Origin of the sequence: Nonomuraea sp. NPDC052116, from assembly GCF_040680035.1 — a bacterium.
GTDB lineage: Bacteria > Actinomycetota > Actinomycetes > Streptosporangiales > Streptosporangiaceae > Nonomuraea > Nonomuraea angiospora_A.
Window position 1 is genome coordinate 171,684 of record NZ_JBFAWA010000022.1, and the last position, 57,251, is coordinate 228,934.

Below are 57,251 nucleotides of genomic sequence, written 5' to 3' on the forward strand. Positions count from 1 at the left end.
GGCCTGCTCAACTCGGTGCTGAGCGTGCTGGGCATCCCGCCGCAGCCGTTCCTCACCTCGCCGGGCCAGGCCCTGTGGTCGCTGATCGTGCTGCTGTCGTGGATCGGCGTCGGCTACTGGATGATGTTCCTCATCGCGGGGCTCCAGGACATCCCCACCTCCCTGTACGAGGCCGCCGCGATCGACGGCGCGTCGGCCTGGGCGCGCTTCTGGCATGTCACGCTGCCGCTGTTGCGCAGGCCGCTGGCGTTCGTGCTGGTGGCGGACACGGTCTCGAACTTCCTCGTCTTCGCCCCCGTACAGATGCTGACCAACGGCGGCCCGCAGGGCTCCACCAACGTCACCATGTTCGACATCTTCACCCGCGCCTACTCCGTGGGCGACCTGAACCTCGCCCAGGCCGAGGTGATGCTGCTCGTGCTGCTCGTCCTGGCCGTGGTGATCGTGCAGTTCCGGCTGCTACGGGGGAGGGACTGACCGTGTCCAGACGTCTGTACGCCCTGCTGGGCACGATCATCGGCCTGGCCTTCGCGCTGCCCCTGCTCTGGGCCCTGTCCAGCTCGTTGCGCGGCGGCTCGGAGATCTTCCGGCACATCTCGCGGCTGTCGTGGGAGACGCTCGTACCGGCCGATCCCACCCTCGGCAACTACGCGAGCCTGGTCACCGGCGACTTCGGCCGCGCGATACTCAACTCCCTGCTCGTGGCGCTGGCCACCGTGGCCGTGGGCCTGCTGATCTCGGCGGCGGCCGCGTTCGGGCTGTCGGCGGTGCGCTTCAGGGGCCAGGGAGCGCTGTTCGCGATCGTGGTGCTCAGCTTCCTCATCCCGTTCGACGCGATCGCGATCCCGCTCGCCACGCTGTTCCGCGACTGGGACCTGACGAACACGTACGCCGGGCTCATCCTCCCGGGCCTGGGCCACGGCCTGGCCATCTTCCTGCTGCGCCAGTTCTTCCTGGCCATCCCCAAGGACCTGGTGGAGGCGGCGCGCATCGACGGGCTCGGCTGGTTCGGCGTGTTCGCCAGGATCTACCTGCCGCTCTCGCGTCCCGCCCTGGTGAGCGCGGGCCTGACGCTGTTCATCTTCCAGTGGCAGTCGTACGTCTGGCCGCTGCTCATCGGCACCGACGCCGAGCACCAGCTCGGCCCGATCGCCTTGGCGAACATGCGCGGCCAGTTCACCATCGACTACGGGCAACTGTTCGCGGGCTCGATCGTGCTGACGGTCATCCCGCTGCTGATCATCCTGCGCTTCCAGCGTCACTTCACGCAGTCCATCGCCACCACCGGTCTCAAATAACCTCCGAGAAGGGTCTCCATGAGTTCTTCGACCATGCGCGTCATCTTCGACACCGACATCGGCTCCGACGTGGACGACGCGCTGGCGCTCGCCGTCCTGCTCGGCTCGCCGGAGGTGGACCTGGTCGGCTGCACGACCGTCTACGGTGACACGTTGCTGCGGGCGCGCCTGGCCAAGCGGCTGGTACGTCTCGCGGACCGGTCCCTGACCGTCATCCCGGGGGCGGCCAAGACCCTGACGGACCGGCCCGTATGGTGGGCGGGTCACGAGGGCGGGCTCTTCACCGATCTGGAGACCGAGGCGGTCGACCCCGGGGACGCGGCGGCGTACCTGGTGGATCAGGTGAGCCGCGCGCCCGGCCAGGTGGACGTCGTGGCGGTCGGGCCCCTCACCAACCTCGCCAACGCCCTGACGGCGTCGCCGTCGTTCGCCCGGGACGTCCGGCACCTGTGGATCATGGGCGGCCGCTTCGACGACCCCGAGCCGGAGCACAACCTGCGCTGCGACCCGGAGGCGGCGGCCATCGTCTTCGGCTCGGGGGCGCCGATCACGGTGACCGGCCTGGAGATCACCACCACGGTCCGGATGGACGCCGCCGACGTGGCCGCCGTCGCGGGGGCCGGGGCGCTGGGGGAGGCGCTGAAGGCGGAGATCGAGCAGTGGTGGCGGTTCTGGAACGAGGAGTGGAACAGCCCGCACGACCCGATCACGGTGCTGAGCATGCTGGTGCCGGACCTGTTCGCCTTCAGTCCGGAGGGCCGGGTGGAGGTGGGGGCGGACGGCTCCAGCACGTTCGTGCCCGGGGGCGGACGGACCCGGGTCACCGTCTCGGGCTCGCCGGAGCCCATCACCCAGGAGATCGTCCGCCGCATCGTGGCCGCCGCCACGAAGGCCTGATCATCATGACAACCGGCAGGCCGTCTCCTGCGAATACGCGAACTGAGGCTCCTCGGCGACCGCCTCGCGGCCCTGATACTTCCACTGGCACACCGCCGTCGCGGTGATGGGCTTGGTCGTCATGCCGAAGCACGACAGGGAGCTCCAGTTTCCGGCGGCCATGCTGTAGCCCTGCGCTTTGCAGTATTCGTGGGCGTCGTTGAAGGTGATCGAGCCCTGGGAGGGCGCCGGCGGGCTGCTCGGGGGCGGCGTGGTTCTGGTCGGCCTGGTCGTGGGCTTGCGGGTCGGCTTCTTGGTCGGCTTCTGGGTGGGCTCGACGACCGGGGCTTTCGTACGCGGCGCCCTGCGGGTCGGGCTCGACGTGCCGCGCGGGACGGCGCTCGTACTGGGCACGGCCTCGGCCGCCGGCGACCGCTCGATCTCCGCCGGTGCGGGTGTGTCCTGCGTGGTCGGCGTTTCAGGCGTGCTGGAGGAAGGCAAGGCCACGGGCACCGACGCCACCGCGGTCGCCGCGGTCGTCCCGGTCGCCTTGCTGCCGGACGCGGCGGGCACGAGCGCGAAGTAACCGGCCGCCGCGGCGGCGACGAGCAGGGTCGCGCCCGCCGTACCCATGATCAGACCGCGCCGCCGGCCGTCCGCCTTCTGAACGGCGACCGCCGGGCGTCCCGGCCGGCTCACCGGAACGGTGTTCCAGACGGGGGACGGCAGAGCGCGCAGGCGTTCGATCACCTGAGCGGCGGTGGGCCGCCGGGCCGGGACCTTGGACAGGCACTCCTCCAGCAGCGCCCGCACCGCCCCGTCCAGCCCGCCGAGGTCCGGCTCGCCGTGCAGGATCGTGTGCAGGACGGCGGGGATCGACTCGCCGGTGAAGGCGTGTTGTCCGGTGGCCGCGTAGACCATGGTCGCGCCCCAGGCGAACAGGTCGCTCGCGGGCCCGACGTCGCCGCCGGAGATCTGCTCGGGCGCCATGTAGGCGGGGCTGCCGATGGCCTGGCTGCTGACGACCGACTGGCTGAGGTCCAGCGCCCGGGCGATGCCGAAGTCGATGACGACCGGTCCCTCGGGCCCGAGCAGCACGTTGCCGGGCTTGAAGTCGCGGTGCACCACGCCGGCCTCGTGGATGGCCATCAGGGCGGTCGCGGTGTTGATCGCCAGCCGCTGCAGGGCTGCCGCCGCGCGCGGCCCGTTGTCGCGTACGGCGTCATGCAGCGACGGCCCGTCCACGAACTCGCTGACGATGTACGGCCTGCCCCCGAGAAACCCGCAGTCGAGGATCTGGGCCGTGCAGAAGGGCGCCACCCGCCTGGCGGTCTCCACCTCGTGCAGGAACCGTTTCTGCTCCCGGTGGTCGGCCATCAGGTGCGGGTGCAGGAGCTTGACCGCCACCGGGCCGCCGTCGCCGCCGCGCCCCAGATAGACGGTGCCCTGCCCGCCAACCCCGAGTCGCCCTTCCAGGCGGTAGGGTCCCGCCGTCCTGGGATCCTCGGCCAACAGGGCCAACACTTCGGCCACCAAGCCTCCAGCCCGTCAGTGGGCCAAGATCGTATCAGAGCACCGCGATGGTCAGTTAAGTGACGAGTAAGACACTCAGCGCAAAATTTGTTCCACGCGTGAGGCCGGGGTTGCCCATGATTGGGTACAAGGTCCAGATATGCCCGTTGACCAGGCATATCGTCCGGGTCATCAGCGCCCGTCATGGGCATATGTTGGTTATATCGGCTCTTGGTCGCGTACGGTGACCCACTCGCTGGAGCCGATGCGAGGCATCGATGACCATTGCCACGTTGCGCGCCTCGGCGCAGACGTACGCCGGCGGTCTGCCCGCTGAGGTGACCAGTTTCATCGGGCGTCGGCACGAAGTAGCGGCGATCAAGCGCTTGCTCTCCGAGGCCCGGATGGTCACCCTCACCGGTCCGGGCGGCGTCGGCAAGACCCGGCTGGCCCTGCGCGTCGCCACCGACCTGCGGCGGGCCTTCCCCGACGGGGTCTGGCTGGTCGAACTCGCCGAACTGGACAACCCGGCACTGCTGCCCCAGGCCACGATCGCCGCGCTGAAGATCCAGAGCCACACCGCCCGGCCACCCCTCCAGGTGCTCACCGAGCACCTGCGCGAGCGGCGGACGCTGGTCGTCCTGGACAACTGCGAGCACGTCCTCGACGAGTCCACCATGATGGCCCAGGCGCTGCTGCGTTGCGCCCCGGACCTGCGCATCCTGGCCACCAGCCGGCAGCCGCTGGGAGCCGTCGGCGAGCAGGCGTTCCCCGTGCCGACGTTGCCGCTGCCGGGCGGCGACTCCCAGCCTGAAACGGCGTCCGCCATGTCCGACGCGGTACGGCTCTTCGCCGAGCGAGCCACGGCCGTGCTGCCCGATTTCACCGTCACGAGCGAGAACCAGGACCTGATCGAGCAGATCTGCCGCCGCCTGGACGGTCTGCCGCTCGGCATCGAGCTCGCCGTCGTGCGGCTGCGCGTGCTCTCGCTCCACCAGCTGCTCGACCGGCTGGACGACCTGTTCGGGCTGCTCAGCGCGGGGCCGAGTGCCACGGTGTCCCGCCACCGGACGCTCCGCGCCCTGATCGACTGGAGTCACGGGCTCTGCACCGAACACGAGCGCCTGCTGTGGGCGAGCCTGTCGGTGTTCACCGGCAGCCTGGATCTGGAGGGGGTCGAAGCGGTCTGCGCCGGGGCCGGCATCGCCCATGACGAGATCCTCGATCTGATGATCGGCCTGGTGGAGAAGTCCGTCCTGATCCGCGAGGAACATCCGTACGGAGTGCGATTCCGGCTGCTGGACACGATCCGGCAGTATGGGCGTGAGCGCCTCGTGGCCTCCGGGCAGGAGCAGGAGCTGAAACGCCGGTATCGCGACTACTACCGGCGGCTCTCGCGTGAGGCGCAGGCGCAGCTGTTCGGCCCGGCGCAGGCGCGGCTGCTGACCCGGCTGCGCGTCGAGCACCCCAACCTGCGCACCGCCCTGGAGTACTGCCAGGCCGAGCGCGCCGGGCTCTGCATCGACATGGCGAGCGACCTGCTCGACCACTGGATCACCAGCAGCCACCTGGGCGAAGGCCGCGACTGGCTCGAACAGGGACTCGCGCAGCCCGCCGCCCGGTCCGAGGTCAGGGCCCGGGCGCTGTGGGCATGCGGCTCGCTCGCCATCATCCAGGGCGATCAGGCCTCGGCCGTCGGGTTGCTGGCCAAGAGCAGGACGCTCGGCGAGAAACTCGGGCTGGAACCGGTGCTCGGCTACGTCGCGCTCTACTCCGGAATGGTCGCCATGCACGCGGGAGACACCGAGTCGGCCGTCAAGTCCTTCGAGGAGGCGGTGACCCATCATCGCGCCGGTGGGGACCCGGCGGGCCAGGTCCAGGCGCTGACCTGGCTCTGCCTGGCGCACTCGTTCCTCGGCGGTGCGGACAGCGCCGTCGCCGCCGCCGAGGAGGGCATCGCCATCTGCGACGCCCACGGCGAGAGCTGGCACCGGGCGTACACGACGACGGCGCTCGGCATCGAACGCTGGCGCCAGGGCGACGTGCGGCGCGCGACCTCCTTGGAGCAGGAGAGCCTGCGTGTCTTCCACGCCCTGGACGACTCGGTCGGGGTCGGGCTCACGATCGAGGTGCTGGCCTGGATCGCCGCCGCACAGGAGGAGTACCCGCGGGCCGGCGCGCTGCTGGGCGTTCTGCGCAACGTCTGGGAGGCGATCGGCACGCCCCTGCTGGGATTCGGCCACCTCGTCCGGTACCACGACGAATGCGAGGACCGTACCCGCCGTGCCCTTGGCGAACCGGCCTTCCAGGCGGCCGTCAAGCGCGGGGCCAGGCGCTCCGCCGACCAGGCGCTCGCGTACGCCCTCATGGAGGAGGCGCCCTCGCCCGGGCCGTCCGGCGAGGAGGACCAGTACACGCCGCTCACCCCGCGGGAGACCGAGATCGCCCAGCTCATCGCCCGGGGGATGCGGAACAAGGAGATCGCGGCGGCGCTGGTGATCGCTCAGCGCACCGTCGAGGGCCACATCGAGCACATTCTGTGCAAACTCGGCTTCAACTCCAGGACCCAGATCGTCGGCTGGGTCGCGGAGCAGGCCCGCCGCACCGGCGAGAGGCCGCCCGGCGGCGAGTGATCATGTCCGTGAAAGACACGATCTGGAGCGCTCCGGACGCCGAGGAGCCGGCGGCGGACCGGCGGCAGGCCGACGCCTCCGGCTTCGTCGGCCGACGGCACGAGATCGCCCAGGTCAGGCGGCTCCTGGCCAAGACCCGCCTGCTGACCCTGACCGGTGTGGGCGGGGTCGGCAAGACCCGGCTGGCGCGACGCGTCAGCGAGATCCTGCCCCGGAGGTACCGGGAGGGGGTCCGGCTGGTGGAGCTGGCCACCATCGAGGATGAGGACCTGCTGGCCCCCGCCGTGGCCGCCTCCCTGGGCATCCGCGACCGCACACCGGACCTCGAGGCCCAGCTGATCGAGCACCTGGCGGACAAACAGCTGCTGCTGGTGCTGGACAACTGCGAGCATCTGCTCGGCGCGTGCGCCCGGCTGGTGGAGCAGCTGCTGTACGGCACCTCGCGGCTGCAGATCCTGGCCACCAGCCGGCAGTCGCTCGGAGTGTACGGCGAGCGGGTGCTGCCGGTGCCGTCCCTGCCGATCCCGCGGCCCGGCGACCGTACCCGCGACATCGCCCGGCGGGACGCCGTGCGCCTCTTCACGGAGCGGGCGGCGATGATCCGGCCGGACTTCCACGTCGACGCGGCCAACGCCCGGGCGGTCGCCCGGCTGGCCCGGCGCCTGGACGGGATCCCGCTGGCCATCGAGCTGGCGGCGGTACGGCTGCGGACGACCTCCGTGGAAGACCTCGTGAACGAGCTCGACGAGCGCCTGGAAGCACCGGCCCTGCCGGCTGGAGGGGCCGGCCCCGGCAGGCTGGCACGCCACCAGACCCTGCGGGCGACCATGGAGTGGAGCTTCGGGCTGTGCTCGCCCGGCGAGCGGCGGCTGTGGGAGCGGCTGTCGATGTTCCCGGGGGGAGTGGACGTGGAGACCGCCGAAGCGGTCTGCCCCGGGCAGGGCCTGGCCCGCGAGGACGTGCTGGATCTGATGATGGGGCTGGTGGACAAGTCCATCCTGGGCGTCGCGGAGCCGCACGGCGCCGGGGCGCGCCACCGCATGCTGGAGACCATCCGCGCGTACGGCCGCGAACAGCTGCCCGCCGCGCACGCGGAGGCGCTGCGCGAGCGGTACATCGACCACTATCGCCGGCTGGTCGAGCAGGTGCGCGTGGACCGGGTGGAGCCGGGCCAGATCGATCGCATGCGGAAGCTGGAGCCGGAGCTGCCCAACGTACGCGTCGCCCTCGACCTCTGCTTCGGCGGCTCCGGCGACGCCGACGTCGGTCTGGAGATCGCCGCCGAGCTGTGGGCCAACTGGCTCGTCGCCGGTGGTCTCAGCGAAGGCCGGTACTGGCTGAAGCGCGGCCTCGCGCTCGTACCCGGATCGAGCGTCGCCAGGGCGATGGGCCTGTGGGCCGACGGGCTGCTCGCCCACTACCAGGGCGATGCGGCGGCGGCCGACGCGCGGGAGTGCCTGGCGCTCGCGCGGCAGTTGAGGGACGAGAGAGCGCTCGCGTTCGCCGTCCAGCTCTCCGGCGTGGCGGCGTTGGCCGAGGGTGACGTCGAGGGCGGGCTCGCGCTCCTGGAGGAGGCCCGCACCCGGCACTGGGCGAGGGGTGACGTCCACGCCGTGGCGGTCACCCTGTATCTCGCCGCCCTCTTCGCCGCCACGATGCGCCCGGACCGGGCCGCCGGGTACGGCGAGGAGCTCGTGACGTTGTGCGAGAGGCGCAACGCGACGCTCTTCCGCGCGTACGCGCTGTACGCGGTCGGGATGGCCCGCTGGGAGCAGGGCGACTGGCAGCAGGCCGAGGCCAGGATGCGGGAGGTGGCCGCGTGCTGGAGCGCCGCGGACGACCGGTGGGGCCTTACGCAGTGCCTGGAGGCGCTGGCCTGGACGGCCGGGGTACGCGGCCGGTACGAGCGGGCCGCCCGGCTGCTGGGCGCCGCCCACCTCCTGTGGGAGGCGGTGGCCTCCTCCCCGACGCGGCTGCGCTACCAGGCGAGATCGCACCAGGAGTGCGCCGAGCGGGCCCGCCGGGAGCTGGGGGCTCAGGCGTTCACGGCGGCCTTCCGGGACGGCACGCGGCTCGGGCTCTCCCGGGCGATCGCGTACGCGCTGGAAGAGCCCTGACAAGCCGCTGCCCGCGCGGCACGCGTGGCCGGGTGATCAGCGGGGCAGGCTGGGGCCAGGGGATCAGTGGTGCAGGCGGGGCTCGGGGCAGCCGCAGGAGCCACGGGTGACCAGCGTGGCGGAGAAGATCTTGGTCACCGGCTCCACCCCCTCCGACTCGATGGCGCCGACCAGCGTCTCCGTCGCGTGACGGGCCATCTCGTCTATCGGCTGGCTGATCGTCGAAAGCCCGGGCACCGTGTACGCCGCCTCCCGCGCCCCGTCGAACCCCACCACCGCCACGTCCCCGGGCACCCGCAGCCCGAGATCGGCGGCGGCGCGCATCGCGCCGATGGCCTGGCCGTCGATGGAGGCGAACAGGGCCGTGGGACGCGAAGGCGACGACAGCAGCCGGAGCGCGGCCTCGTAGCCACCCTCCAGACTCAACTCCCCCTCCTCGACCAGCCCCGCCTCCGACCCGGCAGCAGCCTCGGCCTCCTGGAGCGCGCGGCGCCAGCCCGCGGCCCTGAGCCGCACCGGGGTGATGTCCAGCGGGCCGCCGACGAATCCGATGCGGCGATGGCCGTGCTCCAGGAGATGCCGGGTGGCCTGGTAGCCGCCCTCCTCGTCGTCCACCGCGAGCCGGGAGAAGAACGGCGGCGCCGCGTGGTCGATGGTGACCACCGGAACGCGTCCCCGCATCTCCTCGGCCTGATCGGCCGAGACCGGCACCCGCATCAGCACCAACCCGTCGACCTGCCGCTCCAGGAACCCCCTGACATAGCCCTCCGCCCGCGCCGGATCCTCGGCGGAGTTGCCGAACAGCACCGAGTAGCCCCGCTGCCAGGCCACCTCCTCGCAGGCCCGGGTGAACTGGCCGAAGAACGGGCTCTTCCCGCCGGCGCTGTCGGAGGCGATCACCCCGATGGTCCATGAGCGCCGCGAGCGCAGCGACCTGGCCACCGCGTTGGGGCGGTAACCGAGCTGCTTGATGGCGTCCAGCACACGCTGCCGCGCCGCCGCCGAGACCGGCCGGGGCCCGTTGTTGATCACGTAGCTGACCACGGCGGGCGAGGTGCCCGCCAGCCGCGCCACGTCGTTGCGCGTCACCACTCGCGTCTCACTCCGGCATTCACGAACCCAGCTTATGGGCCTGAGCACCCCATACAGGTCTACGGGTGAGCGGCGCCCGCCTGGGCGCGGAGGTCACAAGCGGCCGAGCATGGTGATCAAGGTGGGCCGGCGCTTGTGGCGCAGGCCCATCCCTCAACCCGTCGGCGTCGGCTCGGCGGATGTGCGAGACCAGCGCGGCCAGGCTGTCCTCGCCGTGTTCGCGCAGGAAGCGGGCCAGCTCGGAGACCAGCTCGGGGTATTCCTGCCGCAAGGCTCGTCCACGTTCCGCGTCCACGGACTCCAGCGTAAGGGCGTGTCACTGGTGTTAGCTGGATGGGTGCATAAGGTAGAGAACTCTCCGGTGGTGCGGGAACTGCGCGCTTTCACCGAGTGGGTCGGCGCGGGCCGGAAACTGACCGCCACCGGCCAGATCACTCTGGCCGACGCCAGGACCCTGGTGGACCTGTTGGACACCGGTGACGTGGTCGACCCGGACATCGGTGGGAGGGTGTTCAAGACCACGTCCAGCGCCGAGCTCTCCGGGTTGCAGAGGGTCTTCCTGTGGGCCAGGGCCGCCGGCCTGGTGCGGGTGGTCAAAGGACGGCTGGTCCCGGTGAAGAAGGCCGCCCCGACGCTCGCTTGCCCGGCCGCGCTGTGGCAGGCGGCGTTCGAGGCGTTCCCACGGCTGGCGGAGGCCGTGTGCCCAGCCGGGTGGTGGACCTCGCCGTTGCACGAGGAGTTCGCACCTGTGGTGCATACCCTGCTGACCCGGTTGTACGGCGGGTCCGCGCCGCTGACGGAGCTGTACGAGCTGTCCTGGGAACGGGCGTCGGCACCGTTCCTCATCGAGAAGCCCGAACGCGCCCGGAAAACCAACGACCAGGACACCGAACGGATGCTGAGCGCGCTGGCGCACCTGGGAGCGATCGAGCTGACGAACGGGGAAGCCGCGCTGACCCCGCTCGGCCAGGAGGAGATACGGCGCACGCTGGGGGAGGCCGCTCCGGGGGAACCGGTGTACGAACTCAAGGTCACGCTGCTGGACACCGAAGACCCGGTGGTGTGGCGGCGGCTACGGGTGTCAGCCGGGATCTCGCTGGAGCGCCTGCACCGCATCCTGGCCGTGGCCATGGGATGGGAGGACTATCACCTGCACGTCTTCACCATCGGAGAGCGGCGCTACGGCCGGCCCTCGCTCGAATGGGACGACGGCCTGCTGGACGAGACGACGACCACCCTGGCCGAGGTGGCGGGCGGCGCGGGCGCGCGGATCAGCTGGGAGTACGACTTCGGCGACAGCTGGGAGCACGAGATCGTCTTCGAGCGGGCGGTGGTGGCCGAGGAGGGTGTCCGGTATCCGGCGGTCGTGGCAGGAGAAGGCGCCTGCCCGCCGGAGGACTGTGGCGGGACGTGGGGATACCGCGAGTTCCGGGCCGCTCTGGCCGACCCCCGTCATGAGGAGCACGAGCACCTGGTGCGATGGGCGGGGCTGACCAGCGCCGCGGAATTCGATCCGAGGCGTTTCGATCTGACGGCGGTCCGGCGAGCGGTGCTGACCATCGCGTGACACCCGCTTCCTCAGGCTCCGTTGTCGCCACGATGTATGACGACGGAGCCCTTGCCGCGCTTGGTGATGATCAGCCCTTGCTCTCGAATGATCTTCATGGCAAGGCGCACAGTTGGCCGGGCGACGCCGAACTCCTGTTCAAGGGCCACTTCGGATAGGACGGTTTGCGGCGGGTAGACGCCAGATCGGATGCGCTCGCTAAGGATCTGCGCAATCTGCTCGTACTTGTAGAGCGTCGCGTCCCATTCGATGTCTTCGGAGTTCGTCACATACATAACGCTACGAAGCCATTGACGTGCAGGCATAGAACTGCTAAGGAGCTCTTGAGAGCTCATATCTATAGACATGACCTTACAGGTTTGGCTACAGTGGGTGACGCTTGGCGATCCAGTCAGCGCTGGCCATACGGAAGGAGATCACGCAATGGATCTGTACGTCGGACAGCTGGGCGACCTGCCCTTCACCAAGATGTGCGGCGGAACCCAGCAGGAGGGGGAGATGGAGAGCTGCGTCCTGATCGCCCCGATCCCCGGCGTAGCGGACGCCTACGCCCTGCGTGACTCGAAAAACCCGGACGCCGGGACCCTCCGGTTCACTGGTGACGAGCTTCGCGCGGCCGGGATAGCCACCATCTAGGCATCCCCGAGGACGGCGGTCCCTGCTTGATCGAAGCAAACAGGGGCCGCCGCCTCCCAGAATCGTACGGTAGCGCCTCGCCATGCACTGGCACGCCTACCGCTGGATCGGCGCCGGAGCCGATCGCGCCGACGAGGCCGAGCGCCGTCCGAGCTCGTCCGACTTCCTCTCTTCGGTGCTGCCGCCGATGCGGACCGGTGACTGGCTGGCCAAGCCCGCATCACGCATCGCGGCGACGATTCACGAGGCCGAACAGGCGGTGGACTGGATGGCGGGCGAGTACGCGAAGGTGCGCGAGGTGCTTCTGCTGCCCGAAGGGGTGCCTCTGGAGGACCGGCTGGAGACCGCCCTCGATCTGCTGCCCCGCGGTGTGGACGTGCAGTGGGGCGAATGGCTGCAGGGCGGCCGGTTCGCCACGATCGGCGTGATCTGCCGCCCGAACCGGCATGTCGCCCACCCCTGCCCGGCCCGCTCAGGGAGAACACCGCGTTGAGCGACGTCCCGTCGCCCGGAGGCGGAATCACGATCGGCCTTGGAGGTCGGCATCACGATGGAGGAATTTCACGGCCCGCACGTGAAGCCACTGAGAGGGGGCCACGTGGCCATCGACTGGTCCAGCCCGATGACCAGATGCAAGTCCGTCAGGGTCCGCGGCCACACGTGCGAATGCCTGCCGACGGTGTACGAGCTCTGCTCGGCGGGCGGCCTCGGCCATATCCGCCGAACGGAGAGGTCGGCCAAGGGCGACCGGGTCAGTGAGAGCCCTTGGCTTCGGGACGCGGAGGTGAAGCACCTGTGGCGCAACCTCCTTGAGGGAGGCGCACGGTAGCGTTCCCGCAGGTGAACGAGCGGGGCGGCGTTCTGGAGGAAAGATCGGCCCGGAAACGCGCTATATCATGCTCGGCCGCTCAGTGACGGCCGCCGATAACGGCTGGCTATGGCGAGCCGCCGTACGGCGGGAGGGACAGCCTCTACCTCGACCCGGTCGACGGAGGCTCCGAAGATCGGCTCATCATCAATCGCACGTACTACCTTCGAGGGCTGCCCAAGGACTCGCTCAAGAAGGTGATCGCCGAGGTGAAGGCGAACTGGAAGAGCCAAGGCCACCACATTCAGGCCGAGTCCGAGAACGGCCTGCAGCTCTACGGTCGCTCGCGCCCTGACGACTTCTATATCACCATCGGAAGGTCGGAGGGCGACGTGCTCACCCTGGGCTCCACCTCCACCTGCCTGTGGCCCAACGGTACCCCCGAGCCCTCCTCCACACCCTGAACCCGGCAGACCTTCTCTGTTGGATGATGCGTGATCGAAGAGGCGTCCGGCTGCGCTGTCTACAGGCTTCTCGGTGAATCGAGAGACCCCACCTCGCCATGCTCGATCCGCGAAACCGGGGCAACACTCACATCCATGATCGCTGCAACGGCTTTCTGCCCCAAGCCGCGTTCTTCCCGCGCTTCGGCCAGCGGATGTTCTCCGTGTACCACCGCTTCCAGTTGCCTGCCTTGTCACCGCCCAAGGCGTTTAAAGGGAGCGGCCCCGCCTGAGACTCCGTGTGTGAAGGGCAGCCTCAGACGGGGCTGGTTTGCCGTCCTGTGATCGGTTGGCCTCCCGGGTCGCTAGTTGATCACTTCGGGTGGGAGCCCGCCGAGCCTGTGCAGCAGCTCGGACTGCATGGTGGCGAAGCGGTCGTTCATATGGCGGCGAAGGCCGGCGAGTTCGTCACCGAGGGCCGCGAGGTCTTGTCTCATCTCGGCCCGGATGTCGGCGAGTTCCGCCACCACCAGGGCAATGCTGATCGTCTTGGAGCTGTCGTCTCCGGGCTGCATGCTCTCCTCGAGCGCCCGGATACGCGTTATCAAAGCGAGGATCTGTGCCTCTATGTTCACCGCATTCCTGCCTTTGCGAAGGTGGGAAGGGCAATCCCGCACCAGTGCGCGGATGCAAGGTCTGACGGTGAGCACAGTGCCACACCGTTGGAGTTCGTGCAGGTCATCGCTTCGTGCTCGGGTGTGATTGTTTCTACCGGCGTCCGGTGTGTTTCTCCCCCGGGATGTGAATAGGTGCCGGCGGCCCGGGCGCGAAAGGGGCCCGTTCTGGCGAATTGGGGGCAGGGTGGATGTGAGTTCGGCTGAACGTCTTGGGCACCGGTGTGCCGACGATCGACGCAGATGACGCAGCGGTGAGGTCGCTGGTAGATGAGTCAACGACCAAGAAGCCCAACGAACACGGAGACCCTACTGGTGGCAGTGCGGGCGGATTTGACCGGTGCGCGGTGGGCGGTGCTGGAGCCGCTGCTGCCTGTTCGGCGCAAGCCGGGACGTCCTGCGATTCCACGATCTGCCGGGTACCTCAGCCTCTGCGGAGCGAAGACATGTGCTTTCTAGACCTTGAGCCACTGGATCTGCCGCGCCCCCAACTCAACGGCGGCCTTGCACAAAGCGGGAATGTGGGAGCCGTCGGCAGTGAGCAGGCGGCCCGGGGCGTTGGCTGAGGCCGCTGTAGCAGTCACGAGCGCGTCGACGACGTTGCTATGACCATCGAGTCCGGCGTATTCCAGCAGCCCCGCCGCCAGATCGGCCAGTTGCTCGGTGACAGGCACGATCACCAACCGAGAGCGGAGCCAGCGCATGCGTGCCGCCGCCTGTCCGGTCCTGCGTTGCTCGGCGAGGGTGACGACACTGATGGTTGCTGCATACCCGTCCTCGCGAGACACTTCCACCAGGTCCACGGTGCTGGCGTGGTTGTCGGCCAGGAGCGAGAGAGCCTGAGCGTCGAGCACCAGCAGCGGCCCGGCAGTTGTCACCGGGAGTTGCTTCAGGCGTCGCGCCACCGACGCCTCGCTTGCTCCAATCGCTCTTCACTGATAGGGCCGTGCTGCCGCTCGTACTCATCGACTATCTCGCCCGTCTTCATCAAAGCGAGCCAGTGTTGGGCGGCTTTGGCCATGAAAGCGGAGAATTCACCACGGCCGATACGCGCATCGATTTCGGCGGCGAGTTGCTCCGGCATGCTGATGGCCTTTTTGACCTTCGGGCCAGGTACGTCGTGGGCAATATAGAGCGCGGCCCGAGATGATTCCGTGCAGTCGGGCATGGCTTCGCTTGCTGCAGCGTTCATGCCCTCATCATACCATTGGTATGATGATCATGGTTCGAGGTCGGGGTGCAGGCGGGTCTCCACGTACGGGACGAGGCGGGCCGGGCCGATGAGGCCGTACGGTTGGCGGGTCAGGCCGCCGTAGACCGTCGGGTCCGTCACCCTGAGTCGGTTGCCGAGGGGTGTGGCTACTTCCACCTGGAGCCTGCGGACGCCACGGCCGAGGTCCACGACCGGGTTGAGCTGGTTCACGGGGGCCAGGCGGCGGTCGTCGGCGAGGACGCGGCAGGTGTCGGTGACCGCGCCGAGCTCCAGGTACGCCCCGCCCTCCAGCCGTACATCGGTGGTGTAAACGCCGATGCCGGAGGTGTCGGCCAGCTCGGGGATGTCCGACCAGGAGGTGAGCTGGTCGAGGATCAGCCGGTGCGTGGCAGTGCCCTCCGGGCGCCAGTCCTCGACCTCCAGCCGCCATGACGACAGGGGCACCGGCTCAGGGACCGGGCCGATCACGGTGGTGACGGTTCGGCCGTCGGAGAGCGTGGTGGTGTAGGTCCCGGCGCGGGAGGCGCGTACGACCAGCGTGCCCAGGTCGTACCGCACCAGGTCGGCGTCCGTCGTCACGGCGTGAGGTTCCTGCACCGGGCCGGTGCCGAAGAGGCCGGGGCGGCCGATGGCCAGAATCGTCGACTCGCCGGGGCGTAGCTTCACCCGTAGCCGGATCCCGTCGGTGTCGGTCGTGTAGAGCGCCAGGCGCTCGGCGCGGCCGGTCCACGGGTTCAGGAAGTACGGGACGCCGTCGCGGGCCGTGCGCGCCAGCGTGACGTCGTGGTCGATGGGTGCCACCGGTGGCTTCGGGTTCTCGGTGTGCTTGCCGTTGCAGAGGTAGTAGTAGTCCACGTCGCCGGCCACCCGGCGGGCTGCGAGGAGGGTGGATACGGTGGCGTAGCGCATGTCGGGCCGCACGCCGAGGGTGGCGAGCGCGGCCGGGACCTCCGCCTGGTCCGCGATCAGCCGGACGGACGGCTCGGCCAGCAGGTCGGTCAGAACCGCTCGAAGCCGCTCGTTCTCCCCCTCCGCGGCCACCCCCGGCACCGAGGCGGACCGCCACGCGCCGAGGAGTACGACGGGCAGCCCGGCCCGCGCGTACGACAGCAGCCGCCGCGCCACCGCGACCGTCATCGTGCACTCGGAGGCGTAGAAGCGGTCGCCCTCCACGAACAGCGCCTTGTAGGCGGGCCCGGAAGGCGCCAGCCGGCGGCCCGAGACGCAGGCGGACGGCAGGTCGAGCAGGGGTGCGCTGATGAACTGGTGGGTCCACCCGGTGGGGACGCCGCTCGCGGTGAACCAGGCGGCGCCGATGCCGGTCTTGGTGTAGCCGGTCTGGCGTAGGACCGCCACGTCCGCACGTGGTGCGCCTTCTCGCATGATCTGGTGGATTCGAGCGAAATATCGGGAAATGTCGGTGATGTGACGCCAGGTGGGTTGGCGCGGGCCCCAGGACTCGGCGTAGCCGACTGTCCCGGAGTAAGGGGTGAAGGCGGCGAACCCGGGCCAGGCCGCGCCCGGCGCCGTGGCGTAGGAGAAACCGTGCAGGACGGTCTGGTTGAGCCCCGCCGCGTACGCGCCCCCCATCGTGCGCAGCAGCTTCGTCCAGGTCGTCGTGTACGCCCCGCCCGCGTACGCCCCCGCCTCGCACGACAGCACCTCGCGCCCCGCCAGGTCCCGGCCCCCGGCCAGGCAGCGATAGTCGTCGAGGTTCTTGAAACCGAGCGACTCACCCTCGGCCACGTCCAGGACGGCCGCGGCGGCGATGGCGTCGGTCTGCAGCCCGTACGGCTGCGCGCGCAGCTCCAGGCCGATCGAATGCGCCCAGTCGCGCAGCATCCCGAAGTGGTGCTCGTTGAACAGCTCGGAGACCGTGTCCCAGTAGTCCTTGCGGGCATGCCTGGTCAGCACGGCGTCGTACGCGAAGACCGGGTCCTCGTCCGCCAGCACCACCACCGGCAGGTACGGTGCCAGCGAGTACCCCCGCCGCCGCTCGAACTCCGCGAGCAGCCCCGGCGTCCACGGCAGCGCGTCGCTCTCGATCTCGATGGAGTCCTCGAACAGCGCACCGCCCGCCCGCTTCAGCAGCCGCCGCACGGCGGGCGTGAGCAGCGTGGACTCCCAGTAGTCGATCACCGCCTGGGTTCCCGCCCGGCTGAAGTGGTCCACCACGTACGCCTCGGGCACGGTGTGCGGGCCGGACTCGGGACGCTGGCCCGAGCCCCGCTCCCAGTACGCGATCAGCACCCACTCGCCCTCGGCGGGCGCCGTCCAGTCGACGCGCCCGTCGCTCACGGGCACCCGTATCACCGAGGCGGGGTCGAGGCCGGTCTCCTTGCGGGTGGAGTTCGCGGGATCGAGCCGGGCCGCCTGGACCAGCAGCAGCGTACGCGCGGGATGCCCGGCGACGGCGGGCGGCGGCACCTCGCCCGCGTACGTGGCGCCACCGGCCACGGTGACCGAGCCGTGCGCCAGCTCCTTGACCGCGGCCGGGTGCTCCGGCGTGATCGTGGGGACGGCGGCCGGCCAGGACGGGCCGATGGTGAGGTCGATGGTCAGGCCGCGCCGGGCCGCTTGGTCGAGCGCGGCCTCGACGGCGGCGTTCCAGGCGGGGGTGCCCCAGCCGTGCCGGGCCGGGTCCAGCACGGACTTGTCGCGGATGCTGTGGTGCACCGCCGCGATCTCCGCCCCGCCGAACCCGGCGTCCGCGAGCACGTCCACCTCCCGCCGGATCTCGGCGGGATCGACGTGGGCGTCGGGCCACCACCAGCGCACCATCGGCCGCACGGCCCGGCGCGGCCGCGCGAACCAGCCCGCCCCGGCAGGACCGGCGATGGAGGCGGGCGAGCCTGAGGCGAAGGCGGAGGTGGGCGAGCCCGAGGCGAGGGTGACGGCGAGGGTCGCGGTGAAGAGGAAGCCACGGCGCGAGAGGTCGTCCATCAGAGTCTCCCGAGGTAACCGTCGTCTTCAGGCGACGGGGGAATCGGGAGCGGGAGGGCCGTCAAGGCCCGAGCGTGCCTTGACCTGTCAGGTCCGCGGGTCACAGATTTCCTTCCGGGTTTGTCGGTGCCAGCCGATATCGTGGTGGCCTCGTTACCGAGCGTGGGGGTGGGTGTGCGCAGGTCGTTCAAGTTCCTGCTGCGCCCCACCGGCAAGCAGGCCGCCGCGCTCGCCCAGTGCCTGGAAGACCACCGGGAGCTGTACAACGCGGCTCTCGAACACCGCCGTACGGCCTACCGCAAAGTCGGGGTGACGGTGCGCTACGGCGAGCAGTCGGCGGAGCTGAAGCACATCCGCGCCGACGACCCCGACGGTCAGGGCCGATGGTCGTTCTCCTCCCAGCAGGCCACCCTCCGCAGGCTGGACAAGGCGTACCGGGCGTTCTTCGACCGCGTCAAAGCAGGCCGCACGCCAGGGTTCCCGCGTTTCAAGGGCCGGGGTTGGTTCGACACGGTCGAGTGGCCCAAGGACGGCGACGGCTGCCGGTGGGACTCCCAGCCCCACTACCCGACCGCGACCTACGTGCGGCTGCAGGGCGTCGGTCATGTCCGGGTCCACCAGCACCGCCGTGCGCCGGGCACCGTCAAGACGATCAGCATCAAGCGGGAAGGCGCCCGCTGGTTCGTCGTGCTGTCGTGCGATGACGTGCCCGCACAAACCCTTCCCGCGACGGGCGCGGTCGCGGGTATTGACATGGGCGTCGCCTCGCTGGCCACGACCAGCGACGGCGACCACATCGACAACCAGCGGCACCTTGCCACCTCCGCGAGCCGTCTGGCAGCGGCCCAGCGAGAGCTCGCCCGTAAGAAACGAGGATCCAAGCGGCGCCGTAAGGCCGTCGCGCGGGTGGCGGCCCTGCACGCCAAGGTGCGGCGGCAACGCCTCGACTCGGCGCACAAGGCCGCGCTCGCGCTGGTCCGCGGCTACGACGTGATCGTGCACGAAGCGCTGAACGTCGCGGGCATGACCCGGCGTGCCGCGCCGAAACCGGACGGCGAAGGCGGCTACCTGGCTAACGGCCAGTCGGCTAAATCCGGGCTGAACAAGAGCATTCTCGACGCGGGCTGGTCCGCGTTCCTGACGATCCTGTCGCACAAGGCTGAAAGCGCCGGTCGAGAGCTGATCGCAGTGAACCCCGCCAACACCTCCCGTACCTGCTCGCGCTGCGGGCACTGCGCGAAGGAGAACCGTGTCACCCAAGCCGTCTTCCGATGTACGGGGTGCGGGTTTTACGCGCACGCCGACGTGAACGCGGCGATCAACATCTTGAGGGCAGGGCTTGCCCTTCGCGAGGCTGCGCAAGCGGCTTAGCGAGAAGCCGCTCCCTTCATAGAGCGGAGGAGTCACGATGCGTGCGCTCCAGGGGTGCGGGGTGCGGCGCCCGCGCGACGGACGCGGAAACAGGCTGCTGGGAGGCCGGACAAGCGGGCAGCCCCCGCCGCGATGCGACGGCGGGCGTCAGGTGTCGGACGGCGGACGGTGGACGGTGGGTGTCGGGCGGTGGTCGGCGGTGGGGCGAGGGCGAGGGGCGAGGGCGAGCGCGAGGGCCCGGCCGGGCCGGACCCTCGCGATGGCGTCTAGCTCGGGATCGGGTACGGGAACGCCCTCGTCACACCGATCTTGTCGTACTCCATCTTCGAGGTGTCGAAGCCGTCCGCCCAGTTGGCGTTCTTGACCTCGTTGCACTTGTAGGCCTGGTACTTGTCGTCGCTGACCTTGCCCACCTCGACGTTCTCGATCGAGAACCCGCAGCCGCCCGCGTCCATGTGGACGCCGCGCGTGCCGGAGTCCGGCATCTGCCCGGCGGGGTCGTTGATGACGTCGCCGATCACCATCTGCGAGACGTAGTTGTCGATCGGGTGCGGTTCGACGTTGTGCACGCCGTAGGTGTAGAAGGCGCCCATGTCACCGCTGTCGAGGCCGGTCTCCTCCAGGCGGATGTAGGAGAACCGGTTGTTGCGGGCGTAGTTGTCCTCGTTCTTGATCTCGGGGCGGACCTCCAGGCTGATGCCGTAGCGGGCGCTGTGCTTGACGACGATGTTGCTGACCACGTTGTTGCCGGTGTTCATCATCTCGATGCCGGCCGCGTCGCCGGGCACCAGCTCACCGACGTGGTAGATGTAGTTGTTGGCGAACGTGTGGTGCCCGGTGATGTCGCCCTCGCCGGGATACCCGCCCTCCACCTTGATGCCGTCGCCGCCGATGTTGTCCAGCAGGCTGTCGGTCACCTTGACGCGCTCGTTGGCGAAGAGCAGGAAGACGCCCGTGAACCCGCTGTCGGACAGGTGCAGCCTGGTCAGGTCGATGTCGCGGGAGTTCGTCACGGTGATCATGCCGAACCGGTTGCGCGGCAGCTCGATCTGCCGGTCGTAGATCGGGTACTTGTGCTCGTAGCCCGAGTCGCCGGCAGCGTTCCACCCGTAGCGGTACCAGTCGACGAAGTCGGAGTACTGCAGCGCCAGCCCGTCGAAGGCGAGGTTCTGCACCCGCCGCTCGGGCGAGGACCCGGCCAGCGAGATGAGCGTCTTGACGGTGGGCGCCACGACCTTGTCGATCGAGCCCTTCGGCCAGTAGTAGACCTCGCTGTTGGCGAAGTCGAAGTAGTACTCGCCCGGCTGGTCGAGGAAGCGCAGCGTGTTCTGCAGGAAGTAACGCGAGCCGCTGCGGCTGTTGACGAGGCTGAAGCGGGTGTCGTGGTTGAACGTGAAGAAGTTCTTGCGGAAGTCGGCCCCGCCCAGCGGCACGGTGTCGCTGAACCAGCTCCACGACCCGCCCGACCAGACGACCATCTGGGCGTTCTTGTCGAAGTCGGCGTCCCACTCCTTCGGGACGTCCTTGGGGTCGAAGAAGAGCCAGTTGTGCACGGCCTGGTACTCCGCCTCGGGCAACACCGAGAACAGGTACGGCGACCAGAGGTCGTCGCTGGTCCTGTTGGGGTAGCGGGCGGTGGTGGCGCGCTTGCCGTCCTCGAAGAGGGTGTAGAAGTTCCGGTCGACCTTGGTCTTGTAGATGTTGTCGTCGTACTTCTGCCAGCCGGTCAGTGGCCTGGCCCCGAGCAGCCTGGCCTTGCCGGGGCCGTCGGCGCTGCGGTAGATGATCTTGTGGCCGTTCTCGCCGGAGTCGGCCTCGGTGAAGGTGATCGTCTTGTCGACCACGTAGTCACCGGTCTTGAGGTTGACCACGATGTCGCAGTTCTGGTGGTACTTCTTCTTGGCCCGGAGCTGGTCGCGGGCCTGCTCGATGGATTTCCACGGGCGCTGGGCGCTGCCGTCGCCGCGGTCGCCGCCTGAGGGGGAGACGAAATAGTCGCACGTCTTGGCGGCAGCCGCAGGGGTCGGGGTCGTCAGTCCGCCCAGGAGTAAGACGACCGCGCCCAGGGACCTGAGGATCACTGGCTCTCCTTAACTTCCCGCCACCGCTCGTACTCGGCGCGGGTCTCGGGGGTGAGTGGGTAGTAGTCAGAAAGCGCCCCGCCCTCCTCGATGCGGGCGCGGCTGTAGCGCTCCCACTGCTCGTGGTCGGCGGCGGCTTCGAGCACCGACGTGGCGCGCCGGCGCGGCACGACCACGGCGCCGTCGTCGTCGGCCACGCACAGGTCGCCGGGCAGCGCGAGCGCCCCGCCCACGGCCACCGGCACGTCGTACGCCCACGGGAACAGCTCCGCCTGCGAGGCGTAATGAGGGGTCGCGCCCGTCGTCCAGAGCGGCAGCCCGATGCCGCTCACCCGGGGCAGGTCCCGGATCCGGCCGTCCACGACGATGCCCGCGCCGCCCTTGCGCTTGAAGTAACGCACCAGCATGTCGCCGAAGCAGCCGGTGTACGCGCTGCCGTACGCCTGCACGAGCAGCACGTCGCCCGGCTCGATCGTCTCCAGCACGGCCCACAGCGCGGTGTGCCGCTCGACGTACTCCTGGCCGAGCCCGGAGGCGATGTCCTCGCGCTGCGGCATGAACTGCAGCGTGCGGACCCGCCCGGCGATCTTCTGCCCCTGGGCGATGGGACGCGGTCCCTCGATGAAGGTCCGCCGGATGCCCTGGGCGTGCAGCTTGGCGCAGGCGGTGGCCGAGCTGATCCGCTTCAGCCCCTCCACGAGGACGGGGTCGGGTCCGGCGGGCAGCTGCCCGCGAACAGGCAGATCCCAGATGGCGTCGTCCATGTAACTCCTCAGTGGTACTGGTGTGACGGCGTGCGGACGCGCGCGGTCGTGTGCAGGTCGAGCCGGATGCGGCGGCCGGGCGGCAGCTCGACGACGAGGCGCGGCCCGTCCACCGTCACCTCCCGCTCGGACTCGGTGATCGGGGGAGTGGTGTAGGCGCGCGGGTCACCGGGGTAGTCCTCGTCCCCCCGGGTGACGACCGCGCGGTCGATGCGGTGCTCGCCGAACGCGCCCGCCTGGAGCACGACCCTGCGGGTGTGGGTGAGGCCGAGGTTGACCAGCTCGACGCGGGTGCCGTCGGGGCGTACCGAGTCGACCAGCGCGGCCACGTCCCGGGGCAGCCCCGGGCGGTGGCGGTCGGCGTCGAAGTAGGCCAGCCGGGTGGGCAGCAGCCCGCCGTTGTAGAGCACCTGCGGGGTGCCGGTGACGAGCTGCAGCAGCGCCTCGGTGAGCACGGGGTTGAGCCGCTGCCAGTGGTGCACGTGGATGGCGGACAGGTCCTCGTGGTCGGCGTCGATGAGCGCCATCCGGCGCTGCACCTGCCCGAGCGCGGTCGACAGCATGGCCTCGGGGAAGCCGGGGTTGGCGCCGCGCAGGAACTCCAGCCAGGGCGCCTCGTGCCCGGCCTCCTCCTTGTTCCGGAACGGGCGCACCGTGGCCCAGTCGTATCCGGAGGCGGCTCTCAGCCGGTCGAGCCGATCGGCGTCCTGCCGTCCGAGCGAGGTGTACCAGAGCCAGACGGGCAGGCCGAGCTGCGGCGGCTGGAAGTCGAACCAGCCACCGTCGTCGTGCCGGTTCGGCACCAGCATGGTGGGCTTGCCGGCCTCGTCGCCCAGCTCGGCCAGCCAGCGGTCGCTGGTGCTCATCTCCGTCTCGGTCACGCCGGCCTGGACGGCCTGGTCGTACACGATCTCCAGGGGGTCGCGGCCGATGGCGAGCGCGGCTTCGTCGCCGGTCAGCAGGTGGGCGTTGACGGCGGCGATCGCGGCGGCGGCGCCGACGCTGTAGAGGCCGTGCGGCCACTGCCAGCCGTAGGTGCCGCCGTACCAGCGGCCGCCGTGCAGCTCGCCGACCTCGCCGGACAGGCCCACGTTGTCGGGCAGGATCCCGCCGTTGGCCGCGGCCCGGCGCTCCCAGGCGCCGATGTAGCGCAGGGCCCAGTCGCGGTAGCGGTCGTCGCCGTCGTACAGCCAGGCGTTGACGGCCAGGCTGGTCGCGGCCAGGTTGACGGCCACGTCGCCGCGGCCGAGGCGCTCGTTCATGGCGGCGCCCATGCGGGCGGCGTTGCTCGGGTCGCCCAGGTCCGCCCACTCCGCGATGCCCGGCAGGTCGCGCAGCGGCAGGCCGTACGGCCGCATGCTGATCAGGTCGGTGTGGTAGGAGGCCCACTCCCACTGCAGGCCGTAGCGGGGGCCGCCGGCGCCGTTGTGCGGGGCGCGGATGATGTCGTGCTCGGCGTCGTAGTTGGCGGAGCCGGGCAGGTAAAGGTCGGCGAAGCGGCGGGCGCGCTCGCGGAAGCGCTCGTCGCGCGGGTCGGCGGCGCAGATGCCGTAGAACAGCAGCAGCGACTCGCCCTGGTGGAACCAGTCATAGCCGCGCTCGAACTCGTCCACCAGGTAGCCCAGCTCGGTGAGCTGCGCGGTCACGCCCTCCCAGTGGTGCTTCGAGGCGTCCAGCAGGTCGTCGGCCCCGCCCAGCTGGTAGAGCGTGGGCCAGTTGAAGAACGCCTCGTAGAAGTCGTCGGCGCCGTCCCGGTCGGCGGCCGGTCCGTGGTAGACGAGCCGCCCGTCGGGGCCGCAGTAGCGGGCGGCGAAGGCCCGCCAGGCCTCGTCGAGGGCGTCGAACAGCCTGCGCTCGAGCACCGCCCAGACCGGTGGCACGCCGAGCGGGACGGTCGCCGTGACAGAGGGACCGTTCGCGGGTCCCGGAGATACTGTCCGCATCTTCACCCTTTCGTTGCTCCGGCGGTCAGGCCGCTGATGATGTGCCGTTGCATGAAGACGAAGAAGACCAGCAGCGGGGCGATGGCCAGCAGCAGCGTCGGGAAGACCACCGTGTAGTCGGTGGAGTACTGGCTGACGGCCGCGTAGACGCCGGTGGTCACGGTGTAGAGGCCGCTGCCGGGGCCCAGGATGATCTGCGGGTTCACGAAGTCGTTCCACACCGAGAAGGTGTTGAGGATGACCATCGTGGCGACCGCGGGCCTCATCAGCGGGAAGACGATCTGCCAGAACGTACGCAGCCTGCCCGCCCCGTCCACGGCCGCCGCCTGGTCGAGCACGGCCGGGATGGTGGCGATGTAGCCGGCGTACAGGAAGATCGAGAACGGTAGCGTTAACACGGTTTCGAACAGCACGAACCCCCGGATGGTGCCCATCAGGCCGAGGGTCTTGAGCACGTACACGACGGGGATGACCAGCACCTGGCCCGGGATGAACGTCCCGGCCAGGAAGAACAGCATCAGCATCCGGAAGCGGCGCTTCGGGCTGCGCGCGATCACGTACGCGGCCGGCGCGGCCAGCACCACCGACAGCACGTTGACCGCCACCACGAACAGCAGCGTGACCGCGTACCCCTTGACCACGTTGAACTGCGGGTTCGTCAGCGCCCTGCCCAGCGGCTCCAGCGTGAGACCCCCCAGGCCGAACGGGTCGGCCAGGATGTCCTGCTGGCCCTTGAACGCGTTGACGGTCAGCACGTACAGGGGGATGAGCATGAAGGCGACGGTCGCCCAGAGAAACGTCCTTCTCACTGGTGGACCGCCAGTTCCCCGCGCCTGCGCAGCTTGGTCACCACGAACGCCAGCGCCGCCGTCACCAGCATGAGCAGCACCGACTGCGCGGAGCCGAAGCCGAGGCGGGCGTCGTGGAAGGAGTTCCACAGGATGAGGTAGGCGACGGTCTGCGTCTGCCCGGCCGGGCCGCCCGCCGTCAGCGACACCACCAGGTCGTACGTCTTGAGCAGCGTCACCAGCGACAGCACGATGTTGACCGTCACGGACGGGCCGAGCGCCGGGAGCGTCACGTTCCTGAACACCTGCCAGCGCGTCGCGCCGTCGATGCGCGCCGCCTCGATCAGGGAGTGCGGCACGGCCTGCAGCCCCGCCAGGTAGAGCACCACGTTGACCCCGAACCCGGCCCACACCAGCACCCCGATCATGGTGACCGTGGCCCACGCCGGGTCCGACAGGAACGGCAGCACCTCGCCGCCCCACTTCGTCACCAGGTTGTTGACCGCGCCGTTGGTGCCGAGGATCGCCGACCAGAGGAAGCCGACCACGAGGGCGCTGAGCACGTGCGGATAGAACAGAACGATCCTGAAGAACGTGTTCGCCTTCGAGGCGCCGTTCACCAGGAGGGCGAAGCCGAGGCCGAGCAGGTTGAGCCCGGCCGTGCCGGCGGCGGCGACCAGCAGGGTGACGAGGGCGGCGCGGCGCAGCTCGGGGTCGTCGAGGAGGTCGAGATAGTTGGCGGCGCCGACGAAGGCGGGGTCGGCGCTGAAGCCGTCCCAGTCGGTGAGGCTCAGGTAGAGCGCCAGGCCGACCGGGACGATCAGCATCACGGTGTAGAGGACGGTGGCGGGGGCGACCATGATCGTGGTGGCCCACCCGTCACCGCGCCTGGTCTTCGGAAGGGCTGGGGCTTCGGGGATGGCTGGGGGCGCTTCCCGGGTGAGCGTCATTTGCGGCCGGCCAGCCAGCGGTCCACGCCTTCGGCCACTTCCTTGGGCGACTTGCCCACGTACAGGCCCTGGACCTCGGTGTTCCACGCGGCGTTGAAGCCCTTGGGGAGGGTCGCGTCGCCGTACCCCTCACCCTGCGGGACGCCGGAGGGGGCGCTGTCGAGGATCTGCTGCACCTGCTTCTCCAGCGGGGTGAACTCGCGCTCCACGCCGGCCCGGAAGTTGCCGTCCTGCTTGAGCTGGCTCTTGACCGCCGCCTGGTCGGTGACGAGCCACTGCACGAGCTTGAGGGCCGCGTCCTTGTTCGGGGTGGACTTGAGGATCATGTACGGGGCCGCCATCGTGGCGCCCTGCGGACCCGGGTACGCCTGGCCCTTGTCGACCGGGGCCGGGAAGACGCCGACCTCGAAGTCCTTCGTGGACTTGGCCTCGGCGGCGGTGAACCAGCTGCCCATCACGTACATGGCGGCCTTGCCGGACAGGAACGCGGTCTCGGCGTCGGCGTACTTCGTGCCCAGGGCGTTCTTGTCGACGTAGCCCTTGTCGATCCAGGTGCGGTAGCGCTCCAGGTAGGGCAGCAGCGACTCGCCGGCCTTGAGCTTGTCCGCCTTGACGTCCTGCTGCCAGGTGGGGTGGAGCTGGGCGCGCGACGGGCCGGAGAACTGCAGCAGCTGGAGCCCGGTCAGGAACTCGCCGCCGGTCTGCAGCGGCAGCCACCCGGCCGTCTTGAGCTTGCCCATGGCGGCGTCGAACTCGTCGAGCGTGGCCGGCGGCTTGTCGATCCCGGCCTTGTCGAACGCGCTCTTGTTGTAGAAGACCAGCGACTGCGCCTGCACGCCGACGCCGACCGTGTAGATCTTGCCGCCCAGGCTCGCCTCCTTGGCCAGCGGCGTGTCCTTCGCCCACGGCTGGTCGGTCAGGTCGAGCATCTGCTTGGAGAGCGTCTCGTCCGCCGTCAGCGTCTCGACCACGTCGGGCGCGTTGCCCGCCGCGAGCTGCTGCGGCAGCGTGTCGGCCACGCCCTTGCCGGTCGGCGCCTCGACCTTGACGTCGACGCCGGGATTGGCCTGCTCGAACGGCTTGACCAGGCCGTCCCAGTACGCCTGGGTGAGGTTCGGGGTGATGTTGACCAGCATGCGCACGGTGATCTGGCCGCCCTCGCCCTGCTTGGCCTGCGAGTCGCCGGCGAAGCCACCCCCGCCGCAGCCGGTGAGCAGGAGCAGGCAGCTGAGGGCTGTGGGGGCGAGGAATGGATGGGGGGAACGCATCGCACCTCCAAGGGGGCGAGATCTGCGACGCCTTTTAATGGGTCGATACTCGATTAGCGATTATTTAATACGTTGGTCACATGGCCCCGTCAAGGGGCTATGTGGTGCTACAAATAAGTTTCCAGCGGATGACTGAGTCATAAATACGTTAAGGTGGGGTCGTGGCTGGACGCGATGACGACAAGCGGCTGGTGCTGGGCGAGGAGGAGCGCTCCGCGCTGCGCGAGTGGGCCGAAGGGTCCTCCGGGGGGCTGGGGTTGCGCAGCCGGATCGTGCTCGCCTGCGCGGACGGGCTGCCGCGCAAGGAGATCGCCGACCGGCTCGACGTGAGCCCGGCGACGGTGGCCAAATGGCGGGCCCGCTTCGTGGAGCGCGGGCTCGACGGGCTGGCGGACGCGCCCCGGCCCGGCCGCCCGCGCACCGCGGAGCGGCAGGAGGCCGAGCGTGTGATCGCCGCCGCGGCCGGCGGCACGGCCGTGCCCTCGACCCGTACGATGGCGCGCCAGCTCGGGCTGTCGCAGTCGACGGTGGCCCGGATCTGGCAGGAGCAGCAGATCGCGCCGCCCGCGGCCCGGCTGCTGCCCAGGGAGCTCCTGTCCGACCGCGTCTACGCGCTGCTGCGCGGGTGGATCGTCTCGGGGGAGCTGGTGGCGGGGCAGCGGCTGGTGGAAGCGGAGATCGCCCGCCGGGTCGGCACCAGCCAGGCCCCGGCGCGTGAGGCGATCAAGCGGTTGGCGCACGAGGGGCTGGTCATCTCCTATCCCAACCGGGGGAGCTACGTCGCGGAGATCTCGGACGAGCAGGCCCGGGAGGTCCGTGACATCAGGGTGCTGCTGGAGGAGTATGCCGCACGGGGCGCCGCCGCCCGCATCCAGGCCGACACCCTGCGGGAGCTCTCGGCCGACGTGCTGGCCATGCGGCAGGCCGCCCAGGACGGGGACATCGGCGCCTTCCGCGACGCCGACCTGGCCTTCCACCGGCGGGTCTGCGCGGCGTGCGGCAACTCGTTCCTGCTGCGGCTGTGGCGGACCATCGAGTCGAACCTGTGGAGCCTGCACGTGGTGGGCAACCCGCTGTACGACGGTGACTGGACGGCCATGGCGGGCCACCACGACGACCTGGTGGCGGCCCTGGCGTCGGGTGACCCGGACGAGGCGGCCCGCCTCTTCGCCGCCCACGCCCGCGGCGAAGCCTCCCGCACCCGCCCCCGCACCCGCACCTCCCCACCCCCGCCCACCGCCACCGTCTGAGCGGCACCGCGTCCGGACGGGGTGCGGTGGAGCCCGGCGCCCAGGCAGGGCGCTTGCCCGGGCGGGGCGGGCGGCGGGGGTCAGGGGGACGGGGTGAGGTCGTAGGTGGTGCCTCGGCGGGTGTCGAGGACGACGACGTTCGGCTCCGGGCGGGAGACCGTGACCGGGCGCCCGCCCGACGTCACCGTCACCGGCGCGGCAGTCCGGAGGGTGAGTTCGCGGCCCAGGTCCGAGCGGATCCGCCCCCCGGTCAGCGCGCCCGCGCTCCACGACAGGTTCACCTCGAAGCCGCCCCGCGCCCGGAAGCCCCGGATCGACCCGGCCGGCCAGGCGGCGGGCAGGGCGGGCAGCAGGTGCACCTGGTCCCCGTGGCTCTGCAGCAGCATCTCCGTGATCCCCGACGTCCCGCCGAAGTTGCCGTCGATCTGGAACGGCGGATGCAGGTCGAACATGTTCGGCGCCGTACGGGCGGGCAGCAGCAGGTTCGACAGCCGCTTGTACGCCTCGGGAGCGTCCAGCAGCCGCGCCCAGAAGTTGATCTTCCAGGCGAGCGACCACCCCGCCCCCGCCTCGCCGCGCAGCTCCAGGGTGCGCCGGGCGGCGGCGGCCAGGTCGGGCGACAGGCGCGGGTCGATCTGGTGGCCGGGGAAGAGGCCCCACAGGTGCGAGATGTGGCGGCTGCGCGAGAGCGCCGCGTCCCCCCGGTAGTCCTCCTGCCACTCCTGGATCTGCCCCAGGTGCCCGATCTGGTTGGGGACGAGTTTCGACCGGGCGTCGGCGGCCTTGGCGCGCATGTCCGCCTCGACCTCGAGAATCTCCGACGCCTCCGAGAAGGCCCCGAACAGGTCCCGCAGGATCTGCATGTCCATGGTGGGCCCGGCGCAGATGCTGACGTTCTCGCCGCCGTCCTCGTGGTGCCCGACCTCCGGGGAGTGCGACGGGTTCGTCACCAGGTAGCCGCTCCGGGGATCGGTCTGCAGCGTGTCCAGGAAGAACTCCACCGACCCCTTGATCAGCGGGAAGTGCTCGCGCAGGCGCCGCTCGTCCCCCGTGTAGAGGTAGTGCTCCCAGAGCATCAGGCACAGCCACGCCCCGCCGCTGGGCCACACGCCGTAGAAGGCGAAGTCCACGGGCGCCGTCCCGCGCCAGCCGTCGGTGTTGTGGTGCGCCACCCAGCCCTTAGCGCCGTACTGCGCCGCGGCGGTCTTCGCCCCCGTCTCCGCCAGGTCCTTGATCAGGTCGAACAGCGGGTCCATGCACTCGACCAGGTTCGCGGGCGCGGCGGGCCAGTAGTTCATCTCGCAGTTGATGTTGATCGTGTACTTCGACTCCCACGCGGGCGTGAGCGAGTCGTTCCAGATGCCCTGCAGGTTGGCGGCGTAGCCGGGCGAGCGGGAGGAGGAGATCAGCAGGTAGCGCCCGAACTGGTAGTACAGGGCGGCCAGCCCCGGGTCGGTGTCGAGCTGCTTGCGCGCGATCCGCTGGTCGGTGGGGAGCGCGGCGGCCTCCGAGGTGCCCAGGTCGATCTCGAGCCGCCCGAAGAGCCGCTGGTAGTCCCGTACGTGCTTGCGCTTCAGCACCTCGTACGGCTGCCCGCACGCACGCGTGAGATGCCGGCCCGCCACCTCGGCCGGGTCGCCGCCGACGTCCTTGTAGCTGCGGTAGCTGGAGCCCATGGAGATCAGCAGCGTGACCTCGTCCGCCCCCTCGACGATCAGCGTGCCGCCGTCGGTGCGGACCGCGCCGCCGCGGGCCTCCGCCCTGGCCAGGGCCCGGAAGCGGACCTCGCCCTTCAGGCCCTGCGTGTCGGCGCTGACCCCGTCCAGGGCGATGGAGTCGCGGCCGGCGGAGGAGGTGGAGGACGCCTGCGGGCTGGTGAAGGCCGCCTGGAACGTCACCGCGCCGGGCTTGTCGGCCGTGTGTCGGACGACGACGACCTGGTCCGGGTTGCTGGCGAAGACCTCGCGCGTGTGGCGCACGCCGTCGCGCACGTACGTGACCGTGGTGACGGCCCTGGACAGGTCCAGCTCGCGGCGGTACTCCGTGAACTCCGCCGCGCCCGGGAAGGTCAGCGTGAGGTCGCCCAGCACCTGGTACGGCGCCTGCTCGCTGGGCTTGCCGAGGAACTTCTTGTCCGCCAGGTTCTGGGCGGCCTGCCACTTGTCCTCCCAGACCAGCCGCCTGATCTCGGGGAGCGCGGCCAGCGCCTCGGGGTTGTCGTAGTCGTGTGGCCCGCCGGCCCAGATGCTGTCCTCGTTGAGCTGCAGGCGCTCGGTGGCCACGCCGCCGAAGACCATGGCCCCGAGCCGCCCGCACCCGATAGGCAGCGCCTCCAGCCAGGCCGCCGCCGGGCGGTCGTACCAGAGCTTGAGCGGGCCGGCGGCCGTGGAGGCGTGCGCGGGGGTGGTCACGAGCAGGGACCCGGCCGCGGCGCCTAAGCCGGTCTTGAGTACGCCTCGTCGTGTGTAGCCGTCGTTGGACACCGTCACTCCTGTTCCAGAACACGGTGGAGGGGAGCGCATGGATGCGTACGACCTGTCCGGCTCAGCAGCCACTCACAGGGACGCCACAAGCGCGGTGAACGTAGGATGTATCTTTACGCGAAGGAGTCATCTGATGTCCATACCTCCCGCAGATCTAGTCGAAAGATGGGATCTCTGCTAGGTTGCCGATCATGGAGCAGCTCGGACGCAGCGGCGTCGGCGTATCCCGGATCGGCCTCGGCACCGCGCCCCTGGCCGGGCTCTACACCGCGGTCGGCGACGAGCAGGCCGCCGCCACGCTCGACGCCGCCTGGTCCGCGGGCGTCCGCTACTTCGACACCGCCCCCCGCTACGGCTCCGGCCTGGCCGAGCGGAGGCTGGGAAGCTTCCTCGCGGGCGTCGACCGGTCCGAGGCGACGGTGTCCAGCAAGGTCGGCGCGCTGCTCGGCCCCGCCAGGCGCGACTACACCGTGGAGGGCGTCTACGCCTCGCTCGCCGCCAGCCTCGAACGCTCCGGGCTCGACGCGTTCGACATCCTGCTCATCCACGACCCCGACGACCACTGGGAGGAGGCCGTGCGGCACGCCTACCCGGCGCTCGCGCGGCTGCGCGAGCAGGGCGGGGTGCGGGCGGTCGGCGTCGGCATGACGCAGGCCGAGATGCTGGTCAAGTTCGTGCGGGAGACCGACGTCGACTGCGTGATGGTGGCCGGCCGCTACAGCCTGCTCGACCGCACGGCGGCCGACGAGCTGCTCCCGCTGTGCGCCGAGCGCGGCACCGGCGTGCTGGTCGCGGGGGTGTTCAACGGCGGCATCCTGGCCGACCCGGGGCCCGGCGCGTACTACGACTACGCCCCGGCGCCCGAGCCCGTGCTGAAGCGGGCGCGCGGCCTGGCCGAGCGCTGCGCCGCGTACGACGTGCCGCTCGCGGCGGCCGCGCTCCAGTTCCCGTTGCGCCATCCGGCCGTGACCGGCATCGTGGTCGGCGCCCGCAGCCCCGAGGAGGTGGCCGAGGACCTCGCCCTGGCCGCCACCCCGATTCCCGAAGCCCTCTGGACCGAGTTGGACTGAAGCATGACCCGTATCGACGCCCACCACCACATCTGGGACCTCGCCGCCCGCCCGCACGGCTGGCTCGACCCCGAGCCGATGGCGCCCATCCGGCGCACCTTCACCCTCGACGACCTCGCCGGGCCCGCGGCCGCGGCCGGAGTGACCGCGACCGTGCTGGTGCAGGTGCTGCCCGAGCTGGCCGAGACGCGCGAGTTCCTGGCGCTGGCCGCCGAGTCCGACCTGGTCGCGGGCGTCGTCGGCTGGATCGACCTGACCGCGCCCGACGCCGCCGACACCCTGGCGGGCCTGCCGGCCGGGCTGGTGGGCGTCCGCCACGGCGTCCAGTCCGAGCCGGACCCCGACTGGCTCACCCGGCCCGACGTGCGCCGCGGGCTCGCCGCGGTGGCCGCCGCCGGGCTGGCGTACGACCTGCTCACGCTGCCGCACCAGCTCCCGGCCGCCGTCGACACCGTGACGGCCATGCCCGAGCTCACGTTCGTGCTCGACCACCTGTCCAAGCCGCCGATCGCCACCGGTGAGCTGGAGCCGTGGCGCGGCCGGATCCTGGAGCTGGCCGCCCGCCCGAACGTCTACTGCAAGCTGTCCGGCATGGTCACCGAGGCCGACTGGGCGTCCTGGCAGGTGGCCGACCTGCGGCCGTACGCCGAGACCGTCCTGGAGGCGTTCGGGCCCGAGCGGGTGATGTTCGGCTCCGACTGGCCGGTCTGCCTGCTCGCGGCCGGGTACGACCAGGTCGCACAGGCCGCGGACGACCTGTGCGCCGGGTTGTCGGAAGGCGAGCGGGCCGAGGTCTTCGCCGGCACCGCCCGCCGCGCGTACCGGCTGCACTAGGAGACGCGGAAGGTCGTCTGATACGTCCGCGACTCCTGCGGGCCCAGCCAGATCATGCTGCCGTCCTCCCGCGCCGCCGCGTCGCCCGACACGTGGTGGGTGGACGGCTCCAGGCCGACCGCGTAGTTGCCCGAGCGCAGGTTCAGCCACTCGAAGAAGTACGGGAACTCCTCCGCCCGCCACTCCACGGTGACCTTCATCCCGAGCCGGTCGTTGGCCACCGCCACCCGGTGCAGCCCGTCCGCGCCGGGGTTGAGCGCGTGCTCGTACACCTGCTCCACGAACCCCGGCGCCGGCCCCGGGAAGGTCACGTGGTCGGCCTTCTGCTCGGCCACGCTGTCGCTCTGCCAGAGCGTCTCGCGGATGTCGGCCTCCAGCCGGGCGCCCTCGTCGAGCAGCGGCCAGCCCAGGTTGATGTGGTAGAGGAACATGTGCGGCGCCGGCTCGAACCCGGCGTTGGTGACGGTGTCGACGAGCCTGATCTCGTCGCCGCCCAGGTCGGCCTCGATGCGGCGGACCAGGCGCAGGTTCTCGGCGAACACCGCGGCCTGGCGCACCTCGCCCTCGGCCCACAGCACGCAGCGGTCGCCGTCCCAGCGCTCGCCGTACCCGGTGAGCCGGGCCGGGAGGTTGCCGGCGCGGCCGTGCAGCCCGTGCCGCACCGACTTCCGGGGCGGGTAGCGGTAGGTGCCGGCGGGCACCTCGCCCCCGAACAGCGTGTGGTCGAGCCCGGCCGTGACGATGAGCCCGGAGAACGAGCGCAGCCAGGACAGCCCGTCCTCGTCGGCGTTCTCGTGCAGCCCGGGGTGGCGGAAGCCGGTGGGGGAGCGCCAGCCGAACGAGCGCCCGGCGTGCTCGGCGTGCCCGATGTCCATGCACCTGTCCACCAGCACGTCGAACGCCAGCCCCGAGCCGGTGCGGAACTCCAGCGTCCGGATGCCCCGCTCGACCCCGTCCCCGAGCGTCACCAGCCGGACCCCGCCGGCCGCGCTCAGGTCCCCGGTCAGCTCGGCCAGCCGCCTGCGGTCCGGCGTCATGCCATCACCCACCCTCCGTTGACTTCGATGGTCTGGCCCGTGACGAACGACGCGTCCGGGCCCGCGAGGAACGACACCACGGCCGCCAGTTCGTCGGGCGTGCCACGCCGCTGGAGCGACTGCCGCTCCAGGACGAACCGGTTGTACGCCTCGGGGTCCTCGTGGATCTCCTCGGCCGCCGTCGGGAACGCGCCCGGCGAGACGCAGTTGACCCGGATCTCCCGCGGCCCGAGCTCGCGGGCCAGCGCCCTGGTCAGCGCCGCCGCCGCGCCCTTGGTGGCCACGTACGCGGCCAGGTCGGACCAGCCGCCGTGCATGGTGATCGAGGCGATGTTGACGATCGCGCCGCCCGAGGTCATCTGCCCGGCCGCGTGCTGGGCGGCCAGCCAGTAGGCCCGCTGGTTGACCGCGTGCACGTCCTCGTACTCGGCCAGCGGCACCTCCAGGAACGGCCTGGCGGGGTAGATCGCCGCGTTGTTGACGAGGATGCCGACCGGGCCGAGCCGCGCGGCCGTCTCGGCGAACGCGGACTCGATCGCGGCCGGGTCGCGCAGGTCCACCTTGAGGTTGAGCGCGCCTTCGAGGGAACCGGCGTCGAGGTCGAGCGCCGCCACCTGGTGGCCGTCGGCGGCCAGCCGGCGCACGATCGCCCTGCCGAGCGCTCCGGCGGCGCCTGTCACGAGCGCCGTGGTCATGTCTGCCTCCATTCCTTGTGCAGGTCGCGGAGCAGGTCGCGGGGCCGGACGCGGGCGAGCAGCCCGTCGCGGACCAGCGCGGACGACCGCTCCTGCAGGGCGATGTAGCCGGGGAAGCGCGGCCTGATCCAGGCGGCCTCCAGGGTGGCGAGCGTGCGGTCGCCCTGCCAGGCCGAGCGGGCCGCGGGCTGCCCGCCGGTGGCCGGGAACAGCTCCGTCTGGACGGGCTCCGACACCAGGCGGCGCAGGTGGGCGCGGACGGCCTCGCGGATCGAGCCGATGCGCCGCCTGGAGACCACGAGCCCGGTGCCGCCGAGCACGCTCCCGGGCGGCTCGCCCGGCCAGGCGGGTGCGTCCGAGAAGGTCAGAGGGTAGGTCACGTAGCCGTACAGAAGGGGGCAGAAGTCGGCCCCGCCGGCCGTCATGGTGTCGAGCACGCCGATCGGGTTGAGCAGCGACACGTCGCGGTCGGACCGCGCGAGCAGCTCCGACATGAGCTCCAGCGCCCGCGCCCCGGCCGCCTCGTCGAGGAAGTCGCCCGAGCACAGCGCGCAGAACATGAGGAACGCGTGCGGCCCGCCCAGGCACAACGCCATCCGCGCCTCCCGCGCGAACTCCGCCATCTCCGGCCACGTCCTCGGCACCTCGACGCCGGGCCCGGCCGCGCTCACCTGGGTGGCCGCGTCGAGCGGCAGCGCCCACTGGCGGCCCTCCAGGTGGTAGCTCTCGTAGCTCCTGCCGACGAACCGCGTCTCCACCGGTTCGTCGAACAGCTCGTCCATCGGCACCAGCGCGTCCATGGCCGCGCCCAGCCCGGGATGGTCGATCACGAGCACGTCGTACGTCTCGCACAGCTTCGCGATCGGCTCCGACTCGAACCCCTCCAGGGGCTGCCGGTCCCACTCGATCGGCTCCGGCACGTCCCCGTAGGGGTTGTCCCCGGCCAGGTCGAGCCGGGTCAGCTCGTCCAGCGGCGCGTACCCCCGGGGATGGTCCCAGGTCAGTCCTCGCATGCCAGCACGCCCTCCGCCACCAGCTCGGCCGTGCGGTCCGGCGGGTAGCCGAGCTCCTCCAGCAGCTCCCTCGTGTGCTCGCCGACCAGCGGCGCGCCCCGGCGCACCCGCGGCGGGGTGGCGCTGAAGCCGTAGGGGAAGCCGGGCGTGGTGACCGTGCCCTCGGTGCGGTGCTCGTACGTGACGAACGAGCCGTTGTGCTTGACCTGCGGGTCCGCCACCAGCTCCGCGTACCCGTACACCGGGCCCGCCCACAGGTCGTGGCGGGCGCAGATCTCCAGCCACTCGGCCGTCGTCCGCTCCGGCAGCCGCCCGGCGACCATCGCGGTGATCTCGTCGCGCCTGGTGTGACCGTCGGCGTCGCCGTCCATGGCGGCCAGCTCCGGCAGGTCGAGGGCGACCGCGAGCGCGTCCAGCCGGGGCATCCCGAGCGCGAGGTAGCCGTCCTTGGTGGCGAACACCCCGTACGGCGCGCGGATGTAGGTGTGGCCGTGCGGCTCGTGCCCGCGCCGCTGCGGCACGCCGCCGACCGTGAAGATCGACAGCTCCTGCATCTGCACGGCGACGGCCGCGTCCAGCATGTTGACGCTCACCCGCTGGCCCTCGCCGGTCCGCTCGCGGTGCAGCAGCGCGGCCAGCGCGCCCTCGAAGGCGCTGTAGGCGGTGATGGCGTCGATGGCGTACGTGCCGGCGGGCGCGGGCGGGTCGCCGTCGCGGCCGGTGCTCAGCATGGCGCCGCTCATGGCCTGCAGGAGCAGGTCCTGGCCGGGTCTCGACACGTACGGGCCCGTCTCGCCGTACCCGGACATGGAGACGTACACGATGCTCGGATTGATGGCGCGGATCGTGTCGTAGTCCATGCCGAGCCGCTCGGCCACGCCGGCGCGGTAGTTCTGCAGGAACACGTCCGCCGTCGCGGCCAGCTTGTGCACGATGGCGCGGCCCTCGTCGGACTTGAGGTTGACGGCGAGGCTGCGCTTGTTGCGGTTGAGGGACAGGAACGAGGCGTTCACCTGGTTCCCCGTCGCCCCGCCCGCCGGGGCGTGCCGCTGCCACTCGCCGGTCACCGGCTCCACCTTGACCACGTCCGCGCCCAGGTCGCCCAGCCGCATGGCGGCCAGCGGGCCCGCCATGGCGATGGACAGGTCGACCACGCGGTAGCCGTCCAGGACGCCCATCAGCGCCCCTCGAAGACGGGCTCGCGGCGCTCGGCGAAGGCGGCGCGGCCCTCGGCCGCGTCCTGCGTGGCGAAGCAGACGGTCTGCAGGTCGCGCTCGTACTGGATGGCCTGGTCGAGCGGCATCGAGTAGGCCGCCTTGAGGTTGGCCTTGGCGGTCTGCGCGGCGATCGGCGGCCGCCTGGCGATCGTCGCGGCCAGTTCGAGAGCCGCCGGCACCAGCTTCTCCTGCGGGAACACGTCGGTGACCAGCCCCCAGCTCTGAGCACGGGCGGCGTCTATGGGGTCGCCGGTGAGCAGCATCGTGGCGGCGTTGCCGGGCCCGACGGAGTGGGCCAGCAGCGCCGACTGGCCGCTGCCGCCGATCCAGCCGAGCTTGACCTCCGGCGCGGCGAACGTCGCCGTCTCGGCCGCCAGGCGGATGTCGCAGGCCATGGCCAGCTCCAGGCCGCCGCCGTAGGCGTAGCCGTTGACGGCCGCGATGATCGGCTTGCGCAGGGCGCGGACCGCGTCGCCGTAGTCGCCGCGGTTGCGGAACTCCCACGGCGTGGCGTACTCGTCCAGCTCGCGGATGTCGCTGCCGACGCAGAACGAGCGCTCGCCCGCGCCCGTGAGCACCGCGACCCGGATGGCGGGGTCGGCGTCCACCCGGCCCAGGCAGGCACGCAGCGCGGCGGCCATGTCAGGGGTGATCGCGTTGAGCTTGGCGGGTCTGTTGAGGGTGACGACGGCCACGGGGCCGTCCACGTCGATGAGGACGTCCAAAGTCAGCTCTTTCTTGCTGGAGATAGCTAGCAGCAGAGGCGTACGTGCTGCTCGGCGTCGGCGCGGGCGACCTCGACCACCTCGCGCATGGCCTCCTCGGCCTTGCGGTGGTGCCGTCGCCTGATCGCCAGCGCCACGCGCTCGTGGCCGGGCAGCGTTTCCTTGTTGTGCGCGACCGAACGGGTGTGCACCTGCCGTACGGAGCGCAGGGCGATGCTGATCATGTCGTAGATGTAGAGCAGCAGGTCGTTGTCCGCCGCGGCGAACACCGCCTTGTGGAAGGCCAGGTCGGCCTCGATGAAGGGTTCGGGGTCGTCGACTGTGGCGTACAGCGCGGCCAGGGCCTCGTCGATGCGCCGCACCGCGACCGCGTCCGCCCGCTCGGCCGCCACCCTGGCGGCGCCCGGCTCCAGCGCGACCCGCAGGTCGGCCAGCATCTGGATGTCCCGGGGGCGCGGCTCGGGCTCGAACCGCCAGCTCAGGACGTCGGGGTCGAGCAGGTTCCAGGACTCGCGCGGGCGCACCCTGGTGCCCGCGCTCCGCCTGGTCTCCAGCAGGCCCTTGCCGGCCAGGACCTTCACGCCCTCCCGGACCGCGGAGCGGCCGATGCCCAGCTCGCCCACCAGGTCCTCCTCGATGGGGATGGACGTGCCGGGAGCGAGCTCGCCCGTGACGATGCGAGGGCCGAGGGCCTGGACCACCTGGGCGTGCCTGTCCCGCTTGGGATCGATTGCCACGCTCCGGACGCTACCGCTCCCGCCAGATTTTTCATAGCATTTCATCCGATGAAGATGACATTTCATCGGATGAAGTGAGGCTCATGACGAAGAGGCTGGGACTGATCCACACCTCCGCGACCCTGGTCGACGTGTTCGCCAAGCTGTGCGCCGAGCACCTGCCGGGAGTCGAGACCTTCAACATCGTCGACGACAGCCTGATCAAGAACACCATCGCCGCCGGTCGGCTCACCCCGGGGACCGCCCGTCGCGTGGCCGGCCACATCGGCTCCGCGGAGGCGGCCGGGGCCGACCACATCCTGGTGACGTGCTCGTCGATCGGCGCCGCCGTGGAGGCCGCCGAGCCGCTGACGGGCGTGCCGGTGACCAGGGTGGACCGGCCGATGGCCGACCGCGCCGTCGCCCTCGGCCGCCGGATCGGCGTGCTCGCCACCCTGTCCACCACCCTCGACCCCACCGCCGACCTGGTACGCCGTCGAGCGGCGGCCTCGGACAAGGAGGTCTCGCTGACGGCCAGGGTGTGCGAGGGGGCGTTCGAGGCGCTGATGGGTGGGGACGCCGCCACGCACGACGCGCGGGTGGCCGGGGCGCTGGCCGCGCTGGCCGCGGAGGTGGACGTGATCGTGCTGGCCCAGGCGTCGATGGCCCGCGTGGCCGGTACGGTCGAGGCCCCGGTCCCGATCCTCGTTAGCCCGCCGCTCGCCATGGAGCACCTGGCGGCCGTGCTGTGAGCGGCGAGCTCACGGTCGCGACGTACCGGGTGCTCACCCGCCTCCCGCTGGAGCAGGCCGTGAGCGCGATCGCGGGGGAGCAGAGCACCGGCACCTTCGTCAGCGTGCGCGGCGAGACCGACGAGTTACGCGCCCGCCACAGCGCCGTGGTGCTGTCCATCACGGAGACCCCGCCCGGCTCCGAGCCCCTGCCGGGCGCGATCGGGGACGGGCCTCTGACGGCGGCCCTGGTCAGGATCGGCTTCCCGCTGGCGAACACCGGTCCCTCGCTCACGAACCTGCTCCCGGTGGTCGCGGGCAACCTCTACGAGCTGCGCGAGCTGGCCGGGCTCAAGCTGGTGGACCTGGAGCTGCCCGACGCCTTCGGGGCGGCGTACCTGCCGGCGGGGTTCGCCGTCGAGGGCACCCGGCGGCTGGTCGCCCGTCCCGAAGGCGTGCTGATCGGCACCATCGTCAAGCCGAACGTCGGGCTGCGCCCCGCCGACTACGTGGACCTGGTACGCGAGCTCGGCCTGGCCGGCGCCGACTTCATCAAGGACGACGAGGTGAACGCCGACTGCCCGCCCGCCCCGCTCCCCGAGCGGATCCGCGCGGTGACGGCCGCCCTCGACGAGGTGGAGCGGCGGACCGGGCGGCGGCCGATGTACGCCTTCAACATCAGCGACGAGCCCGACCGGATGCTGCGCAACCACGACCTGGTGGTGGCCGCCGGCGGCACCTGCGTGATGGTCAACCTCAACGTCGTCGGCCTCCCGGCCGTCGCCATGCTGCGCCGGCACGCCAGGGTGCCGATCCACGGCCACGTCACCGGCATTGGGGCGCTGGCCCGCCACCCGGGGCTCGGGATGGGGCACGTGGCGTACCAGAAGCTGGCCCGGCTGGCCGGGGTCGACCAGCTGCACTGCGGCGGGTTCCACAGCAAGTTCTACGTCACGGACGACGAGGTCGCCGCCACGGTGGCGGCGGTCCGGGAGCCGCTGCTCGGCGGCTTCCCCTGCCTGCCGGTGCTGTCGTCCGCCCAGTGGGCCGGCACCGCGCCCGTCGCCCTGGACCGTACGGGGACCACCGACCTGCTGGTGCTGGCCGGGGGCGGCGTGCTCGGCCACCCGGACGGTCCGGCCGCGGGGATCACCAGCATGCGCCAGGCCTGGGCGGCCTCCGTGGCGGGCGTGCCGCTGGACGACGTGGACGAGCCGGAGCTGCGCGCGGCGCTGAAGCACTTCGGCGGGGTGATCCGGAAGTGACACGGAAAGGGGTGAGCCGGCCGTGACGTCGTTCGCCTTCGTCGCGGACGACTTCACGGGGGCGACCGACGCGTTGTGGCAGTTCAGGCGGTTGGGGTTGACCGGCTCCCTGGTCACCGACGCCGGCAGCCTGCACGACGCGTACGACGTCATCGGGATCGCCACCACCGCCCGGGCGTCCGCGGACCCGGTGCCGGTGGTGCTGCCCGTGCTCAAGGCCGTGGCGGCGCTGCGGCCGCTGGTCATCCAGTACAAGGTCTGCTCGACGTTCGACTCCTCGCCCGCGCACGGGAGCATCGGGGCGGTCATCGCGGCCCTCCACCGTGAAGGGCTGGCGCGGGGCCCGGTCCCGGTGCTCGCCGCCCAGCCGGAGCTGGGGCGTTACACGTGGTTCGCGAACCACTTCGTACGCTCGGGCGCCGAGGTCCACCGGCTCGACCGCTACCCGCCGATGCGCGACCACCCGGTCACCCCCGCCTCGGAGTCGGACCTCCGGATCCGCCTGGCGGAGCAGGGCGCGGGGCGGGTCGGCTGGCTGCCCGCGTCGCCCGCGCCGTCGGAGGAGGCGTACCGGGCGCTGGGGGAGGACGCGGCCTTCGTGGCGGACGCCCAGACAGAGGAGCACGTCCGCGCGCTCGGCCGCCTCCTGCTCGCCGACGCGGGGAGCCGGGGCGGGCCGCTGTACTGCGTCGGCTCCGGCGGCCTGAGCCACGCCCTCGCCTCCGCCCACGTGGCGGCGGCCGGTGCGGGGCGGCGGCGGGAGCCCGAGCCGCTCGGCCCCGCCACCCCCGTGCTGGTCGTGTCGGGCAGCCGCTCTCCGATCACCGCCCGTCAGATCGACGCCGCCGAACGGGCGGGATGGCGCGTGCTGGACGCCGCCAGCGGGCTTCGAGGCGCGACAGGCTCCTTCGCGGGGCTCCTCGCCGAGGTGGCGGAGAGCCTGGGGGAGGGGCGCCACACGATCGTCCAGTCGACCCGCGGCCCGGCCCGGGACCCCGCGGCCATCGGGGACCTCCTCGGGCGGATCGCCTCGGTGGCCGTCCGGGCCGGGCTGGTCGGGCGGCTGGTGGTGGCGGGCGGCGACACCTCGGGCCAGGTCGTGGCCGCGCTCGGCGCCCGCTCTCTGGACGTGGTCGCCGCGCCGGCGGCGGGTGGCCCCGTGTGCGTGCTGTCCTCCGGCGACCCGGCCTGCGACGGGCTCGAGGTCGCGCTGAAGGGCGGCCAGGTGGGCGGGGACGACTACTTCCTCCGCGCCGCCGCCGGCACGCCGCCACCTTGACCGACGGGCGTGCCGTCGTGTCGGTCGTCTCCGGCGTACGACTTCGGGAGTATGGACGGCGTACGCGGTGCACTCCTCACGGCGCAGTCCGGGACGAGCCCAGCACCTGATGTCCTGAGCCCCCCGCGCAGGGCACCGTGGAGTTCGGAGAGACGGCCGCGAGTAGGCGAGGGAGTGGAAGTCATGATGTATCCGGATCTGCAGGGCAAGGTAGCGCTGGTCACCGGCGGCTCCGGGGGGATCGGGCGGGAGACCGCCCGGGTGCTGGCCGAGCAGGGCATGCGGGTCGTCGTGAACGGGCGCGACCCCGGCGCGATCGAGGCGGCCGTGAAGAGCATCGGCGGCGGGGCGCTCGGCGTCGCCGCCGACACCACCGACTTCGCCGCCGTCGAGGAGATGCGGGTGGAGGTCGAGCGCAGGATCGGACCCGTGGACGTGCTGGCGATCTTCGCCGGTGGCGGGACCGGGGTCCCGCGGCCGATCGACCAGACGAGCGAGGAGGACTGGCACGCCACCATGCACGCCAACCTCACCTCGACGTTCCTGGTGATCAAGGGCTTCCTGCCGCGCATGAGAGAGCGGCGCAGCGGGTCCATCATCACGATGTCGTCGCTGGCGGCCCGCACCGCGACCTCCGCCTCCGTGGCCTACACGGTGGCCAAGGCCGGGATCATCGCGCTGACCAGGCAACTGGCGCACGAGCTCGGCCCCACGGGCATCCGGGTCAACTCGATCGCGCCTTCGACGATCATGACGGACCGGCTGGCGGAGCGCATGCCGCAGGAGTACCAGGAGCGCATGCTGGCCGAGCACCCGCTCGGGCGGCTCGGCACCCCGCTCGATGTCGCGAACGTGACGGCCTTCCTCGCCTCCGACGCCTCGTCCTGGCTCACCGGGCTCACGATCGACGTCGCGGGCGGCAAATGGATGCCGTGACTACCCCGGGGGCGGCGCGGACAAGATGGTGGTGAGCGTGGCGAGCAGTTCCGCGGTAGGGTCCGCGGCCGGTCCCGGGCTTCGCCAGGCCACGAACCCGTCCGGTCGCACCAGCATCGCCCCTCTCGGCCCGAGGCCGTGCCGAGCCGCCGCGCCGTCGGTCTCCAGCCGCCGGGCGGTCACCGGCATGGGCAGCTTGCCCGCCGCCGTCACCCAGCCCTGGCCGTCGTGGCCGGTCAGCAGGACGAAACGGTCACCGTACAGGTCGATGGTGGATCGCTCGCCGGAGCCGGCGAGGGGGAGGTGCGGAGCCCTGGTGCCGGGCTCTCCGCACAGGCCGGAGACCTCCACCGGCGCGGTCGCCTCGCTCGCGCCGCCGATCACCGCCGTCGACCGGTAGCGGTGTCCCATCATCACGGTCGAGCGGTCCACCGGCACCTCATCGGTCGCGGGCAGCCGTTCCAGGCGGGACCGGTAGCGCGCGAGCGCCTGCCGCAGAGCGAACTCCGCGACCGGGCGGCGCTCGTCCTCGTACGTGTCGAGCAGCCGCTCCCCGGCGTGACCGTGGACGACGGCGGCCAGCTTCCAGGCCAGGTTGTGCGCGTCCTCCACGCCCACGACACCGCCGAATCCCCCGGTCGGCGGCATCAGGTGCGCCGCGTCGCCGATCAGGAACACCCGCCCCTTCCGATAGGCGGCCGCCACGGCCGCGCCGACCTCGAAGCGCAGGACGGTCCTGGCGGTGCCGGGTATCTGCGGCCGGAGCGTCACCCGCGCCTCCGGCAGGCCGGCGGCGGCGCGTACCAGCTCGACGCATTCGTCCTCGTCCGGCTCGGCGCCGTCCGGATCGTCCGTGGTGCCGAAGACCCACCGCTGTCCGGTCCGGTCCAGCGCCATCAGGTACGTCCTCGGCCGGGGCCGTTCGAGGAAGGCCATGTGCACGGTACGCCCGGCCAGCGCGGGGCGGAGGTCGGCCTCGACCATGAGCGTCAGCAGGCGGAAGAAGTCGACCGGCCCCTCCATCGGGATGCCGAGCCCGTCCCGGACCGAGCTGCGCCCGCCGTCGGCCGCGACGACATATCGGGCCAGGAGCCGATGCCCGGTGCCGTCGAGATCGCGCAGGTGCGCCTCCACCCCGCCCTCGTGCTGGGTGAGGCCGCGTACCTCGGTGCCGAACCTGATCCGCGCGCCGAGCTCGCGCGCCCGGGTCCGCAGCAGATCCTCCACCCGGTTCTGATCGATGGGCGTGCCCGAGCAGGGGCTGAAGGCGGCGGTTCGCGCGGCGTCGTCCTGCTGGTCCACGGGGAGGTGCCGGGCGTCGGCCAGCGTCTCCGCGCGGATGGCCACGTATTCCGCGGAGCTCGCGAAATCCACCCGGTTCTCCCGGATCCGGGACTCCAGACCGACCTGCCGGTAGATCTCCATGAGGCGCGGGACCAGGCTCCGCTGCCTGGGGTGGCTCAGCAGGTCGGGGTGGCGCTCGACGAGCGTGCACCGTACGCCGTGCCGGGCCAGGAACAGCGCACAGGACAACCCGGTCAGGCCGCCCCCGACGACCAGCACCTCGGTGTCGTGGGACTGGAGCATCGGATGACCCCCCGTTCGTGTCGTTGCCCGGGCCAGGCCGTGGCCTGATCACGCAGGATCAGGCCACGGTGTGAGTGATCAGTACCAGTACCGCATGGCGCACCTCCTTGACTCGCCGCTGCCGTCCGCCGAGGTCCGGCGGACGGTTCCGAGGCCCGAACGGCGCCCGGCAACCTGGCAGGTGGCCGCGGGACGTCCACGGGGGGCCTCGAGCTCAGAGCCGGGCGATCAGCGTGCCCTTGTCATCGAGCGGGGTCACCTCGCCGGCGACGGCCGAGCCGCCCACGGCGGTCAGGCCGGCCGCGCGCAGGTCGGCGAGCACGTCGGCGGGCCGATGGAGGTGGTAGTCGCATTCCACGGTCTCGGTGGCCACCAGGGTGTCGCGGTGGTAGGTGCGGTAGACGCGCCGCACCCCGGCCAGGTCGGGGCCGAGCGGCCGGACGGCCGACGACAGGGTGTAGCGGCACTCTCCCTGGTGCGCGCCGCGCAGCTCACGCTCGGGATGGTCGGGTACGGCCTCGTCCGTCAGCATGTCCATGGCCAGCACGCCACCCGGCGCGAGGTGCTCGGCCAGGCCGGCGAAGAGCGGCCGGCGCGCCTGCGGCGGCACGTCCTGCAGCACGGCGGCCAGGTAGACGTAGTCGAAGCGCCGGTCGAGAGGGAAGTCCGGCGCGGCGCCGGCCAGCACGGTCACCCGGTCCCGCAGGTCCGGCCGCGCGGCCAGCTTGGTCATGAGCACCGCCCGCATCCCGGGGGAGGGCTCCAGGCAGTGCACGCCCGCCGCGCGCCCGGCCACCGCCAGGGTCATCCGGCCGGTACCCGGGCCGATCTCCAGCGCGTGCCCGCCGGGCGGGGCCAGGTCGGCGAAGAAGGAGACCAGGGCGGCTGATCGCGGGCCCACGTGCAGGTGGTCCCAATGCGCTGCCACCACTCCGTACGGGTCGGCGGTGGATGAAACGGTGAGCGCCACTTACCTGTCCTTTTTCATCGTGGCGGGAGCACCCCGGCCTGCTCGGCGCGGCGCAGATAGTCGCCAGTGGTGTTCGCCACGGGGAAGGGCATGTCCGGCACGTCGACTCCCAGGGCAGCGCAGAGCGGCTCCCAGCCATGCGACGGCTCGACCTCGACGAGCCGTCCGGGCGGCACGTCCGCGCGAACCTTGTCCAGATGGGCCCGGTAGACGTCCATGGCGTGGTCGCGGTCCTCGAACCGCCCGGAGAACGTCCCCTGCCAGACGATCTTCTCGATGACCTGGTCCCGGACGGCCGTCTCCTGGCCGGCGGGCCTGGTGCGGTACAGGGTGCGGCTCATGCTGGCGTACCACGAAGCCGGATCCCGCACGATCAGCAGGACCTTCGCCTCGGGAAAGGCGGCTGCCAGGTCCCGCCAGTAGAATGCCGCCGGCCAGGCGATCGTCGAGCTGAAACCATCGAGCAGTTGTTTCCAGTCGGGTTTTCCGCCGTCGGCCACCCGGAGCCATTCCCGGGCATGCTCGGGGGCGGCGAAAAGCTCTTTCATGTAATGGCAGGGGCCGAATCCGAGGGTCTCCAGCGCTAATCGGACCGAAGAGGTCCCGGTCCGCCCGAACGAGGCTCCGACGACCTTCAGCACGTAAACCTCCTTCACTGAAGGGCAACCTCGAAACGCTCAATGCTGCGGGCGGTCAGGTTCGGGAAATATGTCGGCGCGCCGAGCGCCCTGATGCCCGGATAACGCTCGGCGAGGACGCGGAGCACCACCCGGGTGAAGATGGCTGTAAAGGGGGAGCCGAGGCAGGACTTCGGACCCCGGCCGAAGCCGAGATGCGGATTGGGATGCCGGTCCAGCCGCACCGTGTCCGGGTCGGGGAACCGCGCGGGGTCCCGGTTCGCCGCGCCCAGGAACAGTGTGACGGCCTGTCCCGCGCGCACCGTGGTCCCGCCCACCTCGGTGTCGCGCACGCACGCGCGGGCGACCGCCTGGATCGGGGAGGCGTAGCGGACCAGCTCGTCCACCGCGCGTGCGGTGTCGGCCTCGCCGAACCGCTCCAGCTCGGTGGCCCGCTGGTGCAGCAGGGCGATCGCCACCAGCCCGAGCAGCTTGCTGCCGGAGCTGTAGCCGCTGAACAGCAACCCCCGCACGGTGTTGGCGACGACGTCCGGGTCCACGCCGCTGCCGGCCGCCCGCCGCGCGATGGCGCCGACGACGCCGGAGGGCGGCGGATCGGCGAGCCAGCCCTCGACCAGCACGGCCAGCTCTTCCTGCGCGGCCACTACGGGTCGCGCCCGCTCGGGCCACAGCCCGGCGTCCATCCCAGCGACGATGTCCCGGGCGGCCCTGCTGGCCCAGGCCGGATCCGGCATCGGCACGCCCAGGTACGCGGAGGTCGTCGACAATGCCAGCGGTTCGGCGAATTCCGTGAGGAACTCGAACGACGGGCGGTGCGCGAGACCGGCCAGCAGCTCGGTCGTGTGCCGCGCGATCATCTGCTCCAGGGCCGGGTGGTCCTGCTCGCGCAGCGCCTCCATGAAGAACCGGCGGACCACGGTGTGCTCCGGCGGGTCCAGGGTCAGCATGTTGATCGCCCTTGGCGGCATCGTCTCACCGACGCGGCGCCAGTCGGCGGCGAAGTTCGCACTGTCCTTCAGCACGGAGACGCAATCGTCGTACCGGCTGAAAATCCATGAGTTAAGTCGGTCGTAGAAAAAGGTGGGTCGTTCCCGGCGGAGGATTTCGTACCAGGGATAGGGGTCGGCAAGGAGTTCGGGAGAGGCTAGGGAGATAATGGGGTCGTGGTCAACAATTTCCGACAAGAGGCCCCTCTAACCGGCTGTCCAGCCTAATCAGACTCAAGCTCTCTAGAGAGATGATCCCTCGCGACCGGGGTGCTGTAAAGGGCGTCAACTCGACACAGCACCGCGAATTCTCTCGGTGAGTAAACCGGTGCCCACGGTGACCTTTTCCGGTGCCCCGGGCCGGTTTTTCGCGGGCCGCGGGACGGTGGCGCCCCCTCGCTGACCGGCCGCGACCTGCCTCGTACGGGCCTTCGTCGGCGGGATGCCGGCGGCGGAGGGTTGGGGGAGCGCCCGAGCGGGGTACGGGGGGTGCCGTCAAGGTGGTGTCCGAACTCACTTGACGATGAGATCAACGTGAAGTGGATCACTTTGCGTAGTCGCAAATTTATGTCCGGGTTTCGTGACACAACCCCCCGGATGGATCCCGAAAAATCCGCCTAAATTGGGACGTTTCCGCAGGTCAGATGGGGTGTGGTAAGCGATCGTTCCGGTCATGTCGATCTATTGCGAGTGACCTTACCGTTATGTCGGACGGTTTCTGACTGTTACATCTTTGCTTATATTCTGCGCGTTGATCGCCATCTCGTGGCAAGCGGTTTTTGCACCGCGAGACGGGTTTTCGTTGCGGGGACGCCACTCCGGCCCGGACGTGCGCGCCCCCCGTCAGCGCGAACGGAGAGTAATGGGCAAGTACCTGCTCCGCAGGTTGGCAATAAATGTGGTCTTGGTCGCCATCGCGGCGAGTCTCGCGTACATGCTCGCGGCCACCACCATGAACCCGCGAGCCGCGTATCAGGCCCGCCAACCTCCCATCGCCGAGTCGGTGATCGACTCCACGCTGGACGCCTACAACATGAACGACAAGGTCCCGGTGCTCGTGCGGTACGGGACCTGGGCGAAGGGCGTCATCACGGGCGACTTCGGCAAGACCTGGAACGGCGGCTCGGTCAATGACGAGATGGGCCGCCGGATCTTCGTCAGCCTCCGGCTGCTGCTCATCGGCACGCTGGTGGGCTTCGCCGTGGGGGTGGCGTTGGGTGCGATCTCGGCGGTGAGGCAGTACAAGTTCAGCGACCGGTTAATAGGCGTCAGCTCTTTCGTGATCATGGCGATTCCGGTGTTCGTGCTGGCCACGGTGCTGGCCATCGCGACGTACAGCCTCAACGACGGGCTCGGGTTCACGCTGATCGAGTACACCGGCGAGTACAACCCGAAGCTGGCAGGCTGGGACCTGTTCCTCAACCGGCTGAACCACCTGATCCTGCCCACGATCTCGCTCAGTCTCGGCTCGGTCGCCTTCTACAGCCGCATCCAGCGCAACATGATGCTCGACGTGCTGGGTCAGGACTTCGTCCGCACGGCGATGGCCAAGGGCCTGCGGCGCAGGACCGCGCTCACCAAGCACGCGCTGCGCACCGCGCTGATCCCCTCCGCCACATACTTCGCCTTCGCGTTCGGCACGATGTTCACCGGTGCCACGTTCACCGAGAAGATCTTCGCCTGGCACGGCATGGGCGCCTGGCTGGTCGAGTCGGTCAACTCGAACGACGTCAACTCCGTCGCCGCGGTGACCTTCTTCACCGCCGTGTGCGTCCTGTTCGCCGCGTTCCTGTCCGATGTGCTGGTCGCGGCCCTCGATCCTCGGGTGCGGGTGAGCTGAGATGCGTTCGAAAGTCGTCCTGCGGCGCCTGTTCCGCAACAAGCAGGCGCGTTACGGCATCGTCGCCCTGTTTGCGCTGGTCCTGCTGGCGTACGTCGGCCCCTACTTCGGCTCGTACGACTGGACGGACAAGGACTTCATGGCCTTCCTGTCGGCTCCCGACGCCGACCACTGGTGGGGCACCACCTCGATCGGCCAGGACATGTACGCGGTCACGCTGCGGGGCATGCAGAAGTCGATCATCATCGGCCTGCTGGTGGCGCTGATCGCCACCGGACTCGCCGCGGTCGTGGGCGCGTTCGCCGGATATTTCGGCGGCTGGGCCGATCGGCTGCTCATGTGGTGGGTCGACCTGCTGCTGGTTCTCCCGAGCTTCCTGATCATCGCGATCGTCTCGCCGAGGCTGAAGGACGCCACCTGGCTGTGGTTCGTGGTGCTGCTCGCCGCGTTCTCCTGGATGATCACCTCCCGGGTGGTGCGGAGCATGACGCTCGCGCTCCGCGAGCGGGAGTACGTCCTGGCCGCGGTCTACATGGGCATCCCGCGCTGGAAGATCATCTTCCGGCACATCGTCCCCAACCTGTCCTCCTTGCTGATCATCGACGCCACGCTCAACGTCAGTGGCGCGATCATCGGCGAGGCGGCGCTGTCCTTCTTCGGCTTCGGCATCCAGCCGCCGGACGTCTCGCTCGGCACGCTGATCGCGGAGGGCTCGCGCAACGCCACCGGTTATCCATGGCTGTTCGTCTTCCCGGCCGGCCTGCTGGTGGCCATGGTGCTCGCCGTGAACCTGATCGGCGACGGCCTGCGTGACGCACTCGACCCGGGGAGCAACTCGTGAGCATCTTGGAGGTCAAGGACCTCACCGTCACCTTCCCCGGCGGCATCGAGGCCGTGCGCGGCGTCAGCTACGAGGTCGAGCGCGGGGAGGTGCTCGGCATCGTCGGCGAGTCCGGCTCCGGCAAGTCCGTGACCTCGCTCGCGGTCATGGGCCTGCTGCCGCGCAACGCCGCGGTCAGCGGCTCGGTCAAACTGCACGACCGCGAGCTGCTCGGCATGGACGAGGACGAGCTGATCAAGGTACGCGGCAAGGCGATCAGCATGATCTTCCAGGATCCGCTGTCGGCGTTCACGCCCGTCTACACGATCGGCGACCAGATCGCCGAGGCCGTGCGCGTCCACCAGAAGATGGGCAAGGACAAGGCCGCCAAGCGGGCCGTCGAGCTGCTCGACCTGGTCGGCATCCCGAACCCGAGCCTGCGGGCCAAGGCGTTCCCGCACGAGTTCTCGGGCGGCATGCGGCAGCGCGCGATGATCGCCATGGCCATCGCCAACGACCCCGACCTGCTGATCTGCGACGAGCCGACGACCGCGCTGGACGTGACCATCCAGGCGCAGGTGCTGGAGGTGCTCAAGACCGCGCAGCGGGAGACGGGCGCCGGCATCGTGATGATCACCCATGACCTGGGCGTCATCGCGGGCATGGCCGACCGGGTGCTGGTCATGTACGCGGGCAAGCCGGTCGAGCAGGGGCCGGTGGACGACATCTACTACCGGCCGCGGATGCCGTACACGATGGGTCTGCTCGCCTCGATCCCCAGGATCGACGGCGAGGAGGGGCCGCTCGTGCCCATCGAGGGCAACCCGCCCTCGCCGTCGGCGCTGCCGCCGGGCTGCCCCTTCGCGCCGCGCTGCCCGATGAAGGTGGACATGTGCGACGACGAGGAGCCGCCGCTGACCCCCTTCGGCGGTGGCCGTCACGTGGCGTGCATCCGCTCGCACGAGATCGAGCACAAGGGCCTGACCGGGGCCGACGTGTTCCCCGTGCCGGTCATCCCGCCGAGCGACGTGGTACGCGTGCCGCGCGCCGAGCGCGACACGGTGCTCGAACTCGACGACATGATCAAGCACTACCCGCTGATGAAGGGCGCGGTCTTCAAGCGCCGCGTCGGCACCGTGTTCGCGGTGGACGGCATCAGCTTCGACATCGCCGAGGGCGAGACGCTGGCCCTGGTCGGCGAGTCCGGCTGCGGCAAGACCACCACGCTCCAGCAGATCATGCAGCTCCAGCCGCCGCAGGGCGGGCGGGTCGTGGTGCTCGGCAAGGACAGCGCCAAGATCGACTCCGGGGCGCGCAAGGCGCTCAGGCGCGACCTGCAGATCGTCTTCCAGGACCCGATGGCAGCCCTGGACCCGCGCATGCCGGTCAGCGCCATCATCGCCGAACCGCTGCGCGCGCACGGCCGGAAGAACGTGGACGCCCGGGTCGCCGAGTTGCTGCAACTGGTCGGGCTGTCGCCGGAGCACGCCGACCGCTATCCGCAGCAGTTCTCCGGCGGCCAGCGCCAGCGCATCGGCATCGCCCGCGCGCTCGCGCTGGAGCCGAAGCTGCTGGTGCTGGACGAGCCGGTGTCGGCGCTCGACGTCTCCATCCAGGCAGGTGTGATCAACCTGCTGGAGGAGCTGAAGAACAGACTGGGGTTGTCGTACCTGTTCGTGGCCCACGACCTGGCGGTGGTCAGGCACCTGGCCGACCGGGTCGCCGTCATGTACCTCGGCAGGATCGCCGAGATCGGCACGGTCGAGAACGTCTACGACCATCCAGCCCACCCCTACACGCAGGCGCTGCTGTCGGCGATCCCGCTGCCGGACCCCGAAATGGAGCGAACCCGGAAGCGGATCCTGCTCGAAGGCGACCTGCCCAGCCCGGCCGACCCGCCATCGGGATGCCGGTTCCGTACTCGCTGCCCCAAGTTCGCCCTGCTCAGCGAGGCGGAGCGACGGCGGTGTGTGGACGAAGAGCCCTCGGTTGCTCGGCTCGCGAACGCCGTTGACCACGGCGCCGCCTGCCACTACGCGGAGGAGATCGAGGTCATCACGGCCTCGGACGATCAGGAGGAAAAGTGAAGGTTCGTTACCGTGCGGCTGCGGGCATCGCGGTCCTGGCCATGGCCGTCGCGGCCTGTGGCGGAGGTGGCGGTGCAGCCAAGAAGCCGAGTGCCGAGCAGTCGCAGCAGGCTCAGCAGAAGATGGCGGAGACCCCGTCGATCAGCATCAACCCGGTCGCCTACGACCAGGTCAAGGACGGCGGCACGCTGACCCTCCCCATCGGGCAGTGGCCCAGCCAGTGGAACATCAACCACGTTGACGGCAACCAGGCCGACACCGCGGACATGCTCGACCCGATCATGCCGCAGCTGATGTTGTCCGACGACAAGGCCAACTTCACGCCGAACCCTGACTACGTGACCGACGTGAAGAGCGACACGTCCTCGGGCAAGCAGGTCGTGACCTACACGCTCAACGACAAGGCCAACTGGTCGGACGGCACGCCGATCACGTGGAAGGACCTCGAGGCCGCGTGGAAGATCAACAACGGCAAGGACAAGAAGTACAAGCCGGCTTCCACGGACGGCTGGGACAAGATCGAGTCGGTCACCAAGGGTGACTCCGACAAGGTCGCCGTCATCACCTTCGCCAAGCCGTACCTGGAATGGCAGGGTCTGTTCAACCGGGGAACCAACCACCTTCTCCCCGCCGCGCACATGATCGACCCGGACAAGTACGAGAACGACTACAAGCAGAAGATCCCGGTCACCGCGGGTCCCTTCAAGGTGGAGAAGATCGACGAGGGCACCAAGACGCTCACCCTCGTGCGTGACGACAAGTGGTGGGGCAAGAAGGCCAAGCTCGACAAGCTCATCTTCCGGACGATCGGCGACCCCGCCGCCGCGGTGAACGCCTTCGCCAACGGCGAGCTCGACGCCACGGACATCGCGGCCGGCGCCCCCGCCGACCTGAAGCGCGCCAAGGAAGTCCCCAACTCGGACATCCGCAAGGCGCTCAGCCCCAACTGGCGGCACATCACGGTCAACAACCAGAGCGCGCTCCTGAAGGACAAGTCCATCCGCCAGGCCGTCGCGTACGCGATCAACCGTGACGTGATCACGCAGTCGGACCTGAAGGACATGGACTGGCCGCTGCAGACGCTCGGCAACCACGTCTTCATGAACAACCACAAGGCCTACGTCGACAACTCCGGCGACATCGGCAAGTACAACCTGGACAAGGCCAAGCAGCTGCTGGACGCGGCCGGCTGGAAGCAGGAAGGCGACTACCGGAAGAAGGACGGCAAGGAGTTCGACCTGAGCTTCGTCATCCCGGCGGACACCCCCGTCGCGAAGACGGAGGGCGAGCTCACGCAGGCCATGCTCAAGGAGGCCGGGATCAAGATCACGGTCCGCCCGGTCCCCCTTGACAAGTTCTTCACCGACTACATCATCAAGGGCGACTTCGACCTGGTGCCGTTCACGTGGATCGGCACGCCGCTGCCGCTCGGCGGCCTGCCGCAGATCTACAAGACCGGCTCCGAGAGCAACTTCCCCAAGAGCAACGACCCGGAGCTCGACAAGGCCATCGAGGCCGTGGGGAACGAGACGGACCAGACCAAGGCCTACGAGCTGGCGAACGCCGCCGACAAGATGATCTGGGACCTGGTGCACACCATCCCGCTGTACCAGCGCCCGGAGATCTGGGCGACGAAGAAGACGCTCGCCAACTTCGGCGCTCGCGGCTACAAGTACTACGACTGGTCGGCGGTCGGCTTCACCGGCTGATCCCCGCCCGCACGGAACCCCCGGCCGCTCCTCGGCCGGGGGTTTCCCCATTTATCCAGCGTCATGGGCGGGCGGCCGCCGTAGCGCTCGATGCTCTCGGTGACCCGGTAGAGCGGGTGGTCGCCGGAGCCGATGAGGCGGAAGATCGCCCACAGGTGCGTCAGATGCTCGACCGTGTACGGGTCGCCGTAGACGCCCAGCGCCCGCGCCTCCCACTCCTCGGGCGGCAGATCGGCGTACGAGAGCCCGAGCGCGTCCGCCGCCTCGCCGATCGTCGCCATCTGACCGGTCACCAGGCACACCGGGTCGGCGGGTCCGGGGTCGAGCAGCAGCCCGGCGGCGACCCTGGCCACGTCCTCGCCCGCGACCAGCGGGATCCGCGTGTCGCGGGGCCCCAGCGGGAGCGCCAGCGTGCCGCCCGAGGCGGCGACGGACAGGTTCTCGAAGAAGACCGCGGCCCGCAGGTGCACCGCGCCCACCCCGGCCCAGTCGAACACCTGCTCCGCCACCCAGTGCCGGCGCATCCGCGGCGTCAGGGCCCCGGGGGACGCATCGAGCTGCGACACCTCGACGACGCGCGCCACCCCCTCCTCCCTGGCCGCGGCGGCGAACACGCCGGTCGCGTCCAGCAGCCCCGCCGTCACCGGATAGGTGAAGAACGCCCTGCTGATCCCGCGCATGGCGGGCCGCACCGACGTGATCTCCCTGAGGTCGCCCACCACCACCTCGGCCCCGAGCTTGCGCAGCTCCTCGGCCCGGTGGTCGTCGGAGTGCACGAAGGCGCGCACCGCCTCGCCGCGCTCCAGCAGCAGGTTCGTGACGTGCCGGCCGGTCGAGCCCTGCGGGCCGCCGGCCGCGCCCGTGACCAGGATCATCGCTCCTCCTCCTTGTCCGGCTTCTTCGGCAGGGTGAGGGTGAACAGGCCGAGCCGCTCCAGGTCGCGCAGGAACGGCTCCGCCGGGAACGCCTCGGCCGGGCCGTACACGCCGGGACTCCCCGGGGCCGCGGCCAGGCGGACGGCGGCCTCCACCGAGGTCAGCGCGCTCATGCGCCACAGATCGCGCCCGCTGACCTGCCCGGCCCTGCCACCGTCCGCGGTGATCACCTGCGCGGCGACCGTGAACGCGGAGCCCGCCCGGGTCCCGGCGTCGGCGTCCTCGCTGCTGAACACCTGCTCCTCCTGGAATGTGTCCGCCGTGAGCTGCGCCTCGACCATTCGCGCGCGTACGTGCCTGGGGATTGTGACGACCTCGGAGAACGGGACGGGGGCGATCATCGTGCGCGGACCGAGCGGCGGCGGGAACGGGAACACGGCGTTGCGCGGCTCGACATAGCCGACGTGCTGCTCGCCGTCGGTGTGGGTGATGCGCCGCGTGTCGGCGAACAGCAGCTCGGCGGTCTGCTTCGCCCCCGTGGTCAGCCGCCAGCCGGACACCGCGTAGGCGGCGATCACCCGTTCGACGTCCGTCAGGCCGTCGGCCACGGCGGCGGCGAGCAGGTCGCCCGTCCCGCCGTAGAAGCTCATCGCCGTGACCATGGTGATGCCCGCTCTCCTCGCGGGCTCCTGCATCGTGTCGAACATCCACTTCGTGTGGTGCTGCTCCAGGGCGTGGTCCACGTAGTGGCAGCCGCCCTCGGCCGCCGCCGTGGCCACGGGCTTGCCGGTGTGCGTGAACGGGCCCGCGCAGTGGATCAGCACGGTCGCCTGCTCCGCGAGCGCGCGTAACGCGGCGGGGTCGTCCAGCGGAGCCTGGTGCACGGCTGCCCCGCCGAGCTCGTCGGACAGGGCCTTGAGCGCTCCGCCGTCGCGACCGGCCAGGATGATCTCCTTGCCGCGGGCGCTGAGCTCCGCCGCGACCAGCCGCCCGGTGTGGCCGGTGGCGCCGTAGACGGCGATGCGCGGTGAGGACGAGGGGGACACGACTCACCTCCATGTTTCATACTGGCGGTACGTATGTGTTCTTTCGAAGTTACGTACCATGAGTATGCAAGTCAATGGGAGCACGGTAACCGGATCCCCTGTGTAAAAGACGGGGGCCTTCAGCGGAGATGCTGAGGCTCGTGTGTTACCAGCACCAGCCAACACCGAGACGGAGGCGACCGACGTTGGCTACGTTCCGCGCAGGACAGCAGACCCACCAGGCCGTGCTTCCTCAGCGGCCTGCTCTGGAACTCGGCTCAGCAGACAACCCCGGGATCAGGGACGAAACGGGGGCCGAGGGCCGCCGCAGGGCGGCGCCTGACGCGGGACATGTGCGAGAGGAGACCCCCGGCAGTTCGCCTGCCGCCGGGGGCGTCACCCCGAACCGCGAGGTTCAGGAGCAGGCACGTGAGTGCCACCCGTACGTGTTCGTGCTCGACAAGCACGGGCACCCGCTGCAGCCCTGCGCTCCGGCCAGGGCCCGTCACCTGCTGAAGAAGGGAAGGGCCGTTGTCCACCGGCACACGCCCTTCGTCATCCGCCTCAAAGACCGCACCATCGACTCCTCGGAAGTTGACGGGGTAGAACTGGGGGTTGACCCGGGTTCCAAGCACACCGGCATCGCGGTGTTCACTGCCCATGCTGGCGAGCGCCGCGGCAGGTTCGCGATCCAGCTCGACCACCGTGGCGCCACGATTCGGAAGAAGCTGGAGCAGCGGGCCGCCTACCGGCGCGGCCGCCGCACCCGAAACCTGCGCTACCGCAAGCCCCGCTTCGCGAACCGCACCCGATCTTCGGGCTGGCTGGCGCCATCCCTGCGCCACCGCGTGGCCACCACCGTCTCGTGGGTAGACCGGCTTACACGTTGGGCGCCGGTGCGCGCGGTGCACCTGGAGCTGGTCGCCTTCGACACCCACGCCATCGCCGTCGACAAGCCTCTGGAAGGCGTGGAGTACCAGTACGGCACCCTGCACGGAACCGAGGTCCGCGAGTACCTGCTGGCCAAGTGGGGGCGGGCCTGCGCTTACTGCGGCGGTAGCGGGGTGCCGTTGAACATCGATCACGTTCGCCCTCGAAGCAGGGGAGGATCCGACCGCGTCTCCAACCTCACTCTGGCCTGTGTAGCGTGCAACCTTGCTAAGGGAAGTCAGCCGATCGAGGACTTCCTCGCCCGCAAGCCGCAACTGCTGGCGAAGATCCTCGCGCAGGTCAAGACCCCACTCCGGGACGCCGCTGCAGTGCAGTCCACCCGCTGGGCTCTATGGCGGGAACTCGACGCCCGCCTCCCCACTCATTCGGCATCTGGGGGCCGTACCAAGTGGAACCGTACCCGAAACCACCTGCCCAAGACCCACACCCTCGACGCCCTGGCCGTGGGCAAGCTCGGTGCCATCACCGCAACCGTGTCCATGGTGCTGGTCGTCGGATGCACCGGCCGCGGCACCCACGCCCGCACCCGCACTGACAAGCACGGCTTCCCCCGTCTGCGCCTGCCCAGGCACAAGCAGTTCTTCGGCTATGCCACCGGCGACCTCGTGACCGCCGTCGTCCCCACAGGCAAGAGGCAAGGCACCCACACTGGCCGCGTCGCCGTCCGGTCCACCGGCAGCTTCAACATCACCACCGCCCACGGCACCGTCCAAGGCATCAGCCACCGTCACGTCCGCCTTCTGCAACGGGCGGACGGATACGCCTACACCTTCCAGGAGGAATCATGCCGACCGTACGCTCCTTCCTCCCCTGCCTGAAGGCAGAGGCCTCCACGGCGGCGATCTGATGGTTCGCCGTACCCAGGCAGAGCGATCGGACGAGACGACGGGGCGGCTGGTGCGGGCCGCGCGGGAGCTGTTCGGGGCTCATGGTTACGCGCTCACGTCGATCGACGCGGTGGCCGCAGAGGCCGGGGTGACCAAGGGCGCGGCCTACCACCACTTCAACGGAAAAGTCGCGCTATTTCGGGCGGCGTTCGTGGGGGAGCAGGAGGAGGTCGCCGCCGCGCTGGAGCGGGCGGCCCTGTCGGAGCCCGACCCGTGGGCGGCGCTGCGGCGCGGCTGCCGCACCTTCCTCGAGCGCTGCCTCGATCCGGGGTTCCGGCAGATCGTCCTGCTCGACGCGCCGTCGGTGCTGGGGTGGGAGACGGTCCGCGAGATCGAGTACGCCCACACGCTACGAGTCCTGCTCACCGGCCTCCACCTGGCCACGGCAGCCGAACAGCCGACCGGCCCGGATGCGGCGGTTGGGGATGTGGCCGACGGCGACAAAGCGGTTGCGGGTGCGGCCGATGGTGGTCTCTCCATGAGCGCACAGCTCGTCTTCGGTGCCTTGTGCGAAGGCGGCATGCTGCTGGCCCGCTCCGCCGACCCGGCGGCCGACCTGCCGCGGCTCGCCGCGGAGGCCGACCGCTTTCTGGCGGCGCTCAGGCCGTGATCAGCCGTGCGAGTCGGTGTGCTGAGCCTTGACGAAGG

At 70.6% G+C, this 57,251-nt stretch carries 51 protein-coding genes (2 of these 51 cut by a window edge); 23 read left to right on the forward strand and 28 right to left on the reverse strand.

Features of this window, described 5'->3' with window-relative positions; translation table 11 throughout:
• The 3 genes in view from AB0L65_RS36730 to AB0L65_RS36740 are tightly spaced (at most 18 nt apart) and all read left to right on the forward strand, a layout consistent with a single transcriptional unit that may run on beyond the window.
• Positions 1-477, forward strand: partial view of a sugar ABC transporter permease gene (locus AB0L65_RS36730; protein WP_355201073.1) — the 3' portion only. The gene continues 384 nt to the left of window position 1, outside the view; the window shows 477 of its 861 coding nt (coding positions 385-861); its start codon lies off the left edge, out of view; its stop codon occupies positions 475-477.
• A 2-nt stretch (positions 478-479) separates the two neighbouring features.
• Positions 480-1,298 (forward strand): carbohydrate ABC transporter permease, encoded by an 819-nt coding sequence (locus tag AB0L65_RS36735; RefSeq protein ID WP_364255120.1) that lies wholly within the window; start codon positions 480-482, stop codon positions 1,296-1,298.
• An 18-nt stretch (positions 1,299-1,316) separates the two neighbouring features.
• On the forward strand, positions 1,317-2,195 hold the full coding sequence (locus AB0L65_RS36740; protein ID WP_364255123.1) for a nucleoside hydrolase: 879 nt from the start codon (positions 1,317-1,319) through the stop codon (positions 2,193-2,195).
• Between the two features lie 3 nt (positions 2,196-2,198).
• Here AB0L65_RS36740 and AB0L65_RS36745 read toward each other — a convergent pair whose 3' ends face one another.
• Entirely contained in the window at positions 2,199-3,707 is a 1,509-nt protein-coding gene (locus AB0L65_RS36745) for a protein kinase (protein ID WP_364255126.1), read from the reverse strand.
• Between the two features lie 257 nt (positions 3,708-3,964).
• Between AB0L65_RS36745 and AB0L65_RS36750 the strand changes: the two genes are divergently transcribed.
• Positions 3,965-6,319 carry a LuxR C-terminal-related transcriptional regulator gene (locus AB0L65_RS36750; protein ID WP_364255129.1) on the forward strand — a complete coding sequence of 785 codons (2,355 nt, stop codon included), beginning with the start codon at positions 3,965-3,967 and terminating at the stop codon, positions 6,317-6,319.
• Between the two features lie 2 nt (positions 6,320-6,321).
• A complete protein-coding gene (locus AB0L65_RS36755; protein WP_364255132.1) occupies positions 6,322-8,436 on the forward strand; it encodes an AAA family ATPase in 2,115 nt (704 codons plus the stop codon).
• A 63-nt stretch (positions 8,437-8,499) separates the two neighbouring features.
• Here AB0L65_RS36755 and AB0L65_RS36760 read toward each other — a convergent pair whose 3' ends face one another.
• Positions 8,500-9,525 (reverse strand): LacI family DNA-binding transcriptional regulator, encoded by a 1,026-nt coding sequence (locus AB0L65_RS36760; protein WP_364255135.1) that lies wholly within the window; start codon positions 9,523-9,525, stop codon positions 8,500-8,502.
• Positions 9,526-9,865: 340 nt separating this feature from the next.
• Between AB0L65_RS36760 and AB0L65_RS36765 the strand changes: the two genes are divergently transcribed.
• Positions 9,866-11,095, forward strand: coding sequence for a plasmid pRiA4b ORF-3 family protein (locus AB0L65_RS36765; RefSeq protein WP_364255138.1), 1,230 nt, complete (start codon positions 9,866-9,868; stop codon positions 11,093-11,095).
• An 11-nt stretch (positions 11,096-11,106) separates the two neighbouring features.
• Here AB0L65_RS36765 and AB0L65_RS36770 read toward each other — a convergent pair whose 3' ends face one another.
• Positions 11,107-11,364 (reverse strand): winged helix-turn-helix domain-containing protein, encoded by a 258-nt coding sequence (locus tag AB0L65_RS36770; RefSeq protein WP_364255141.1) that lies wholly within the window; start codon positions 11,362-11,364, stop codon positions 11,107-11,109.
• Positions 11,365-11,518: 154 nt separating this feature from the next.
• Here AB0L65_RS36770 and AB0L65_RS36775 point away from each other — a divergent pair, with 154 nt between their 5' ends.
• From AB0L65_RS36775 to AB0L65_RS36785, 3 genes are all read left to right on the forward strand, one after another.
• Positions 11,519-11,731, forward strand: coding sequence for a DUF397 domain-containing protein (locus AB0L65_RS36775; protein WP_364255144.1), 213 nt, complete (start codon positions 11,519-11,521; stop codon positions 11,729-11,731).
• 82 nt (positions 11,732-11,813) lie between these two features.
• Positions 11,814-12,224 carry a hypothetical protein gene (locus AB0L65_RS36780; RefSeq protein ID WP_364255147.1) on the forward strand — a complete coding sequence of 137 codons (411 nt, stop codon included), beginning with the start codon at positions 11,814-11,816 and terminating at the stop codon, positions 12,222-12,224.
• A gap of 572 nt (positions 12,225-12,796) precedes the next feature.
• Positions 12,797-13,003, forward strand: coding sequence for a hypothetical protein (locus AB0L65_RS36785; RefSeq protein ID WP_364255150.1), 207 nt, complete (start codon positions 12,797-12,799; stop codon positions 13,001-13,003).
• 59 nt (positions 13,004-13,062) lie between these two features.
• Here AB0L65_RS36785 and AB0L65_RS36790 read toward each other — a convergent pair whose 3' ends face one another.
• The 5 genes from AB0L65_RS36790 to AB0L65_RS36810 all read right to left on the reverse strand — a co-directional run bounded on the left by AB0L65_RS36790 (position 13,063) and on the right by AB0L65_RS36810 (position 17,812).
• Positions 13,063-13,215: a helix-turn-helix transcriptional regulator gene (locus AB0L65_RS36790; RefSeq protein ID WP_364255153.1), complete on the reverse strand. Its 153-nt coding sequence runs from the start codon at positions 13,213-13,215 to the stop codon at positions 13,063-13,065.
• Between the two features lie 132 nt (positions 13,216-13,347).
• The gene (locus tag AB0L65_RS36795) at positions 13,348-13,692 is read right to left on the reverse strand and encodes a hypothetical protein (RefSeq protein ID WP_364255156.1); all 345 of its coding nucleotides are present in this window, start codon (positions 13,690-13,692) and stop codon (positions 13,348-13,350) included.
• 419 nt (positions 13,693-14,111) lie between these two features.
• Entirely contained in the window at positions 14,112-14,561 is a 450-nt protein-coding gene (locus tag AB0L65_RS36800) for a hypothetical protein (RefSeq protein WP_364255159.1), read from the reverse strand.
• Positions 14,546-14,848: a hypothetical protein gene (locus AB0L65_RS36805; RefSeq protein WP_364255162.1), complete on the reverse strand. Its 303-nt coding sequence runs from the start codon at positions 14,846-14,848 to the stop codon at positions 14,546-14,548. The genes AB0L65_RS36800 and AB0L65_RS36805 overlap by 16 nt, the downstream gene beginning before the upstream one ends.
• Positions 14,849-14,875: 27 nt before the next feature.
• The gene (locus AB0L65_RS36810; RefSeq protein ID WP_364255165.1) at positions 14,876-17,812 is read right to left on the reverse strand and encodes a glycosyl hydrolase; all 2,937 of its coding nucleotides are present in this window, start codon (positions 17,810-17,812) and stop codon (positions 14,876-14,878) included.
• Positions 17,813-17,938: 126 nt separating this feature from the next.
• Between AB0L65_RS36810 and AB0L65_RS36815 the strand changes: the two genes are divergently transcribed.
• Complete coding sequence (locus AB0L65_RS36815; protein ID WP_364255168.1) at positions 17,939-19,183, forward strand: transposase; 1,245 nt, start codon at positions 17,939-17,941, stop codon at positions 19,181-19,183.
• Between the two features lie 266 nt (positions 19,184-19,449).
• On the opposite strand, the gene AB0L65_RS36820 is transcribed toward AB0L65_RS36815, so the two are convergent.
• From AB0L65_RS36820 to AB0L65_RS36845, 6 genes are read right to left on the reverse strand one after another with little or no spacing between them, the layout of a single operon-like run.
• Positions 19,450-21,264, reverse strand: coding sequence for a right-handed parallel beta-helix repeat-containing protein (locus AB0L65_RS36820; protein ID WP_364255171.1), 1,815 nt, complete (start codon positions 21,262-21,264; stop codon positions 19,450-19,452).
• The gene (locus AB0L65_RS36825) at positions 21,261-22,028 is read right to left on the reverse strand and encodes a hypothetical protein (protein ID WP_363966693.1); all 768 of its coding nucleotides are present in this window, start codon (positions 22,026-22,028) and stop codon (positions 21,261-21,263) included. Before AB0L65_RS36825 ends, AB0L65_RS36820 begins: the two co-directional genes overlap by 4 nt.
• Before the next feature lie 8 nt (positions 22,029-22,036).
• The gene (locus tag AB0L65_RS36830; protein ID WP_364255174.1) at positions 22,037-23,971 is read right to left on the reverse strand and encodes a hypothetical protein; all 1,935 of its coding nucleotides are present in this window, start codon (positions 23,969-23,971) and stop codon (positions 22,037-22,039) included.
• Positions 23,972-23,973: 2 nt separating this feature from the next.
• Entirely contained in the window at positions 23,974-24,744 is a 771-nt protein-coding gene (locus AB0L65_RS36835) for a carbohydrate ABC transporter permease (protein WP_363966690.1), read from the reverse strand.
• 32 nt (positions 24,745-24,776) lie between these two features.
• Positions 24,777-25,709, reverse strand: a complete 933-nt coding sequence (locus tag AB0L65_RS36840) for a sugar ABC transporter permease (RefSeq protein ID WP_364255177.1) — start codon at positions 25,707-25,709, stop codon at positions 24,777-24,779.
• Complete coding sequence (locus tag AB0L65_RS36845; protein WP_364255180.1) at positions 25,706-26,977, reverse strand: extracellular solute-binding protein; 1,272 nt, start codon at positions 26,975-26,977, stop codon at positions 25,706-25,708. The genes AB0L65_RS36840 and AB0L65_RS36845 overlap by 4 nt, the downstream gene beginning before the upstream one ends.
• Before the next feature lie 161 nt (positions 26,978-27,138).
• Here AB0L65_RS36845 and AB0L65_RS36850 point away from each other — a divergent pair, with 161 nt between their 5' ends.
• On the forward strand, positions 27,139-28,227 hold the full coding sequence (locus tag AB0L65_RS36850) for an FCD domain-containing protein (RefSeq protein ID WP_364255183.1): 1,089 nt from the start codon (positions 27,139-27,141) through the stop codon (positions 28,225-28,227).
• Between the two features lie 80 nt (positions 28,228-28,307).
• Here AB0L65_RS36850 and AB0L65_RS36855 read toward each other — a convergent pair whose 3' ends face one another.
• A complete protein-coding gene (locus AB0L65_RS36855; RefSeq protein WP_364255186.1) occupies positions 28,308-30,710 on the reverse strand; it encodes a glycoside hydrolase N-terminal domain-containing protein in 2,403 nt (800 codons plus the stop codon).
• Between the two features lie 191 nt (positions 30,711-30,901).
• On the opposite strand from AB0L65_RS36855, the gene AB0L65_RS36860 reads away from it, so the two are divergent.
• On the forward strand, positions 30,902-31,780 hold the full coding sequence (locus AB0L65_RS36860) for an aldo/keto reductase (protein ID WP_364255189.1): 879 nt from the start codon (positions 30,902-30,904) through the stop codon (positions 31,778-31,780).
• A gap of 3 nt (positions 31,781-31,783) precedes the next feature.
• Positions 31,784-32,614, forward strand: coding sequence for an amidohydrolase family protein (locus tag AB0L65_RS36865; RefSeq protein ID WP_364255192.1), 831 nt, complete (start codon positions 31,784-31,786; stop codon positions 32,612-32,614).
• Here AB0L65_RS36865 and AB0L65_RS36870 read toward each other — a convergent pair.
• The 6 genes from AB0L65_RS36870 to AB0L65_RS36895 are packed head-to-tail and all read right to left on the reverse strand — an operon-like array spanning position 32,611 to position 38,038.
• Positions 32,611-33,651, reverse strand: a complete 1,041-nt coding sequence (locus AB0L65_RS36870) for an aldose 1-epimerase family protein (RefSeq protein WP_364255195.1) — start codon at positions 33,649-33,651, stop codon at positions 32,611-32,613. The two genes, AB0L65_RS36865 and AB0L65_RS36870, sit on opposite strands and share 4 nt — an antisense overlap.
• Entirely contained in the window at positions 33,648-34,346 is a 699-nt protein-coding gene (locus tag AB0L65_RS36875; RefSeq protein ID WP_363966678.1) for an SDR family oxidoreductase, read from the reverse strand. Before AB0L65_RS36875 ends, AB0L65_RS36870 begins: the two co-directional genes overlap by 4 nt.
• Positions 34,343-35,359, reverse strand: coding sequence for a hypothetical protein (locus AB0L65_RS36880; RefSeq protein WP_364255198.1), 1,017 nt, complete (start codon positions 35,357-35,359; stop codon positions 34,343-34,345). The genes AB0L65_RS36875 and AB0L65_RS36880 overlap by 4 nt, the downstream gene beginning before the upstream one ends.
• Entirely contained in the window at positions 35,347-36,537 is a 1,191-nt protein-coding gene (locus AB0L65_RS36885) for a CoA transferase (protein ID WP_364255201.1), read from the reverse strand. Before AB0L65_RS36885 ends, AB0L65_RS36880 begins: the two co-directional genes overlap by 13 nt.
• Positions 36,537-37,301, reverse strand: coding sequence for an enoyl-CoA hydratase/isomerase family protein (locus tag AB0L65_RS36890; protein ID WP_364255204.1), 765 nt, complete (start codon positions 37,299-37,301; stop codon positions 36,537-36,539). Before AB0L65_RS36890 ends, AB0L65_RS36885 begins: the two co-directional genes overlap by 1 nt.
• Before the next feature lie 26 nt (positions 37,302-37,327).
• Entirely contained in the window at positions 37,328-38,038 is a 711-nt protein-coding gene (locus AB0L65_RS36895; RefSeq protein WP_364255207.1) for a FadR/GntR family transcriptional regulator, read from the reverse strand.
• Between the two features lie 83 nt (positions 38,039-38,121).
• Here AB0L65_RS36895 and AB0L65_RS36900 point away from each other — a divergent pair, with 83 nt between their 5' ends.
• From AB0L65_RS36900 to AB0L65_RS36915, 4 genes are all read left to right on the forward strand, one after another.
• Positions 38,122-38,769, forward strand: coding sequence for an aspartate/glutamate racemase family protein (locus AB0L65_RS36900; protein ID WP_364255210.1), 648 nt, complete (start codon positions 38,122-38,124; stop codon positions 38,767-38,769).
• Positions 38,766-40,013 (forward strand): RuBisCO large subunit C-terminal-like domain-containing protein, encoded by a 1,248-nt coding sequence (locus tag AB0L65_RS36905; RefSeq protein ID WP_364255213.1) that lies wholly within the window; start codon positions 38,766-38,768, stop codon positions 40,011-40,013. The genes AB0L65_RS36900 and AB0L65_RS36905 overlap by 4 nt, the downstream gene beginning before the upstream one ends.
• Positions 40,014-40,035: 22 nt before the next feature.
• Positions 40,036-41,292, forward strand: coding sequence for a four-carbon acid sugar kinase family protein (locus AB0L65_RS36910; RefSeq protein ID WP_364255216.1), 1,257 nt, complete (start codon positions 40,036-40,038; stop codon positions 41,290-41,292).
• A gap of 183 nt (positions 41,293-41,475) precedes the next feature.
• The gene (locus tag AB0L65_RS36915) at positions 41,476-42,228 is read left to right on the forward strand and encodes an SDR family NAD(P)-dependent oxidoreductase (protein ID WP_364255219.1); all 753 of its coding nucleotides are present in this window, start codon (positions 41,476-41,478) and stop codon (positions 42,226-42,228) included.
• Here the strand turns inward: AB0L65_RS36915 and AB0L65_RS36920 are convergent, their stop codons facing one another.
• The 4 genes from AB0L65_RS36920 to AB0L65_RS36935 all read right to left on the reverse strand — a co-directional run bounded on the left by AB0L65_RS36920 (position 42,229) and on the right by AB0L65_RS36935 (position 46,445).
• The gene (locus tag AB0L65_RS36920) at positions 42,229-43,815 is read right to left on the reverse strand and encodes an FAD-dependent oxidoreductase (protein WP_364255222.1); all 1,587 of its coding nucleotides are present in this window, start codon (positions 43,813-43,815) and stop codon (positions 42,229-42,231) included.
• Between the two features lie 214 nt (positions 43,816-44,029).
• On the reverse strand, positions 44,030-44,785 hold the full coding sequence (locus AB0L65_RS36925; RefSeq protein ID WP_364255225.1) for a class I SAM-dependent methyltransferase: 756 nt from the start codon (positions 44,783-44,785) through the stop codon (positions 44,030-44,032).
• A gap of 14 nt (positions 44,786-44,799) precedes the next feature.
• Positions 44,800-45,426, reverse strand: coding sequence for a sulfotransferase family protein (locus AB0L65_RS36930; RefSeq protein WP_364255228.1), 627 nt, complete (start codon positions 45,424-45,426; stop codon positions 44,800-44,802).
• A gap of 11 nt (positions 45,427-45,437) precedes the next feature.
• Positions 45,438-46,445 carry a cytochrome P450 gene (locus tag AB0L65_RS36935; RefSeq protein WP_364255231.1) on the reverse strand — a complete coding sequence of 336 codons (1,008 nt, stop codon included), beginning with the start codon at positions 46,443-46,445 and terminating at the stop codon, positions 45,438-45,440.
• Between the two features lie 826 nt (positions 46,446-47,271).
• Here AB0L65_RS36935 and AB0L65_RS36940 point away from each other — a divergent pair.
• Genes AB0L65_RS36940 through AB0L65_RS36955 form a run of 4 tightly spaced genes read left to right on the forward strand, consistent with a single transcriptional unit; the run spans position 47,272 to position 52,865 of the window.
• Positions 47,272-48,249, forward strand: coding sequence for an ABC transporter permease (locus AB0L65_RS36940; RefSeq protein WP_364255234.1), 978 nt, complete (start codon positions 47,272-47,274; stop codon positions 48,247-48,249).
• Position 48,250: 1 nt separating this feature from the next.
• Positions 48,251-49,090, forward strand: coding sequence for an ABC transporter permease (locus AB0L65_RS36945; RefSeq protein ID WP_364255241.1), 840 nt, complete (start codon positions 48,251-48,253; stop codon positions 49,088-49,090).
• Complete coding sequence (locus tag AB0L65_RS36950) at positions 49,087-51,156, forward strand: ABC transporter ATP-binding protein (protein ID WP_364255244.1); 2,070 nt, start codon at positions 49,087-49,089, stop codon at positions 51,154-51,156. Before AB0L65_RS36945 ends, AB0L65_RS36950 begins: the two co-directional genes overlap by 4 nt.
• Positions 51,153-52,865: an ABC transporter family substrate-binding protein gene (locus AB0L65_RS36955; RefSeq protein ID WP_364255247.1), complete on the forward strand. Its 1,713-nt coding sequence runs from the start codon at positions 51,153-51,155 to the stop codon at positions 52,863-52,865. The genes AB0L65_RS36950 and AB0L65_RS36955 overlap by 4 nt, the downstream gene beginning before the upstream one ends.
• On the opposite strand, the gene AB0L65_RS36960 is transcribed toward AB0L65_RS36955, so the two are convergent.
• A complete protein-coding gene (locus tag AB0L65_RS36960; protein WP_364255250.1) occupies positions 52,832-53,740 on the reverse strand; it encodes an NAD(P)H-binding protein in 909 nt (302 codons plus the stop codon). The two genes, AB0L65_RS36955 and AB0L65_RS36960, sit on opposite strands and share 34 nt — an antisense overlap.
• Positions 53,737-54,786: a saccharopine dehydrogenase NADP-binding domain-containing protein gene (locus AB0L65_RS36965; protein ID WP_364255253.1), complete on the reverse strand. Its 1,050-nt coding sequence runs from the start codon at positions 54,784-54,786 to the stop codon at positions 53,737-53,739. The genes AB0L65_RS36960 and AB0L65_RS36965 overlap by 4 nt, the downstream gene beginning before the upstream one ends.
• A 425-nt stretch (positions 54,787-55,211) precedes the next feature.
• On the opposite strand from AB0L65_RS36965, the gene iscB reads away from it, so the two are divergent.
• Both iscB and AB0L65_RS36975 read left to right on the forward strand, forming a co-directional pair.
• Positions 55,212-56,534 (forward strand): RNA-guided endonuclease IscB, encoded by a 1,323-nt coding sequence (gene iscB / locus AB0L65_RS36970; protein ID WP_364255256.1) that lies wholly within the window; start codon positions 55,212-55,214, stop codon positions 56,532-56,534.
• Between the two features lie 28 nt (positions 56,535-56,562).
• Entirely contained in the window at positions 56,563-57,213 is a 651-nt protein-coding gene (locus AB0L65_RS36975) for a helix-turn-helix domain-containing protein (RefSeq protein ID WP_364255258.1), read from the forward strand.
• Here the strand turns inward: AB0L65_RS36975 and AB0L65_RS36980 are convergent, their stop codons facing one another.
• On the reverse strand, positions 57,214-57,251 hold the 3' portion of the coding sequence (locus tag AB0L65_RS36980) for a peptidase inhibitor family I36 protein (RefSeq protein WP_364255261.1). Its footprint extends 376 nt past the window's final position; 38 of the gene's 414 nt are visible here — the last part of the coding sequence; its start codon lies off the right edge, out of view; it ends in the stop codon at positions 57,214-57,216.

Excerpts from the sequence above, each read along its gene's own strand:
- AB0L65_RS36740 (WP_364255123.1), top strand. The coding sequence starts at position 1,317 with ATGAGTTCTTCGACCATGCGCGTCATCTTCGACACCGACATCGGCTCC.
- AB0L65_RS36830 (WP_364255174.1), bottom strand. The coding sequence starts at position 23,971 with ATGCGGACAGTATCTCCGGGACCCGCGAACGGTCCCTCTGTCACGGCG.
- AB0L65_RS36825 (WP_363966693.1), bottom strand. The coding sequence starts at position 22,028 with ATGGACGACGCCATCTGGGATCTGCCTGTTCGCGGGCAGCTGCCCGCC.
- AB0L65_RS36845 (WP_364255180.1), bottom strand. The coding sequence starts at position 26,977 with ATGCGTTCCCCCCATCCATTCCTCGCCCCCACAGCCCTCAGCTGCCTG.
- AB0L65_RS36750 (WP_364255129.1), top strand. The coding sequence starts at position 3,965 with ATGACCATTGCCACGTTGCGCGCCTCGGCGCAGACGTACGCCGGCGGT.
- AB0L65_RS36840 (WP_364255177.1), bottom strand. The coding sequence starts at position 25,709 with ATGACGCTCACCCGGGAAGCGCCCCCAGCCATCCCCGAAGCCCCAGCC.
- AB0L65_RS36945 (WP_364255241.1), top strand. The coding sequence starts at position 48,251 with ATGCGTTCGAAAGTCGTCCTGCGGCGCCTGTTCCGCAACAAGCAGGCG.
- AB0L65_RS36960 (WP_364255250.1), bottom strand. The coding sequence starts at position 53,740 with ATGATCCTGGTCACGGGCGCGGCCGGCGGCCCGCAGGGCTCGACCGGC.
- AB0L65_RS36810 (WP_364255165.1), bottom strand. The coding sequence starts at position 17,812 with ATGGACGACCTCTCGCGCCGTGGCTTCCTCTTCACCGCGACCCTCGCC.
- AB0L65_RS36940 (WP_364255234.1), top strand. The coding sequence starts at position 47,272 with ATGGGCAAGTACCTGCTCCGCAGGTTGGCAATAAATGTGGTCTTGGTC.
- AB0L65_RS36915 (WP_364255219.1), top strand. The coding sequence starts at position 41,476 with ATGATGTATCCGGATCTGCAGGGCAAGGTAGCGCTGGTCACCGGCGGC.
- AB0L65_RS36885 (WP_364255201.1), bottom strand. The coding sequence starts at position 36,537 with ATGGGCGTCCTGGACGGCTACCGCGTGGTCGACCTGTCCATCGCCATG.
- AB0L65_RS36880 (WP_364255198.1), bottom strand. The coding sequence starts at position 35,359 with ATGCGAGGACTGACCTGGGACCATCCCCGGGGGTACGCGCCGCTGGAC.
- AB0L65_RS36975 (WP_364255258.1), top strand. The coding sequence starts at position 56,563 with ATGGTTCGCCGTACCCAGGCAGAGCGATCGGACGAGACGACGGGGCGG.
- AB0L65_RS36775 (WP_364255144.1), top strand. The coding sequence starts at position 11,519 with ATGGATCTGTACGTCGGACAGCTGGGCGACCTGCCCTTCACCAAGATG.
- AB0L65_RS36860 (WP_364255189.1), top strand. The coding sequence starts at position 30,902 with ATGGAGCAGCTCGGACGCAGCGGCGTCGGCGTATCCCGGATCGGCCTC.
- AB0L65_RS36780 (WP_364255147.1), top strand. The coding sequence starts at position 11,814 with ATGCACTGGCACGCCTACCGCTGGATCGGCGCCGGAGCCGATCGCGCC.
- AB0L65_RS36900 (WP_364255210.1), top strand. The coding sequence starts at position 38,122 with ATGACGAAGAGGCTGGGACTGATCCACACCTCCGCGACCCTGGTCGAC.
- AB0L65_RS36865 (WP_364255192.1), top strand. The coding sequence starts at position 31,784 with ATGACCCGTATCGACGCCCACCACCACATCTGGGACCTCGCCGCCCGC.
- AB0L65_RS36755 (WP_364255132.1), top strand. The coding sequence starts at position 6,322 with ATGTCCGTGAAAGACACGATCTGGAGCGCTCCGGACGCCGAGGAGCCG.
- AB0L65_RS36805 (WP_364255162.1), bottom strand. The coding sequence starts at position 14,848 with ATGAACGCTGCAGCAAGCGAAGCCATGCCCGACTGCACGGAATCATCT.
- AB0L65_RS36920 (WP_364255222.1), bottom strand. The coding sequence starts at position 43,815 with ATGCTCCAGTCCCACGACACCGAGGTGCTGGTCGTCGGGGGCGGCCTG.
- AB0L65_RS36835 (WP_363966690.1), bottom strand. The coding sequence starts at position 24,744 with ATGCTCATCCCCCTGTACGTGCTGACCGTCAACGCGTTCAAGGGCCAG.
- AB0L65_RS36870 (WP_364255195.1), bottom strand. The coding sequence starts at position 33,651 with ATGACGCCGGACCGCAGGCGGCTGGCCGAGCTGACCGGGGACCTGAGC.
- AB0L65_RS36875 (WP_363966678.1), bottom strand. The coding sequence starts at position 34,346 with ATGACCACGGCGCTCGTGACAGGCGCCGCCGGAGCGCTCGGCAGGGCG.